This window comes from Stenotrophomonas sp. Br8, from assembly GCF_014763005.1.
In the GTDB taxonomy this organism is placed as follows: Bacteria; Pseudomonadota; Gammaproteobacteria; order Xanthomonadales; family Xanthomonadaceae; genus Stenotrophomonas; species Stenotrophomonas lactitubi.
On the sequence record NZ_JACGTN010000005.1, the window covers coordinates 1 to 56,812 of the forward strand.

Here is a 56,812-nt window from a genome sequence, read left to right on the forward strand (position 1 = left end):
TATCGGAACGAATTGAGCCGAGCATTGCTCGGCTCTACAGAAATGCCGGCAGATCGCGGAAATCTGTCGAAGGCGGGGTGGGTCCGGTTGCGGGGGTGTCCGCGGCATGGATGCCGCGGCCAAGCCTACAGGGACGTACTTGCGGCGTCCCCCGCAACCGGACCCACCCCGCCTACCCTCAGGAAACCAGCTTCTGCTGTTGCTTCGGCTGTTGCCGTTGCTTCGGCAGGTGCAGGGCGCAGCCCTGCCCGACAACCCTCCTTGACCGCAGCGGCCCGGGACCCGGAGAATTACGAGATTAATTCTCATTTGCTGTTGCGCAGGATGCGGGCGGCAGCCTCGACGGCCCTCGATCCCGATGTTCAAGAACGTCCTGTTCCAACTGCACTGGCTGCTGGGCATCAGCGCGGGTGCCATCCTGGCCGTGATGGGCCTGAGCGGTGCGGTCCTGTCGTTCGAGGATGAGCTGCTGCGTGCGGCCAATCCCGGTTTCGCCGCCATCGCCGAACACCATGCCGACAACCAGCAACCGCTCGCCTTGAGTGAACTGGTGCCGTTGCTGCAGGCGGGCAGCGAACGGCCGCTGCAGCGCCTGCGGGTGGATGCCAGCGGTCAGCGCCCATCGGTCGCGCGCTTTGCCGGTGGCAAAGACCACTGGGTGTATTTCGACCCCTACAGCGGTGAGCGCTTCAGCACGCTGCGCGGACAGGCTTTCTTCGATTTCGTCGAGGACCTGCACCGCCATATGGTTGCCGGCGAGCGGGGCTCGTGGATCACCGGCAGCTGCGCGATCGCCCTGCTGTTCTTCACCCTGTCCGGGTTGTACCTGCGCTGGCCACGTCGCTGGTGGCACTGGCGCAGCTGGTTGGCCGTGGAGTGGGCACGCAAGGGCCGCGGCTTCCTGTGGAGCCTGCATTCGGTGATCGGCACCTGGGTGCTGCTGATCTACCTGATGAGCGCGCTGACCGGGTTGTGGTGGTCGTTCGACTGGTACCGCAACGGGCTGACCCAGCTGCTGGGCGTCGCGCCGCCCGCCAAGCACAGACTCGCCACGGATCTTCCCCTGGATCTGCACAATGTCGAGGCCGCGCTGTATGCGCTGCCCGGTGTGCGCCAGGGCTTCATCGACCTGCGCCTGCCTGAGAAGCCCGGTCAAGCACTCAATGTGCGGGTGATGTCGGCGGATCCCGCGCAGCGCGGCGGCCACCATGATCGTGCGCACGACCTGCTGCAGCTCGACCCGGCCACCGGCGCGGTTCTCGACGCGCGCCCGTACGCACGCCAGGGTGCCGGCGGCCAGCTCACCACCAGCATGTTCGCCCTGCACTCGGGCAGCTTCTTCGGCATGCCCGGACGCATCGTGGTGATGCTCAGCAGCCTGGGCATGTGTCTGTTCTTCGTCACCGGTTGGCTGCTGTACCTGGACCGCCGCCGCAGCCAGCGCGCCGCGCGCGCGCTGCGGCAGACCGTTCCGGCAGCAGCACTCCACGCCGGGGGCATACCGTGGCTGGTGGTGCATGCCAGCCAGAGCGGCCTGGCCGAACAGTTGGCCTGGCGTGCGGCGGCACAGCTGCAGGCGGCCGGCCACGGGGTGCAGGTACTGCCGCTTGCGCGCGTGACGGCCACGCAGCTGCAAGCCACCACACAGGCGCTGTTCGTGCTCAGCACCTTCGGTGATGGCGAGCCACCGGACAACGCACGGCGCAGCGCGCGCCAACTGCTGGCACAGCTGCCGGCGCTTTCCAGCCTGCGCTACGGCATGCTCGCACTGGGTGACCATCAGTACGATCAATTCTGCGGATTCGGCATGCAGATGGATGACTGGCTGGCCCGCGCGGGCGCACAGCCGTTGTTCGCGCGAATCGATGTCGATGCTGCTTCGGTGACGGCGCTGCGGAAGTGGCAGCTGCAGCTGACCGGGCTGACCGGCATCGACACCGATGACAGCGTGCTGCCAGCCGCCACGGTGATGCATGACTGGCGTCTGCTCGGCCGCACCCTGCTCAACGCCGGCAGCGTCGGTGGCCAGATCTGGAAGATCCGCCTGGCACCACCGGCTGATGTCGATTGGCAGGCCGGCGACATCCTGCATATCGCACCACGCCACGATGCGGGGCATGTGCACACGGTGCTTCGAGCGCATGGCCTGGATCCCCTGCAACCGCTGCTGATCGACGGTGCTGCGAAAACGCTGTTGGAACTGGCCAGCGAACGCGTGCTGCCCGAAGCCGGCAGTGCATTGCGGGTACAGGATGCAGGCCTATGGTTGTCAGGCCTGCCGTCGCTGCCCGGGCGTGAATACTCCATCGCCTCATGCGCCGCCGATGGCGAGGTGGAACTGGTGGTCCGGCTGGTCCACGACGCAGCAGGTCGCGCGGGGCTGGGCTCGGGCTGGTTGGCGCTGCATGCGCCGTTGAAGGGTGCGGTTGCGGCCCGCGTGCATCGCAACCCTGGCTTCCATCGGCAGCCAGGCACGCCGATGGTACTGATCGGCAACGGCACCGGCATCGCCGGCCTGCGCAGCCTGCTGCGCGAAGCTGCGCATCACGGTGAGCACGGTCATTGGCTGCTGTTCGGCGAGCGCCAGCGCGCGCACGACTTCCTGTTCGCCGAGGAAATCATCCGATGGCAGGCTGACGCGCACCTGCTGCGGTTGGATCAGGCGTACTCGCGTGATATCGACGATGGCAGCTACGTGCAGCATCGCCTGCGCGCTGCGGCGGATGAACTGCACACGTGGCTGGCACGCGGCGCAGTGATCCATGTATGTGGATCGCTGCACGGCATGGCCGAAGGCGTGGACCAGGTGCTGCGCGAGGCACTGGGCGATGAAGCGGTGGAACTGCTGCTGGAGAACGGACGTTACCGGCGCGACGTGTATTGAGTCCGTTCGCCGGGCATGGCCCGGCGTTACCCGTCATGGGTTTCAACGGTAGCGCCGGGCCATGCCTGGCGAAGGCGATCACGCGGCCGCGCGCGGGCGTCGCTCGGGCAGTAGTCGGAACGCTGCCACCGCTTCGGCCAGCGCCTGCACCTGGGCCTGCATCTGCGCGGTCGATGCGCCGGCCTCTTCCACCAGGCTCGCATTGCGCTGCGTGCTGGCCTCCATCTGCACGACGGTCTGGTTCACCTGGGCGATGCCCGCATGTTGCTCGTGCGACGCACTGCGGATACCCGCCAGCAACCCGGCCAACTGCTGCACGCTGCTGACGATCTCGTCCATCGTGGCGCCCGCCTGCTCGGCCTGCGTACTGCCCTGGCCTACCCGCGCCACCGAGTCCTCGATCAGTCCCTTGATCTGCTTGGCCGCGTCCGCACTACGCTGGGCCAGCAAGCGCACTTCGGCGGCCACCACCGCGAAGCTGCGACCCTGCTCGCCTGCACGCGCTGCCTCCACCGCCGCGTTGAGGGCCAGGATATTGGTCTGGAAGGCGATGCCATCGATCAGCTGGATGATGTCGCCGATGCGACGCGACGACGCGCTGATGCCCTGCATGGTCGCCACGACCTGGCCGACCGCGGTGCCGCCGCGCTCGGCAACCTTGGCGGCGTCACGTACCAGTCCGTCAGCACGCCCCGCGGCGTCGGCGTTGCGGCCGACGGTGTCGGTCAGCTCATGCATGGATGCCGCGGTTTCTTCCAGGTTGGCCGCCTGCTGCTCGGTGCGCTGGGACAGATCGTGATGACCGGCGACGATCTCGCTGACACCCACATCCAGGCGCACAGTGGCCTGCTGGATACGGGTGACGATGTGGCCCAGCTGCGCGACAGTGGCGTTGGCATCGTCACGCATGCGGGCGAACACGCCCTGCAGGTCGCCCTCCATGCGCACGCTCAGGTCGCCGCGTGCCAGTGCGGCCAGCAGCGCCTGCAGGTCGCCCAGGTTGGTCTCGAAAGTGGACAGCAGGCGATTGATGCTGGTCGACAGCGTGCGTACGAACCCCTGCTTGCCCTCCAGCGCGATGCGCCCCTGCAGCTCGCCATGCGCTGCCGCGTCGACCAATGCCGCCACTTCAGTTTCCAGCAGCGTTTCCAGCGCGCGGCTGCGCCATTCCACCGCGACACCAAGGAAGTGGTCGTCCTCGACGACGGCATTGGCGATCAACTGATACCGGGTACCGGCGTGGCCGATCTCACGCTCTTCGCGCTGACGGACACCGATCAGTCCCGCCAGCGCCGGATGCAGGCGGACCGCGTCGCTGCCGAGCAATGTCTCTGCGGGAAGCGCCAGCAGCTGCAGCAGCGCCGGGTTGGCGTAGGCCACCTGCCCTTCCGCATCAACCACCATCAAGCCGGTCTGGGCACTGTCCAGCGCCTGCCGCACGCGCGTGTTGCCGCGTGCCACCGCGCGTTCGGTCTCGGTGCGCGCACGCAGGCGCTGCTGCATGTCGACCAGGCGCTGCGCGAGCTGGCCGATCTCATCGTTGGCGTTGTGCACGCGCAGCGTGGTGTCGAGCCGGTCATCCGCGATATCGCCTGCAAAGCGCAGGGTGTCCTGGATCGGTCGACGCACCGCGCGTACCACCAGTACCAGGCTGGTGATCAGCACGCCGGCCACCAGCATCAGGGTGGCCACGAACAGCACGCTGGCCATCCTTGCGCCCGATCGCTGACGCAGCTGTGCCTGTTCCAATGCCGCAACCTGAGCCTGCTGGAAGGCGGCCAATGCCGGGCCGACGGCTGCCGCGGTTTCGAGCAGCGACTGTGCCTCCACGTCCAGGCCGACGCGTGCAGCGGTATAGCCAAGCAACGCGGCCTGGTAGGCTTCCATGCCGTTGCGCACGCGTTCCTGCACGTCAGCTGGCAGGCCGGCCAACGCCAGATCGAAGGGCAGCTTTTCTTCGCTGGCACGATCGGCGTGGGTGGAATCGCCATCGAGCAGCAGCAACGCTTCCTGGCGCCGCATCCGCTGCACATGCAGGGACAGCGCAGGGCGCTCCAGCGCATCCACCTGCGCCTGCAGCGCGTCGGCGGCCTGCTGCAGCTGCGCGGCCAGACCAGCGTCGCCGCGTCCCATCTCATCTACCCGCTCGAACAACGCGGCGATGCCCTGTGAGAATGCATCGACGGCCTCGGTCATCGCCTGCAGCACCTTGCGCCGGCCCGCGTCCATCGGCATGCCCCGCAACGCCTGCAGGTCCTGCTTCAACATCTGCTGCGTGGCCAGCAACTGGCTGCGGTCCACATCATCGAAACTGCGCGCATACTGGGTCTGCAGGCGCCGGGCCTCGGCCACCCGGGCGGCCAGCGAAGCAACGCGGTCACTGCCGTGCTGGTAGCTGGCCTGATCGCGGGCCGCCTGCGTGCTCGCATGACTGGTCCAGGCGTGGACGGCGGCGATGGCCACCAGTCCCAGGCTGCAGACCAGCAGGGTCGCCTTGAGCTTGTCGGCGACGCTGAGCCGATGTGGCTGCAGCCAGCGCAGCAGGCCTGGGAAACGGGAACGCAACCCGACAACGCGGCTACGCAGGGACCGAAGGTGGGGAACGACGGCCGACATGACAGACTCCAGGCGGAAGGACGCACCTGTATCGACCGATCTCAGTGGAACTTTAGCGTCCGACTGAGTCCTGCCGCGGGCAGTACCCAGTCGTCGCTGTTGTACCGGCCGCAGGCGACGAGGGGATGACACCGGCGAGGCACACTTGACCTCAACCCCGGTTGCGGTAGCACAGTGGAGCCCCCCGCCCGTGGTGCCTGCCATGTCCATCGACGTCCCCCGCTACCTGCAGCGCCTGCAGCTGGATGCCCCGCCACCGCTCACGCTGGCCGGGCTGACCCTGCTGCAGCAGCGCCACAACGCCCTGCTGCCGTTCGAGACCCTTACCAGCCTGCTGCGCGATGCGGTCGCCATCGACCTGGACAGCGTCCAGCACAAGCTGCTGCACGCGCAGCGCGGCGGCTACTGCTTCGAACTCAATGGCGCGTTCCTGGCCCTGCTGCAGGCCCTGGGCTTCGATGCGCAGCCGCTGAGCGCACGGGTGCTGCTGTCGGCTGCAGAGGGCGAACTGACCGCGCGTACGCATCTGCTCCTGCGGGTGCGTCTGCAGGAAGCGGACTGGTTGGTCGATACCGGCTTCGGCAGCCTGACCCCGACCGTGCCACTGCGCCTGCATGAGAGCGCAGTGCAGGACACACCGCATGAGCGCTACCGCGTGCGGCGGCTGGACGATGGCGACTTCATGCTTGCCGCCGAAGCAGGGGATGACTGGCGGGCGCTGTACCGCTTCGACCTGCAGCCACCGGCGCCGATCGATAACGAAGTGGGCAACTGGTACGTGTGTACGCATCCGCAGTCGAGCTTCCCTGGCCAACTGCGTGCATCACTGACCGGGCCGGATTGGCGACGCACCATCGGCAGCGGCAACTACACCGAATATCGCCCGGGCCAGGTACCGGCCAAGCGCCCGCTGCGCGATGTGCAGGACGTGCGCGAGGTGCTGCAGCAGGGCTTCGGCATGCGCCTTCCGGACGATCCGCGATTGGATCCAGCCATTGCCGACTGGCTGCAGCGATCGCGCGCCGCGTCCGTGTAGAGCCACGCGATGTTCGGCTGCTGACCGGAGGGCTATGGGGTGACGGGCGCCTGCAGGGCGATCCGGTTGCCTTCGCTGTCGCGGATCTCGGCCACCCGCCAGTCACCGGCCACGTCCGGGCCAAAGCACAGCACCGCGCCAGCCTGAAGGGCACGCTGCAGGCTGTCATCCAGATCGTCCACGCCCAGGTAGATGCGCGGTCCCTGCTCCGAGGGCAGGTAGTCAGCACCGTGCACCAGCGCCATGCTGGCACCCGCGTCCCTATCGTTGAATGGCAGGTACGCCATCCGGCAGTCATGCACGTTGATCGGGGTAGCGATGTCCACCTGCAGCCATTGCCGATAGAACGCCATGGCACGGTCCAGGTCGGCAACGGGAACTTCAACGTGCAGGATGGGATTCATGGTGATCATGGCTGGGCGTGCAGGCGGATGAAACACAGGATCGCAGCTCTGCACACCACACGATACGGCCACAGGTGGCATGCTGGCAGCCCGACACCGAGCTGGAACTGCGCATGTCCCTGACCGATCACCGTCATGCGTTGGCCCCACTGGGCTACCTGCGCGTTGCCATCAACCTCGGCAACCCGGTGCTGGCCCAGGGCGACGCCGATGCACCACGCGGGCCATCGGTGGAACTGGCCACCGCGCTGGCACAGCGGCTGGATGTGCAGGCCCGCTTCAGTTGCCACGACGCGGCCGCATCGGTGGTGGCAGCTGCGAGCGACGATGCGTGGGACCTGGCCTTCCTGGCGGTGGACCCGGCACGCGCCGACCGCATTGCCTTCAGTGCACCGTATGTGGAGATCGAAGGAACCTACCTGGTGCGCGATGACAGCCCAGCACGGCAGGTTGCAGATCTCGATCGCGACGGGCTGCGCATCGCAGTGGGTCGCGGCGCCGCCTACGATCTGTTCCTCAGCCGCGAGCTGCAGCAGGCAACGATTGAGCGTGCCGACACCTCGGCCGCCGCCATTACTCTTTTCGACCAGCAGCGGCTGGATGCAGCGGCCGGCGTACGCCAACCCCTGCAGGCCTGGGCACAGGCGCATGCCGGCCATCGCGTGCTGGCAGATCGCTTCACCGTGATCCAGCAGGCGGTCGCAGCGCCTGTTGCTAGACCCGCAGCGGCGTTGCAGGCACTGTTCGCGGAAGTAGAGGCCATCAAGGCCGGACCGCTGCTGGGCGAAGCCTTCGCACGTGCCGGGCAGGCAGTCACGCTGGTGCGCTGACGCACACTCCCCGTCACTACGCTCGCCTGGCGCTATCCCGCGTCGGCGGCCTGCATGTGCCGCACATGCTCGGCTGCCTGCGCGTGCAGCCATTCGCGGAAGGCCAGGAAACCACGGTGGCGTATCGAGCGCTGCGGGTACACCAGCCAATGCGGCCATGCGGTTTTCAGGCGCAGGTCCGACAACGCAACCAACTGGCCGGAATCCAGCAGCAGCCGCGCCCGGGTGACCCGTCCCAGCGCAACACCAACGCCGTCCAGTGCGGCGCGATGGTGGGCCTCGGAATCATCCAGCACCGCCACGAACCGCGCCGGTGGGCGCTGTCCGACCAGCGCGAACCATGCGCCCCACGCACCGTCTGGGTCTCCCAGCAGCGGCCACTGCGCCAACGGTAGGTGGCCGATGCCGCCCATGCGCTCGATCAGTGCCGGGCTGGCCATCGGCAGCAGCCATTCGTCGAACAACGGTTCCACCACCAGCCCCGGCCATTGTCCGCTGCCCAGCCGCAGCGCCGCATCGAACTGCAGTTGCCGGTCGAAGTCGATCAGTCGTTCGCTCGATTGCAGATTGATTTCGATCTGTGGATGCGCCGCCACGAAATTGCCCAGCCGTGGCACCAGCCATGCGCTGGCCATCGACGGCACGGCACTGAGGGTGAGCACATGTTCGGGGCGCGCGGCGTAGGGCTGGAAGGCTTCGTTGATCGCATCCAGATGGGGCCCGACCTGATCCAGCAGGCGCTGCCCTTCCAGGGTCAAGGCCACACCGCGTGCCTGCCGGATCAGCAGCGGCTGGCCCAGGCGTTCCTCGAGCTGTCGCATCTGATGGCTGAGCGCACTGACCGTCAGGTTCATCGATGCGGCGGCGCGGGACAGGTTGCCCAGGCGTGCGGCAGCGACGAAGCCCTGCAGGGCATGTAGCGGTGGGCGGGACATAAGCCTTGAATTCCTCTCAAGTCGACCTTGCGGAAATGTCGCTTTTTGCGCACCCATGCTGCCCGTATCGTGCATTCCACTCAAGTGGAGGCACGATCATGAACATCTTCAGCGGTCTGTTGTTCCTGCAGGGTCATGTGACCAACGTTGCCCTGGCTCAGCGCCTGGCCGAACCGGTTCCCGCAGCGCCCGATGCGCGTCAGGCATCGCGGCCGGCCAGCGTCCCGGCCACCTCGGGAAGTGTCACCACCCGCGCTGCAGGTACTCCGGCAACCACGGCTCCGGATCGATAGCGAGCGCGCGATACGCATCGATGGCTTCGCGAAGTGCGGCCACACCGACCGGCGTGCGCAGGCTTTCCTCTTCCGGCACCTGCGCTGCGGCCCAGTCATGCAGCCGGTCCAGACGCTGGACCATCGCCGCCCGCAGCCACGGCCGCAGCGGATACGTGTGATAGCCCTGCTGTGCCAGCGCACGTACCGCCTCGGCCAGTGCGGCGTTGGCCCCGCGCACCCATTCGGTGCGCCCACCGGCCTTGTCCTGCACCGTCATCGGTGCCGGCGCACGATGCAGCTTGAAGGGCCGGCGCAACTGCAGTTCCAGGTCACGCGCATCCCGCTCGGACTCCGCCTCGACCAGCGCGCCCGCTTCCAGATCGAAGAACTCGAACCAGCGCCGATGCAGCGCACAGATCCGGCCCAGCGGATCGCGCGAGAAACCAATCTTCGCGTAGTCCTCCCAGGCACAGGGAAAGACATAAGCGAACACGCGGCCATCAATGCGGATATCGGAGTCCATCGGCGCACGATGACGATGCCCGCATGTGCGGAACGTGCAGGCGTCGTGCAGACGGGCGCGCGGCAGGTCAACGTCGCTGCAGCGCTTCCTGTATCGCCGCGGCCACATCGGTGTTGTCGATGTAGCTGCCATCGTTCAAGCGCACATGCTGGCGATAGCCGTTGTCGACACCGCGCACGCGTTTACCCAGCAGCTCGGCGCCGTTGCCCTTGGCCCACAGTGGCACCAGGCCGTTTGAATGGTTGCCGGTGGGGCGGAAGCTCATGCCCGGCATGCGCCCCCGGCCGTGGTTGCGCACCGGTTCGAAGGCCACCTGCTGTGCGTTCGGCCCCATCGGCATGCTGTTGTCGTGGTCGGTGGTGACAATCAGCAGATTGCGCTCCCAGCCACCGTTCTCCTCGATCCACGCCATGACCGCCGACACGGCATCGTTGAACTCGACGGTCTCTTCGATCAGACGGCCAAACTGCGGCTGCCCGGTGCAGGCGCCGTAGTGCCATTCACTGCCGCAGGCGCTGGTATGCGCTGCCCAGTCGGTGGCACCGCCTTCAACCATCAGGAACAGGCCCTTGGTTGAGCGCTGCTGCAGGAACTGCAGCGCGCCACGGGTCATCGTCGCCAGGTCCGGCACGCTGTCGATCTTCTTCACCCCCGATGGTGTGCTCGCGTCTTCGCCCAGTACCTGCAGCTGCCGCGCCTGCTGCAGGGTGTTGGCCACGCGCGGTACACCGATCAGCGGCCGGTCGGAGGGCACCAGGCCCTGCGCCAGTGCAACGAACTCGGCCTTGCTGCGGATCAACCGCCACGGCCCCGATGGATTTCCGGCAATGGCCGTGCCCGCCTCAAGCTGCTGCCAATCCTGCTGCGACACCCACTCCCAGGGGTTCCCGCAGCCCTCGGCCACCGGGCCCTGCGGCCCGTCGACGCAGGCTTGTCCATTGACGCTGTAGCCGGGTCCGCCGGTGCCCATCACCAGATCCATGTGGCCCTGGGCCAGCATCTGATGGGCGATCTGGTGATAGCTGTTGCGTGATTCGGCCTGCGCAGCGAATGCAGCCGGCGTGGCATGCGCGAACGGCACCGAGGTCACCACGCCGGTGGCCATGCCCAGGCGTTTGGCACGCAGCGTGTTGAACTCCACCGGTACACCGTCGTTGTCGACGTTGATGGCGTTGTTGTAGGTCTTCACCCCCGAGGACAGCGCCGTGCCGGCCGCCGCGCTGTCGGTGGCCACCGCCGCTAGGTACTGATACCCAGCGAAGGGCAGATCCGCCGCAGGCACGGGCGTGGCGTCCCATGCCTTCTGCGCGTCGTAGCCGAGCGTCTGCGCCGCATCGTGCGTAGGCTGGCTGCTGGCGTTGAGCGGGAACGTTGTCACCGCCAGCCGCTGCGGGAAGTCGGCATAGGGGGCGCCTTCGCGGCTGCCGTATTGCCAGTAGGCGGCGGCGTCCCAGGTGCCCCAGCCGGCGCCATCGTTGATCATCACGATGACGTTGTGCGGCCGTCCCTGCGCCGGTTCCGGCCTGTCGGTGCGTACGTCGTGGTGGCAACCGGTGATGGCAACCAGCGCTGTCAGGATGGCCGGCCGCAACCAGCCCCCGAGGTTCGTTTTTTTCATCAGCAGTCCCAGCAGCAAGCGAAGTGATCCGGCCTCATTTGCGACGTTATATCATTTCAATATTTCAGAAACAGTCATCCAGCGCGGGCGCGCGCCGTTACGCTGTCGCCGTATGCCCTCCATGACTTCTTCCCGTTCCCCTGTGTCATCGATCACGATCGATGCCCTCTCCCTCGAGATCCTCCAGCAGCAGCGCGCGGAACTGCAACGACCGCCGGCCTCGCTGACCAAGCTGATGACGGCCTACACCGCGTACGACCTGCTCGCGCGGTCGGGCGGTTCGTGGTCGGACACGATCGCTATCGATCCGCGCGACGTACACGAGGTGGCCGACGATGAAACGCGGATGGGCCTGGTGCCCGGCGAACGCATCGCCCTCGGCAGACTGCTGGAGGGCCTGATGGTGGTTTCCGGCAACGATGCCGCGCTCGCCCTGGCCCGTCACCTGGCCGGATCGCAGGCGGCGTTCGCGCAGCACATGAACGACCACGCGCGCGCGCTGGGCCTGCACGATACGCACTTCATCTCCGCGTCCGGCATCACCACCCCGGGCCATCTGTCGACCGCGCGCGACATGGCGGTGCTGGCCGCCCACCTGCTTGCCCGCTACCCCGACCTGCTGGCAATCACCGCACAGCGCAGCTTCGCGCACCGCACACTGCAGAAGGCGAACCAGAACGCCCTGCTCGGCGAAAACGGTGTGGATGGCTTGAAGACCGGTTACACCCAGGCTGCAGGTTTCTGCCTGGCGGCCACCGCCCGTCGCAGGTGTGCTGGGCACGCCCTGCCACTGCGCCTGATCAACGTGGTGCTGGGCGCTGATTCCCGTGCGTCGCGCGATGAGCAGGTGCGGGCGCAGCTTGATGCGGGCTTTGCCATTGCCGCGGCGGCCGAGGCCCAGCGTGTGTGACGGGCAGACCGGGCAGACACCACAGGCAATGCGCTCTATAGTCCAGCGCCCAAAGGAGTACCCCATCGATGGATCGACGTCTCTTGTGCTGGATGCTTGCGCTGTTCTGCACGTTCTCCGCGGCACTCACCCATGCCGGTGAACTCACTCCTGCCGAGAGCGACGCGCTGCAGAAGGATGTGCGATCGCTGCTGTCCACGTTCGCCCGCGGCGACACCGATGCCATGATTGCGCGCACGCATCCCAGCGTGAAGCGGTTTGCCGGCGGCGATGCGGCCTATGCGAAGGCCGCACGCGATGCGATGAAGACACTCGACGACATGGGCGTGAAGGTCATCAGCGATGATGTCGGTGAACCGACCCGCACCTATGCTGCCGGCGACGAAGAAGTCTGCTTCGTGCCACGGACCACGGTGTTCACCGTCGAAGCGCAGACGTTGAGAAGCCTCGCCTTCATGGTCGCCATCCGGCACGTCGGTGAAACGCAGTGGCGCTACATCGATGGTGCCGCGATGCAGGCGATGCCGGAGCTGCTGCGACAGCTGCTGCCGGACCTGCAGCCTGACGTATCACTGCCCCCGGTCAGCTTCGAGCAACTCCAGGTCGCTCCGCGCACATGATTCAGGTGCTGCGCTTGACGATGGCGACGATCACGCGCTCCAGCTCGGCCTCGGCTGCCGCATGTTCCACCGCATCGGCCGCAACCGCTTCAGACAGGGTTTCGGCGGCACCAAGGATTGCCCAGAGGCCACTGGCCGGTACGACTTCTCCCGCTGCGAACGGTCCCAGCCACTGCGCGCACTTGTCGATGAAATCCTGCTGATAGCAACGGCGCACCGCCCGCAGTTCCGGCGATCCCGCCAGCGCAGCGAGAATGTCCTGGATCTCGCTGCCCTGTGACAGCACGCAATCGATATAGCCGGAGGCGATGGCATGCGCACGCTCCTTCAGCCGCGCTTTCGCGCTGCCGATGCGCTCATCGAAGACCACGGTCTGCCTCTGGTCATAGTCGGCATACAGCGCGGCCAGCAAACCGTTGCGGGTTTCGAAGTGGTCGTAGGCCAGCGGCTTGGCGACACCTGCCGCCTCCGCCAGACGACCCAACGTCAGCGCATCGGTGCCTTCTTCGCCGACCAGCGCCCATGCCACGTCCAGCAGCTGGCGGGCACGCTGTTCGCGGGTCAGGCGACGACGGGGCTCAGGCACGGCAGGGCTGGAAGACAAGGGTGATCGTCAGAGTGCAGGGGTTCCGATCTTACGTCCGATGTCCACCGCCGTCTGCAGATGCGTTTCGGCCATGCCGCTGTCGGCATCCAGCAGCAGCGTGGATGACAGCACCGGCGCTCCGCAGTAATCGAAGATGCCCTGGTCGATCTGGGTCTTCATCGCCTCGCCATAGCCACGCCGGTCGATCATCTGCTGGCCGGCGCCGCCCAGTCCGACCAGATGCACCTGCAGCCGCTGCAGCTTCTTTTCCACCTTGCCATCGGCACCTTCGTCATAGGCCCAGCCCTGGGTGAACACGCGATCGATCCAGCCCTTCAGCAGCGCCGGGAACGACCACCAGTAGAGCGGATAGACCAGCACGAGCGTGTCGGCCGCATCCAGCCGTGCGTGCTCGGCAGCCACATCGGCCGGCAGCGCTGTGGTCCTGCGGAAGAACGCGTGGTCCTGCGCGTTGAAGCGTGGATCGAAACCTTCCGCCATCAGATCCACGGTGGTGACCGTGTTGCCGGCGTCGGCGTTGACGATGGCCTCGCCGATCCGCGCCGCTACGGCGTGGGTGAGCGAGGAAGGTTCGGGGTGCGCGACAACGATATGGGTGTGCATGACAGCAGCTCTCGGATTCATTAGTTACCAATAGTAACTATCGGGCGGGCTAGCAACAGCATCACCGATAGGACGCTGTCGCGCGGCTCATGTGAGGCCCCTGCATGCGTGGGAACCCATGCCCTCCATGCAGCGTTCACCGTACCTGCGCCGGACTGCAACGGGCGCCCACGTAAGGTCACCGCTCTCCCCAGCAAAGGTGTCGACGCATGGCCATCAAGACCGCAGAAGACCTGTTCATCCACGAACTGTCCGATATCTACAGCGCCGAGAAGCAGCTGACCAAGGCTCTGCCGCGGCTGGCCCGCGCAGCAGAAAATCCCGAACTGGCCACCGCCTTCGAGACCCACCTGGAAGAAACCCAGGGCCAGATCGAACGCATCGACCGGGTTGTCGAGCTGCTGGGCATCCGCCTCAAGCGGATCAAGTGCGCGGCAATGGAAGGCCTGGTAGAGGAAGGAAAGGAAGTGATCGATACCATCGACGAAGGGCCGGTGCGCGACGCCGCCTTGATCGGTGGTGCACAGAAGGTCGAGCACTACGAGATCGCTTCCTACGGCACCATCGCAGCCCTGGCCAAGCAGCTGGGCTACAAAGAGGCGCTGCCGCTGCTGCTGGAAACGTTGGAAGAAGAAAAGGCCACTGACGAGAAACTGACGTTGCTGGCCAAGAGCGGCGGTAACGCGCGGGCTGCTCAGGCCGCCTGATTCCATGGCAGACGCATAGCCGATGCCGCCAGGGAGGGCGGCCACGGCCAGCAGAAGAACACGCAGATCACAGTTGCGCCTTCGCGCCGAAAGCACACCAGGCAGCCATGGCCTTGATGCTGGAAAGCAGAAACTTTACGCACCACCGCAGCATTCGCACGACAACACACCATGCAAAGCAGCAATGAACGACCCACGCCGCTACCGCGCCTGCTCCTTGTGGAAGACCAGCTCGATCTGGCTGATCTGATGGAACAGGCCCTGACCGACGAAGGCAATGAGATCGCCCACGCCAACAGTGTCTTCGAGGCATTGGGCATGCTCGACAGTGGCCACTTCGATGGCGCCGTTCTGGACGTGGAACTTCGCGACGGCGTGGTGTTTCCCGTTGCCGATCGGCTGCTCGAGCTCGGCATTCCTTACCTTTTCGCTTCGGCGGTATATGACCAGCTGGTGCCGGTCAGGCATCGGCGTGCGCCGTTCCTGGCCAAGCCGTTCCATGTGCAGGGACTGCAGCGCGCGGTACGCGAAGCGCTCGGCAGGATGCCCCCCTCGCCGGCACCGCCCCACTAGCCCGCACGCGCTTACGGCTTGAACAAGCCGTTGAGCTCGGCACCTGACGGGGTGCCCGGCAGCGCGTCGAATGAACCGGTGGCAAGCATCTGCTCCGATGCTCTGAGGAAGCCTGCCCACGCACTGCGGGCCAGCGCTCCGCCGGCGCTGACCCGGCGCACGCCCAGACTGGCCGCCTGCTGCAGCGTCATCTGCCCGGGCGAAGCGATCAGCAGGTTGACCGGCTTGCCACCGGCGGCTTCCACCACGGCGCGGATCTGCTCTGCGCTGCGGATGCCAGGCGCATACAGGCAATCCGCCCCCGCCTGCGCATAGGCACGGATGCGGGCCAACGTATCGTCCAGATCGGGGCGCCCGACAAAGAAGTTTTCCGCGCGCCCCACCAGCATCACGTCGTGCCCGCTTTCGTCGATGGCACGGCGCGCTGCGCTGAGGCGGGCCACGCTGTCTTCGATGCTGCGCAGCGGATGTTCCGCATCGCCGGTGGAATCCTCGATCGACAGGCCGGCCACGCCGGTGTCGATCGCCATCGACACACTCTCGTGCACCGCCTCCGGGCTGCTGCCGAAACCATCTTCGAAGTCGGCGTTCAACGGCAGATCGGTCGCCGCCACCATCGTCCGCAGATGGGCGAGGATTTCATTGCGACCCATCGCCCCGTCAGGCTGCCCGTGGGCCCAGGCATGGCCGGAGCTGGTGGTGGCCAGTGCCTGCGCACCCAGCCGCGCCAGCGCTACGGCACTGCCAACATCCCATGGGTTGGGCAGCAGGAAGCAACCGGATGCATGAAGTGCCCTGAAGGCAGCCCGGCGGTTCTGGATCGCGTCGACACTCATCACGGACTCCTGGTTCATACGCCTTCCCAAGCTGCCAACAGGGCAACGGTCACTTGGCAGCGCGCTTCACGGCGCCGCCGCCCGGTGCCGCTGTCGTCTGCAACGGCAGCCCCTGCAACACCGCCTTGTCCAGCTTCGCCGCCACGCCAACACTGCGCCCGGCCAGGTTGGCCACCTGGTACTGCACCGCCACGCCCAGCACCTGGGTCGCCTCGGACAACGTCAATCCATAGGCCTGGCGCAGCCACTGCAGCATGCCCGAGGTGGCGATGCGCAGCGCATCGTCGCTGGAGCCGCCCTGGCCCAGGGTCATGACCTGCGTTGCCGATTCCACCCGCGGCGTTGCGATCGCATGCTGCTTCAGCAGCTCGACCTTCACCTCCACATCGAGCGACGTCTCCAGCGCCCACTGCGTGGTTTCGCCGTCGCCCTGGAGCGCGTGGCCGTCACCCAGATACATCAGCGCGCCAGGCTGCTGCACGGGCAGGTAGACCGTATTGCCTTCGACCACGGCGTTGAAATCCATGTTGCCGCCGAAGTCGGCGGTATCGCCGGTGGAGAAGGGTGGATAGCCGAAGCCCGGCGCCAGCGCCAGGCCGCCGAGCATCGGCTTCACCGGCACTTCGAAATGCCTCAGGCCACCACTTGCGCCCTGCGGACGGGCGACGCCCCTGCTGCGGTCCAGTTGCCAGCGCACGGGCTTGCCCAGCCCGCTGGCTTCGGCGGCCACCCGCGGTGTCTTCAAGCGTCCCACCAAGCCATCCAGGCTGTCGGCATGGTCGCGGTTGAGCTTCAGCGAGGTCAGCGTGATCGCCAGCGTATCGCCCGGTTCGGCACCGACCACGAAGAACGGCCCCACCTGCGGATTGCCGAACAGCGCACGGGTAACGCCGTTCTCGTCCACGCCGCCAGAGTCCAGCGTGCGGGTCTGCACCGAGTCTCCCGGCCAGATCACCAGCACCGGCGCGCGGTCGGCGCTGAAGGTATTGGAATAGTCGGTAGGCGTGAACACATGGCGCTGCGGTGCGGTCGAGGCCCGCGCCGGTACCTTCCACGCGCTGAAGGCGTGGACGGCACGCACTTCGCGGTTGTTGGTGTCCGGCTGATCGCTCTGTCCCTGCATCCGCGCGCCGTCAATGCGCCCATCGAACTGGTAGCGCTGGCCCTGGCTGTCCGTTGCGGTAAACACCATCTGTCCGGCGCTCAGGGTGCCGGTGACCGGATCGGCATCCAGCCGACCGGCGATACGCCCGCCCTGCACGTCCAGATGCAGGGTCTGGTAGTTCCTGTTGCCCCACAGGTCGGTGGCAACGATCCATTGTTCGGCAGCCAGCGCATTCAAAGGCAGCATTGCCAGCAGAAGTGCGGGCAATCGCAGGGAGATAGGCAAGGCGGGCATCCATGAACGCCGACATGGCGGGTAAGCGCAGTGTAGGAATGCCATGGCAACCTCCGCAGTGTCGAACGTAATGCGGCCCGGCGGCGGCGGCCCTGCATGGGGGATGGTCGGCACGCGCAATTTCCTCTATCTATAGGATGCCTCCCGCGCCCGTCCGCCACGCAACCACGCGGACGAGGGCATTTTTCAAACAATTGTTTTAAACACCACTAATTTCGCCGAACTGGACAGCATCCTCAGCTTCCGCCAGACTGCCGCCCTTTCCCGTCAATCGGATCCCATGGCGAAGCTGCTGGTCCTGCATGGCCCCAACCTCAACCTGCTCGGCACCCGCGAGCCGGAGGTCTACGGCCACACCACGCTGGCGGACATCGACCAGGCGCTGGTCGCCCAGGCCGCTGCCGCAGGTCATGCGCTGGAGAGCCTGCAGTCCAACGCCGAGCACGTGCTGGTGGATCGTGTGCAGGCCGCGCGCAACGACGGAACCGCCTTCATCCTGATCAACCCGGCCGCCTTCACGCATACCTCGGTTGCCCTGCGCGATGCGCTGGCGGCGGTGGCGGTGCCGTTCATCGAGATTCACCTGTCCAACCCGCATACCCGCGAGCCCTTCCGCCAGCACAGCTATTTCAGCGACAAGGCGGTTGGCGTGGTGTGTGGCTTCGGTGCCGACAGCTACCGCTATGCGATGGACGCGGCATTGGCACGCGTGCAGGCTGCCGCCGCGTCATGAGCCTGTCGCGCGTCCTCGCCAGCGTTGTGCTGTGGGCCGGCCTGTGCGGCGCTGCCGCCGCGTCCGACCGTGAGGCCGAAGGCATCGACTGCGCGCACCCGACCACCACGATGGAGAGCGACCTGTGCGCCTCGGACGTGGCAGCGGCCGCCGACGTCGAACTCAATGCCGTCTACGCCCAGGCGCGCAGGCAGCTGCGCACGCCGGCCAACGGTGGCAGCTGCAGCTACTGCGGCAACGCCGAACAGGAACTGGTGCTGGCCCAGCGCGCATGGATGCAGCTGCGCGACCACGACTGCCAAGCGGTGTACGCCCTCAATTCCGACGGCACCGCGCGCAATGGCGCACAGATGCGCTGCCTGATCACCCTCGCGCGCGACCGCACCCGGCAGCTGCGCGACTTCTACGAACTGCTTTGACCCGAGCGCAACGCGCTTCCCACCACACTGACATCAAAGAGCAAAGAGGCCACCATGGATCTCCGCAAAATCAAGAAGCTGATCGACCTGCTGGAAGAGTCGAACCTGGCTGAAATCGAAATCAAGGAAGGCGAAGAGTCGGTGCGCCTGTCGCGCGCTCCGGTGTCCGGCTACGGCATGATGCAGGCCCCGCCGCAGATGATGATGGCCGCCCCGGTCGCCGCCCAGCCGGCCACCCCGGCAATGCCGATGCAGTCGCCGACCGAAGCCTCCACCGGCGGCACCGCCAAGCCGGGCAACGCGCTGCCGGAAGGCCACGTGCTGCGCTCGCCGATGGTCGGCACCTTCTACGCCTCGTCCTCACCGGACAAGCCGGCGTTCGTCAGCATCGGCCAGCAGGTCAAGGCCGGCGAGACCCTGGCCATCATCGAAGCGATGAAGATGTTCAACCCGATCGAAGCCGATGCGTCGGGCACCATCGTCGCCATCCTCGGCGAGAACGGCCAGCCGGTGGAATTCGACCAGCCGCTGTTCGTGATCGGCTAAGGGGCGGCTGCCATGCTCGACAAAGTCGTCATCGCCAACCGAGGGGAAATCGCGCTGCGCATCCTGCGCGCGTGCAATACCCTGGGCATCCGCACGGTGGCCGTGCACTCCACGGTCGACCGCAACCTCAAGCACGTGGCCATGGCCGATGAATCGGTCTGCATCGGTCCGGCGTCGTCGGCGGAAAGCTACCTCAACATCCCGGCGTTGATCGCTGCGGCCGAGGTCACCGACGCCCAGGCCATCCACCCGGGGTATGGCTTCCTGTCCGAGAACGCCAACTTCGCCGAGCGCGTGGAAGAGTCCGGCTTCATCTTCATCGGCCCGAAGGCAGACACCATCCGCCTGATGGGCGACAAGGTCGAAGCGATCCGCGCCATGAAGTCCGCCGGTGTGCCGTGCGTACCCGGCTCGGGCGGCCCGCTGGGCGAGGACATCGTCGCCAACACCAAGATCGCCCGTGAGATCGGCTACCCGGTCATCATCAAGGCGGCCGGCGGCGGCGGTGGCCGCGGCATGCGCGTGGTGCACGCCGAAGCCTCGCTGAAGACCTCCATCGAAACCACCAAGAGCGAGGCCAAGGCCGCGTTCGGCAATGGCGAGGTCTACATGGAGAAGTTCCTGGAGAATCCGCGCCACGTGGAGATCCAGGTGCTGGCCGACGGCCAGGGCAATGCCATCCACCTCGGCGAGCGCGACTGCTCGATGCAGCGTCGCCACCAGAAGGTGGTCGAGGAAGCACCGGCACCGGGCATCACCACCGAGCAGCGCGAGCAGATCGGCAAGGTGTGCGTGGAAGCCTGCATCCGTATCGGTTACCGCGGCGCCGGCACCTTCGAGTTCCTGTACGAAGACGGCCGTTTCTACTTCATCGAGATGAACACCCGCATCCAGGTGGAGCATCCGGTCACCGAGATGGTCACCGGCATCGACCTGGTCGCCGAACAGCTGAAGATCGCTGCCGGCCAGAAGCTGTCGATCAAGCAGAGCGACGTGGTGCTGACCGGCCATGCGATCGAGTGCCGCATCAACGCCGAAGACGCCGAGACCTTCGTGCCGAGCCCGGGCACCATCACCGGCTTCCACGCACCGGGTGGCCCCGGCGTGCGCGTCGATACCCACATCTACAGTGGCTACCGCGTGCCGTCGAACTACGACTCGATGATCGGCAAGCTGATCGTGCACGGCCCGGACCGCGAGACCGCCATCGCCCGCATGCGGGTGGCGCTGAGCGAGATGGTGGTCGATGGCATCAAGACCAACATCGCCCTGCAGCAGCGCATCATGCGTGACAAGGGCTTCCAGGCCGGTGGCCAGAACATCCACTATCTGGAAAAGCGCCTTGCCGAGCGCAAGAGCAAGCCGATCGCGTTGACCTGATCGGCTGCGGTTGTTGCTGCACACGAAAAGGGCGGGGATTTCCCTGCCCTTTTCTGTTTACCGTCCGGTAGCGCGCCGGGCCATGCCCGGCGCTACCTTCAACGCTTGTCGGCAACTTCCGCAGGAATCTGCGAGTTCGCCAAAGGACGCACGCCGTTCGGCGAGGTCGGATCGACGATCACCATGGTCTCGCTGGAGCCATCCGGCCACACCACCTGGAAGGTGCTGCCAGCCGGCAACGACGAGAACGGCACGCCACTCTGCGCGCGGTAAACGGCGGCAACCTGGCTGGCGCCTGCACGGCGCACGTCTTCCTGTGTCTTCACCGAGGTCAGTTCCACCTTCGACAGACGCCGGTAGCGGTCCTCGTAGGTGTCGATCATCAGCAGGCCTACCGCACCGGCCGAATACGCCACAAACAACACCACCCAGAACCAGAACTTGGCCCCATGCAGGAATCGACGGTAATTCATCGTCCGTCCCTCGTTCCAATCAATCGCTTGATCCATTCCTTCATTTTCCCCGCACCTTGCCGCGAAACCGCGGCGTCATACACAAAATCACGGAAGTCCTGCGTTCCATCCGGCGAACAGATCCCTCCATTCGCACAAAAGCTGTTGACCAGCACGCTGTCGGCTCCACAGGGAAGACCGAGTTCGCAGGCCGCAACCCGCCATGCCAGTTCACTGAGCTGTTCTCCGGCGACCATGCCGACGAGCGCCTTGTCGCCAGCCGCGCGCAACCCCATGCCCGGCGCGATCGCCATATAGGCTTCCGGATCGCGCGAGGTACGCACGCGCTCGACCAGGTCACGACGGTACTGCTCGTTGTCGTGCAGCGGCTCACCTTCGGCAAACAGCGCCGCTTCGGCAGCGAGGTTGCCCTGCTGGGCCGCACGACGCCGCTCGCCGAGCACCAGCGCCGGCCCCAGCTTGTCGCCGGGCACGAAGCCACCGCAGCGCTGCGCAACCCGCTCGCGCGCCTCCACCATCTCCGGTGCAGCACTCAGGCCAAGGCCGGACAGCACGTTGTTGTCCAGGCGGTAGCCACCCGGATCAACGGCGTACTGCGCGCAGTAGTCATAGACCCGGCTGAGCATCCAGCGCGCCTCGTGGTTGCCCTGGTCGGCCTGCACGCGCAGGCGCTGCGCGTAGGCGTACAGATCGGTGGCACCTTCGATGTCGGCGCGGATATCCAGCGGCAGGCCCGAAGGCAGCGCGGTGCCACGTTCAAAAGCGGCGAGGCGGCGTGCCAGGGCTTCCGGCATCACCGGTGCCAGCGTCCCCTGCGCATCGCTGGCCTGGGCAGCCAGCGGCACATCGACGCGCGCGACCATGTCCCGGCTGTGGCCATTGGCCCGATAACCGGCCACGCCCAGCACGGCCACGGCCGGCAGGACGAGCAACCAGGTTTTCAGGGTCGGGGCGAAAGCCATCGGCAACGGTCGGTGGTACGGCACACAGGAAAGCGCCGAGTTTAGCAAGGCCCGTGAGGCCTGTCTGAATCGGCTTCGTTCATCTCAAGGCATACGGAGACGCCCTGATGGTCTAGCATGGCCCCCTTTCCCGCGATTGCCCTCACCGCCATGCCGTTTCTGGAACTGACCCTGCGTTGCACCGAAGCCACCCAGCCCCGCTATGAGAATGCGCTGGAGGACGTCGGCGCGCTGGCGGTGACCCTGCTTGATGCCGAAGCCGACACCAGCAACGAGCAGGCCATCCTGGAACCCGGCGTGGGTGAGACTCCGCTGTGGGACACCCTGGTGCTCAGCGCGCTGTTCCCGGCCGACAGCAACGCCCTGCTGCTGCTGGCCGCGCTGGAAGCGTTCGACCCGGAGCTGGACTGGAGCAGCGGCAGCTTCCGCGCCGTGGAAGACCAGGACTGGGAGCGCGCGTGGCTGGACCAGTTCCAGCCGATGGACTTCGGCAGCCGCACCTGGATCGTGCCGTGGAACCATGAGCTGCCGGAGGCCGCGCAGGCCGCCGATGCCGCCATCGTGCGCCTCGACCCGGGCCTGGCCTTCGGCTCTGGCACCCACCCGACCACCGCGCTGTGCCTGCGCTGGCTGGACCAGTTGGCCGTCGATGGCCAGCTGCAGGGTCAGCGCGTGCTCGACTTCGGCTGTGGCTCGGGCATTCTCGCCCTGGCCGCACTGAAGCTCGGTGCCGCCCAGGCCATCGGCGTGGACAACGACCCGCAGGCGCTGATCGCCACCGCCGACAATGCCGAACGCAACGGCGAACAGGCCCGCATGCAGGTGTACCTGCCGCAGGACGAACCGGTTGCCACTTATCCGATCGTGGTCGCCAACATCCTGGCCTCCGCGTTGGAAGCACTGGCCGAACTGCTGGCCGCCCGTGTCGCCACCGGTGGTCGCATTGCCCTGTCGGGCATCCTGCATGGCCAGGAAGACGAACTGCTGCAGCGCTATGCGGCGTGGTTCGACGACCTGCAGGCCACCCAGGATGGCGACTGGATGCGTATCACCGGCGTACGCCGCGCCTGATCGTGGTTGAATGACCGCTGGATCCGAGCCCGCGCCCTGAGCATGTCCGAGCCGAACCCACCGCGCCGTCCCCTGGCCACGTTCCTGCGCACCGCGCAGGAACGCGATGCCACGCCTGAAGCCACCGGACCGCGCGAACCGGTGGCGATCGATGCAGCGCCGGTGATCGACGACATCGACCCGGCAACGGACATCGTGGCGGCAACAGAAGCAGCATCGCTGGTTGCCGATGATCCAATCATCGAACCGGCCTTCACTGCCACACCCGGCATCGTTGCCACCGTCGCCGATGCGCCCAGCTTCCTCGGCGTGCGCCCGCGGGCGCAGCCAACCCCTCGCTGGCATTGGCTGCTGGTGGCCGCGTTGGCGCTGCTGCTGTTGCTGCAGAGCGTACTTGCCGATCGTGCACGACTGGCGGCCGATGCCGGCACCCGGCCGTGGATCGGCGCGCTGTGCAACGTGCTGCGCTGCACGCTGCCCGCCTGGCGCGAGCCCACTGCATTCACCATGACCAGCCGTGAAATCCGCCCGTTGCCGGCCCAGGCCGGCGTGCTGCAGATCCAGGCCAGCATCCGCAACGACGCGCGCTGGCCGCAGGCATGGCCGGATCTGCGCTTGTCGCTGTCCGATGCCGATGGTCGCGTGATCGGCACCGGCGTGTTCACACCGGCGCAGTATCTCGGGGAAAACCCCGGGGCGGCCCCACTTGAACCGGGTCAAAGCGCGCGCATCGCCTTCCGCGTGCAGGAGCCTGCCGCATCCACGGTCGCATTCACCTTCGAGTTCCTTTGACCTTGGTCGGACCGTCCGGCCGTGGCAGGTCGGGCACGCTCGCGCTAGACTGACCGCCATCACCTCATCCGGTCCGGCGCCCCGCGTGCATGGACCAACCAGATCGGGAACCCCCTTGAACGCTGTCCTTTCTCGTCCTGACAACAGTCGTGGCGCTGCCCGGCCACCGCTGCGCGAACACGTGGCCCAGTCCGTGCGCCGTTACCTGCGCGACCTCGATGGCTGCGATGCGGACGATGTCTACGAGATCGTGCTGCGCGAGATGGAGATTCCACTGTTCGTGGAAGTGCTCAACCACTGCGAAGGCAACCAGAGCCGCGCGGCCGCGATGCTGGGCATCCACCGCGCCACCCTGCGCAAGAAGCTGAAGGAATACGGCATCAGCGCGTAAGCGCAGCACGCCGGGCATGGCCCGGCGCTACCGATTCCGGGTCCGCCTGGTTCCAGTAGATCCACGCCATGCGTGGATGGCCCTCCGGCGGAATCAGCCGCCGCCGCCCGCCTTCCAGTAGTAACGCACCACGTGGAAGAACACCGGCGCGGCGAAGCACACTGAATCCAGCCGATCGAGCATGCCGCCATGGCCCTCGATCATGTTGCCCCAGTCCTTGATGCCGCGGTCGCGCTTGATCGCCGACATCACCAGGCCGCCCCAGAACCCCATCAGGTTGATCAGCAGCGACAGGCCGAACGCCTGCAGCGGCGTGAACGGGGTGATCCACCAGAGCGCGGCACCCAGCGCGCTGGCACAGAGCACGCCGCCGACGAAGCCCTCCACCGTCTTCGACGGCGACAGCTTCGGCGCGATCAGGTGCTTGCCCAGCAGCTTGCCCCAGATGTACTGCAGCACGTCCGACGACTGCACCACGATCACCAGGAAGGCGAACAGCAGCACGTTGCGCGCCGGATCGTAGCCGGGCACGCGCAGGTTCAGCAGCAGCGGCACGTGCGAGATGCAGAACACGCAGATCATCAAACCCCACTGCACCTTCGACGTGCGCTCGAGGTAGTGGGTGGTATCACCGCCGATGGTAGCCAGGATCGGCAGGAACAGGAACGCATATACCGGAATCAACAGCGTGTACATGCCGTACCAGTCGATCCACACCAGGTAGTACTGCCACGGCAGCACGATGTAGAACGCGGCCAGCAACGCGTAGTAATCGCCTGATCGTGTCGGCGCCAGGGTGATGAATTCGCGCAGTGCGAACAGCGAGATGATCGCGAACAGCACGATCACGCCGGCGCGTCCGAAGAACAGCGCCAGCCCCACCACGATGGCCATTACCCACCACGCGCGGATACGCGAGACCAGGTTGGCGATCACTGCGCTGGGCTTGCCGCGCTGGCGCCAGCGCAGGGTTTCTGACACCAGCGTGGCCAGCACCAGCACCGCACCCACACCGGCGAACAGCAGGCCGGTCTGCTGACCCACACTGCGTGCGGCCAGATCACCGGACATATCGATCATGAAGCTCATGCGCGGCCTCCGTTCGGGGCCAGGGCCAGCAGCGCCTGCCGGCTGCGCGCCAGGAACGCGGCCTTGTCCTCATCGGCCTGCAGCCGCAGCGGCGTACCGAAGGTCGCCGTGCACAGCAGCGGCAGCGGCAGGAAACGCCCCTTCGGCATCACCCGCTTGAGGTTGTCGATCCACACCGGCACGAACTCGAGTTCCGGGCGCTGCCGGGCCAGGTGGTAGATGCCGCTCTTGAACGGCAGCAGCGGCTCATCGCCGATGTTGCGCGTGCCCTCCGGAAACAGGATCAGCGAACAGCCCTCATCCACCGCATCACGCAGCACCTGCAGAGGATCCTGATGGCGGTTGCCCGCCTCACGTTCCACCAGCACGCCATTGAACACCGCGTCGATCAGATAGCGACGCAGACCATCGCGCTGCCAGTACTCGGCGGCGGCGACCGGGCGCACCTGACGCCGCAGTGCCGGCGGCATCGACGACCAGATCAGCACGAAATCACCATGGCTGGCATGGTTGCCGTAGTAGACGCGGTGCTCGCTGGACGGCGCGCAGCCGACCCACAGCGCGCGTGCGCCGGTCACTACATGGATGGCCGCACTGCAGGCGCGGGCGATCAGTTCAGCGAACATCGGCACCTCCCATCAGGTCAGCGGCCACAGCACGGCCAGCAGCAGGGCAGCGAACTGCAGCAGCGTGGCGGCGTACTGGCGCATCAGCAGGCGACGCATGCCGGTCCAGCGCGTATCCCAGCCACGCGTCGGCGCCTGTGCGTCCAGCCTGCGCAGGCCGGCCGTATGCAGTGCCTGGTCCACCCGTTGTGCCGCGTCTTCGCCATGCAGGCCTTCCTGCTGCAACAGGCGCAGCAGGCTGGCATCCAACTGCACCCGCACCGCGTAATACGCCTGCACAGCGCCTGCAACCAGGCTCAGCAGCAGCAACCCAGCGGCGAACATCGCCAGCCCCGGCTCGATACCCAGCAGCAACAGGGCCACCAGCAGCAGTCCCAGCGACAACGCGGCAGGCAAACGTCCCTGTCGCAGCAGCAGATGCATCATCGGCAGATCGGGCACAGCGCTCATGCAGCGGTCTCCTGCGCGGCAGCAGCCGCGATTGCCTGTAGATGAACGTCGTGCAGCACGATCCTCGGCCGCGCGCTGCGTACGATCGCCACCGCTTCGGCCACATCGCGCGCACGGCCGCTGCGCAGCAACCAGGTCGCCACGCTGGCCGCGCTGCGCGAATAGCCCAGCGCACAGCAGACCAGTACGGGGCCATGGCCGCGCAGGCGTTCGATGGCGTCCGCCGCGGCACGCAGCTGCGCCGCCGATGGCACCACCAGGTCCAGCATCGGCACGCTGGCATACGCTGCCCCTGGCGCACGACAGGAAAGCTCGGCACAGGTGTCGACCACCCCTACCAGCGGCGCCGGCAGTGCGGCAGCCGGCAGACGACCCAGCCAGACCGCATCGATGACCGGCACGGGCTGCGGCGCGCGGCGCGTCCACAACCGCGAGTTGATCCACGCCGCACCCAGGTACGGTGCCAGCAGCCAGCGCGCGGCCATCGTCAACCGGCCATCGGCGCGCTTCTGGAACACCGCCGTGCCCAGCCCCGCATAGGCCATCGACACCAGCAGCAACGACACCATCGGCCACAGCAGCCACAACGCGGTGCCACGCAGCATCACCACCGGCACCAGCAGCAGGCCGGCAGCGAGCGCATACAACGCCGCCAGCCGCCAACGTTTCGGGTCACCCGTGGCCTGCCATGCACGCAGCGGCGGCGTGCCCTGCTCCGGCCACAGCCACACGCACAGCCAGCCGGCCAGCAGCCCGGTGGGAATGTCGATGAAGTGGTGCTGGAACGTGGTCAGCACCGAAATGCCGATCAGCAGCGCCCATACGTGCAGCAGCAGCCGCCAGGCCCCGTGCAGGTATTGCGCGAACTTCACCCACAGCACGATCAGCAGCACGATGTGCAGCGACGGCGCCTGGTTGAAGGGCTTGTCGAAGCCCAGCAGCACATCGAACAACCAGCCGAACACACCGCCGATTTCCGGCCGTTCGAAGCTGAAGCGCAATGGCCACAGCAGGAAGCACGTCACTGCGATCACCTGCGCGCTGAGCAGGCGCAACGCGTGCCGGTCCAGCTCCAGCCGACGCCGGCACAGGAAGAATGAAATCGCATAGAACAGGTCGATCGACCAGTACGGCACGATCGTCCACGGTACGAACGGAATCTGCGTCTCCCAGGCGAACGCCATCACCGGCAATTCGGCGTGGCGGCCCGCCATCCAGTTGGCAAAGCCATAACTGGCGAAGAAGAACGGACCCAGCAGGACCAGCCATAGCAGGGCGCGCCGCCACGGACGCGCCTCGCTGGGTGATGCGGTTGCCACCAGCGTCGCCATCACGCGATCCGGCGTGCCAGCGATACGCTGAAGATGCCGAAGTCATCGATGCGCTGGGCCACCTTCTGGAAGCCGGCCAGGCGCACCAGTTCGTCCATCTCCTGCTGGGTACGGCGGCGCATCACCCACGCCGCGCCACCACGGTGGCTGGTCAATGCACGCGCGATGAACTCCAGCTGCGGATGCCACGGCTGCCCGGTATAGGCCAGGTAACCGCCCACCGGCACCGTCGCGGCAATGCCCTGCAGCGAACGCAGCACCGCATCGTTGTCCGGGAACAGTTCGTACAGGCCGGACACCACCGCCAGCGTCGGCGCCGGGTCCACTGCCGCCAGCTGCGCCGGATCGAACGCATCGCCCTGTTCGAAGCGAGCGATGTCGGCCGCGCCAAGGCGCTCGATCAAGGCCTTGCCCTGGGTCACGTTCAGATCGCTGAAATCGCGCAGCACGATGCGGTCGGCACGCTGCTCGCCCTGGCCGAGTGCTTCCAGCACGTAACGGCCATGGCCGGCAGCCACGTCCAGCACGCGCACCGGCGCGCCCTGCCCGCGCAGTCGCTGGGCGGCATCGCGCAGCAGTTCCTGCAGATGCTTGCCGCGCACGCGGATGCCGCGCCAACCGATCGCATCCAGATAATTGCGGTCGACCATCCGGCCCAGCGGGCCCTTGCCCCGCGCTTCATCACGGTAGATGTAGTCCAGCGTGCTGCCCGAGTCGAAACCGGTCTGCAGGCCCAGCGCGATGCCTTCGGACAGCGTGCCACCGAAGCGCAGGCCACCGCGCACCACGCGCCAGCGCAGGTCGGCCAGGCTGTTGCGCTCCGGCGGCCACGACAGGATCTCCGATTCTTCGAAGGTCGGGCCGTGCCGATGCGCATCGCGCCGCGACAGTTCCTGCAGCGGTTCGGCAAAGCGCGCCTGGATGAAGCTGCGGACGCGAGCCAGCGCCGGTGCACGGTCGCGCTCGCCCAGGGTGTCGTGGAAGAAGCCCGGCAGGTGCACGCGCTCCTTGATCGGGCTGGACAGGCGTTCGTAGAAGCGGTCCTGTGGGCCGCGATGCACCACGAAGTCCGAACCGGACACCAGCAACTGCACCGGCACGCTGATCGCCTGCGCGTCGGCCACGATGCGGTCGGCGGCTTCGTACAGGCCCAGCAGTACGCGCACCGAGATCGGCCGGGTGATCAGCGGATCGGTGCGGTAGCTTTCCACCCGTGCCGGGTCGTGGGTCAGCCACTGCGGCTTGACGTAGCTGTTGACGAAGAAGTTGCCGCGCAGCTTCTGCATCAGCGCCAGCCCAGCGCGTGCGAACGGCACGTACAGCTTCACCTTGAAGGCGGGTGAGGCCATCACCAGCGCGCGCAACCGCGGCGCGTAATCGTGCACCCAGGTGGCGGCGACCACTGCGCCCACGCTTTGTGCGATGACCACGACGTCCTCCACCGCGATGCCATGCTCGGCACCGATATGGGCGATGAAACTGTCCAGGTCGCGTACCAGCGCCGGGAAGCCCGGTGCGTCGCCGCGCGTGCCGGGCGAGCGGCCGTTGCCGCGCGCATCCCATGCAAAGAAAGCGGTGTCGGGCAGGTCCAGTTCGTCGACCAGATGGGTGACCCGGCCAGAGTGTTCATGGCCGCGATGCAGCAGCACGATGGCCTTGGCCGACGTGCTTGCCGTAGTGCTCGGCCAGTACCGGTAGAACAGCGGTACCTGGTCGAAGCTGTGGAATTCCCGTTCCTGCGCCTGACGCATGCAATCTCCGTATTGATAGGGCGTGTAGTCTTGTTGTGATTACCGCTGCGGTGTCGCTGCGGCTTCCTTCAATCCCTGGCGTACGCGGTTGACCATCGTCACCCCGCACAACACTGCCATCGCAGCGGCCACGCCACTGACCGTCATCGCACCGCCCCAGCCAAACGCCAGCAGCAGGCCCAGCACGCCAATCACGAACGCGCGGTCGCTCTTGCCCATCGGGCCGTCATAGCGGCGGCTCGCTCCGACCATCAAACCCAGTACGCCGGCGTACTCGCTCAGCGCGGCGGCCCAGGCCAGCAGCCACAGTGCCTCCGCACGCACGCCCGGTACGCTGAGCAGGCTCAGGTACAGCGCCGCGTCGGCGATCACATCGCACAACTCATTCAGATAGGCGCCCAGCCGCGATTGCTGGCCGAACTCGCGGGCCAGCATGCCGTCGACGGCGTTGAGGGCCATGCGCAGCAGCATCCACAGCGGCAGCGCCAGATACAGCAGCGGCTGGGCGGGGGCGCAGTACCACACGGCGGCAGCCACCAGCAGCGAGACCACGGCCGCAGCCACGGTCACCGCGTTGGCGGTGACGCCCATGCGGTACAGGCCGTGTACGGCCGGACGCAGCAGGTCCTGGAAACGTCCTTTCAATGCATAGATCGACACGATCTGAACCCGCTAATCCTTGGCAGTGCGGGCACAGCCTACCCTATCGACAGCCGGTTCCGACAAGGTCTTCCGCGTCCAATCCGGCACGGCGGGCACGGCGGCAATCCCTGCCGGGCGTCGAATTTGCCCTGCGCGAGCCCCGCCACCGGCCCCCACCGCCTACAATATCGGCCCCGCTCCGCTGCCGATTGCCCTGTCCCCATGACTGCTGATCTGTTGCCCGTCCGTCGGGCCCTCCTCTCCGTTTCCGACAAGACCGGCCTGGTCGAGCTGGCCACCGCGCTGGCTGCACGCGGCGTGGAGCTGCTGTCCACCGGCGGTACCGCCAAGGCGATCCGCGATGCCGGCCTGGCCGTGAAGGACGTTGCCGAGGTCACCGGCTTCCCGGAAATGATGGATGGCCGGGTCAAGACCCTGCATCCGATGGTGCATGGCGGCCTGCTGGGCCGTTCCGGCCTGGACGACGCGGTGATGGCCGAGCACGGCATCGGCGCCATCGATCTGCTGGTGCTGAACCTGTATCCGTTCGAAGCGGTCACCGCCAAGGCCGACTGCACCCTGGCCGATGCGGTGGAGAACATCGACATCGGTGGCCCGGCGATGCTGCGCTCGGCGGCCAAAAACTTCGCCCGCGTGGCCGTGGCTACCGACCCGTCGCAGTACGCCGAACTGCTGGCCTCGCTCGACGCCAACGACGGCCAGCTGTCGGCCGGCACCCGTTTCGCGTTCTCGGTAGCCGCGTTCAACCGCGTCGCCCAGTACGACGCGGCGATCAGCAACTACCTGTCGGCGGTCACCGCCACCGACGCTGCCGTGCCGGCGCGTGCCGAGTACCCGGCGCAGATGAATTCCACCTTCGTGAAGGTGATGGACCTGCGCTACGGCGAGAACCCGCACCAGAGCGGCGCGTTCTACCGCGACCTGCATCCGGTGCCGGGCACGCTGGCCACCTTCCAGCAGCTGCAGGGCAAGGAGCTGAGCTACAACAATCTGGCCGATGCCGATGCGGCATGGGAATGCGTGCGTCAGTTCGATGCGCCGGCCTGCGTCATCGTCAAACATGCCAACCCGTGCGGCGTGGCCGTTGGTGCCGGCAATGGTGATGCCTACGAACTGGCCTACGCCACCGACCCGACCAGCGCCTTCGGCGGCATCATCGCCTTCAACAAGCCGCTCGATGCAGCTACCGCGCAGGTGATCCTGGATCGCCAGTTCGTTGAAGTGCTGATCGCCCCAGATTACGAACCGGCCGCGCTGGAATACGCGCAGAAGAAGGCCAACGTGCGCGTGCTGCGCATCCCGCACGGCGATGGCCTGAACAACTTCGACAACAAGCGTGTGGGCTCCGGCCTGCTGCTGCAGTCGTCGGACAACCGCGGCATGACCCGCGACGAACTGAAGGTGGTCAGCAAGCTGGCGCCGACCGACAAGCAGTTCACCGACCTGCTGTTCGCCTGGAAGGTCGCCAAGTTCGTGAAGTCCAACGCGATCGTCTATGCCAAGGACAACCGCACCATCGGTGTCGGTGCCGGCCAGATGAGCCGCGTGTACTCCGCGCGCATCGCCGGCATCAAGGCGGCCGATGCGAACCTGGTGGTGGAGGGCTCGGTGATGGCCTCCGATGCATTCTTCCCGTTCCGCGATGGCATCGACGCTGCAGCCGCGGCCGGCATCAAGGCGGTGATCCAGCCGGGCGGCTCGATGCGCGATGCCGAAGTCATCGCCGCCGCCGACGAGCACGGCCTGGCCATGGTGTTCACCGGCGTCCGCCACTTCCGCCACTGATTACTGGAGCGACACGGATGTCTGCAGTCTCTTTGAAACCGCTCGCCGTGCTCGCCTTCGTTGGCACGGCGCTGCTGGCCGGCTGCAAGCCGGCCGCCGAACCCACCGCTGGCCCGCAGGCAGAGCCTGCAAAGGCGGCCACCACCGAGCCCACTGCCCATATCAGCCGCACCGCGCGGCTGCAGGCGTTCCTGACCGAACGCTACGGCAAGGACGCCAAGCTGTCAGGTGAGTGGCGCGGCACCTGGACCCAGGACGGCGATGTGCGCGCGACCGACTGGCAGGTCTGTGCCGAGCAGCCGGTGGTGACCGGCGACAGCTGGCAGCAGCTGCTGGCAGTGTGCGGCGCGCTGGCCGATGGCGCGCACATCGACCCGGGAACCATCGACTTCTTCGTGCTGCATCCCAAGGGCGAAGGCTTCGAAGTGGCGAGCGAACTGACCGGCGAGCGCTTCGGCAGCGGCGGTCAGCCCGGCAGCGCCAGCATCATCCGCGCTGGCAGCGACTTTTACGGCTTCCGCGTCGAAGATGGCTGGTTCGGCCAGGGCTTCTCGCTGCTCTCGCAGTCACTGATCCTGCCGGGGCCGAAGGGATTGGTCGCCACCGGCAACGTGCGCAGCCACATCGACAACGACGCCCAGTACGAATGCGACACCGTCGACGCCAGTACCGACGCTGACACTGTCGAGGACTGCCGGACCCGCCGCTTCAGCATCGACTTCGCGCTGCGTTTCGACGACAGCGACCGCAGCGCGCGCGTCTGGCCGCTGTTGATCGAGGAAACCGGCAACACCTGCGGCGGCAAGCGGGTGCGGCAGGAGCACCGCTTCACCCTGGACCCGAAGTCCTGGACCTATTCCTTCCCCGAATCACTGCGACGCGAAGGCTGCGAGTGAGGCACATCGACCGGCCATGAACAGTCCCCTCGGCGAACTGATCCTCTACCGCACCGACGACGGCCGGACGGAAGTCCATCTGCGCGCTACGGAGGGGACGGTGTGGATGACCCAGGGCGAGATGGCCGCGCTGTTTGATACGACCAAGCAGAACATCAGTCTTCACATCCGGAACGTCCTGCAGGATGGCGAGCTGAAAGCCGAGGGAACCGTCAAGGATTACTTGACAGTTCAAACCGAGGGCAAGCGCACGATCAATCGTTCCGTTCAGCTGTATCGATTGGAGATGATTCTGGCGGTCGGATTCCGCGTCCGGTCACCTCGCGGGAGCCAGTTCCGTCGATGGGCCAGCGACACCCTGTCCGAGTATCTGGTCAAAGGCTTCGTACTGGATGACGAGCGGCTCAAGGATGCCGAGCGTGCGGACTATTTCAAGGAACTGCTGCACCGCATCCGCGATATCCGCAGTTCTGAAAAGCGCTTCTATCAAACCCTGCGCGAACTGTTCAAAGTCAGCAGCTCCGACTACGACGGTAGCGCAGCCACCGCCAAGACGTTCTTTGCCACCATCCAGAACAAGCTGGTCTACGCTGTCACCGGCCGCACAGCGGCACAGCTGATTGTGGAACGCGCTGATTCCAACGCACCGCACATGGGCCTGACCAACTGGACCGGCGACAAACCCCGCAAGTCCGATGCAGTCGTCTCCAAGAATTACCTGCTTCAGCAGGAGCTTGAACAGCTCAACCGCCTGGTCTCCATGTTCCTGGATTTTGCTGAAGATCGCGCCGAGCGACGCGTAGAAACCCATATGCTGGACTGGATCAGGCAGACCGATCGCTTCCTTGACTTCAACGAGCGCGCCATTCTCGATGGCCCCGGCCGCGTGTCCAACCAGCAGATGGAAGCCATCATCACGGAGCGCTACGCAGAATTCGACGCGGCACGACGTGCGTCTGCAAGGATCGCGTCCGAACGCGAAGCCGAGCTTGATCTTGCGAGTCTCAACGCCGAGGCAAAACGCTTGGCGTCCAGCAGAAAGCCCATCTGACTGATTTCTCCGATCACATCCACTTCTGTCCCCCAGGATCTCCACGCAATGAAAATCTTCGTCATCGGCTCTGGCGGCCGCGAACACGCCCTGGCATGGAAGCTGGCCCAGTCCTCCCGTGTCACTGAAGTGCTCGTAGCGCCCGGCAATGCCGGCACCGCCAACGAAGACAAGTGCCGCAACGTCGCGGTGAAGGTCACCGACATCGATGGCCTGCTCGCCCTGGCCCAGGCCGAAGGCGTGGCGCTGACCGTGGTCGGCCCGGAAGTGCCGCTGGTAGCCGGCGTGGTCGACCGCTTCCGCGCCGCCGGCCTGCGCATCTTCGGGCCGACGGCTGCCGCCGCGCAGCTGGAAGGCAGCAAGGCCTACGCCAAGGATTTCCTGGCACGCCACAACATCCCCACCGCGTTCTATTCCGTGCACACCGAGGTGGACGCGGCACTGGCCTACCTGCGCGAGAAGGGCGCGCCGATCGTGGTCAAGGCCGACGGCCTGGCCGCCGGCAAGGGCGTGATCGTGGCGATGACCCTGGCCGAAGCCGAAGACGCGGTGCGTGACATGCTTTCGGGCAACGCCTTCGGCGATGCCGGCGCGCGCGTGGTGATCGAGGAATTCCTCGACGGCGAGGAAGCCAGCTTCATTTCGATGGTCGACGGCGTGCACGCACTGCCGATGGCCACCTCGCAGGATCACAAGCGCGTCGGCGACGGCGACACCGGCCCGAACACCGGCGGCATGGGTGCGTACTCGCCGGCCCCGGTGGTCACGCCCGAGGTGCATGCACGTGTGATGCGCGAGGTGGTCAACCCGACCGTGCAGGGCATGATTGCCGACGGCATCCCATTCACCGGCTTCCTCTACGCGGGCCTGATGATCGATGCCAGCGGCGCGCCGAAGGTGATCGAGTTCAACGTGCGTTTCGGCGACCCGGAAACGCAGCCGGTGATGCTGCGCCTGCAGTCGGACCTGGTGGAGCTGCTGGAAGCGGCGATCGATGGCCGCCTGGAGCAGGTGGACGCGCAGTGGGATCCGCGCCCGTCACTGGGCGTGGTGCTGGCAGCCAAGCCATACCCGGAAGCGCCCATCACCGGTGAGGTGATCTCCGGCCTGGATGAGGTGCCGGCAACGGCCAAGGTGTTCCATGCAGGTACGACGCTGGATGCGCAGGGCCAGGTGCTCAGCGCCGGCGGCCGCGTGCTGTGCGTGGCTGCACTGGGTGACAGCGTGCGCGACGCGCAGGCGAACGCGTATGCAGGCGTGGCAAAGGTGAGCTGGGCCAATGAGTTCCACCGCAATGACATTGGTTGGCGCGCGATCGCACGCGAGGGGTGAGGTCCACGCGGCATCAGGACATCCACGCATGGCGTGGATCTACTGGATCTTGCCGCATCCACACATGGGGTGGATCTACGGTGCGATTCGTTCATGCAGGGTGTGGGCCCGTAGTAGATCCACGCCATGCGTGGATGAAGCCACCGCCGAAAGGAAAAGGCCCGGCATTGCCGGGCCTTTTCGTCAATCAAGCGCGTCACCACCTTACGCGGTAAACAGCGCCTTCATCTTCTTCAGCGCGTTCGCTTCAACCTGGCGGATACGCTCGGCGGACACGCCGTACTCGTCTGCCAGCTCCTGCAGCGTCACCTTGCTGTCCGCATCCAGCCAGCGGCGGCGGATGATGTCGCGCGAACGCGCATCCAGTTCCGCCAGGCCTTCACGCAGCAGCTGCATCTGGTTGTCTTCGCTGTCCTCGCGCTCGTAGGCCATCGACGGATCTTCGTCATTGGCCACCAGATACGCAGCCGGCGACGGCGGTGCATGGTCGTTGTCTTCGTCGGTCGGCGCATCGAAACCGATATCGCGGCCGGACAGGCGCGATTCCATTTCCAGCACTTCGCGCTCGGACACGTTCAGGTCCTTGGCCACCGCGGTGACTTCGGCGGCGTTCATCCAGCCCAGGCGCTTCTTCGACTTGCGCAGGTTGAAGAACAACTTGCGCTGCGCCTTGGTCGTGGCGACCTTGACGATGCGCCAGTTCTTCAGGATGAACTCGTGCATCTCGGCACGAATCCAATGCACGGCGAAGGACACCAGGCGCACGCCCATGTCGGGGTCGAAGCGCTTGACCGCCTTCATCAGGCCGATGTTGCCTTCCTGGATCAGGTCGCCCAGCGCAAGGCCGTAGCCGTTGTAGCCGCGGGCCACGTGCACCACGAAGCGCAGGTGCGAATGCACCAGCTCACGGGCAGCGTCCAGATCATTGCCGTCGCGGAAGCGACGGGCCAGGTCCTGTTCGTTATCCACCGACAGCACCGGGATCTGGTGCACGGCACCGATATAGGCGTCCAGCGAACCGAGCGCACTGGGAATCGGCAGATTGTTTGCCACAAGGGCAGTAGAGGTGTTCTGGCTCATAGGCACCCATCTTAGCAGTCGGGGAATTGGACTGCTAAAGGAGGAAAAAGTTCCAGCATTCCACTGATGAAACACTGGTCCCAAACAGAGCCCTACCGTAACGCGATTTGATGACAGTGGCGAGCGCGCTTTTCGGGATACACAATCCCTTGGAATTCAATCCCCTGGCCTGGAAAACACGGCCATTCCGGGTCAAAGGGAGCTGAACAGGCGGCGGTTTCGCCCTTCAATCACCGGGCGGCGTTGCCCGCCGTTCAGCCCGATGGCGCCAGCGACGCCCGCGGCGGCAGCGACCAGTCGATCGGGGCCTGCCCACGGCGCTGCAGGTACTCGTTGGCCATCGAGAAATGACGGCAGCCAAGGAAGCCACGGTGGGCCGACAGCGGCGAGGGATGCGGCGATTTCAGCACGCGGTGGCGACCGCCATCGATCACCTTGCCCTTCTGCTGCGCGTAGGCGCCCCAGAGCATGAACACCAGGCCCTCGCGCTCGCGGTTGAGCACATCCACCACGTGATCGGTGAAGCCTTCCCAGCCGCGCCCCTGGTGGGCACCGGCCTTGCCCTCTTCCACCGTCAGCACGGCGTTGAGCAGCAGCACGCCGCGCTGTGCCCAGGGAATCAGGCAGCCGTGGTCGGGGCGCGGGATGGCGAGGTCACCCTCGATCTCCTTGTAGATGTTCAACAGCGACGGCGGCACCGGCACACCCGGCTGCACCGAGAAACTCAGGCCATGGGCCTGTCCACGACCGTGGTACGGGTCCTGGCCGAGGATGACCACTTTCACCTGATCGAACGGGGTGGCATCGAACGCGGCGAAGATCTGCGGGCCGGGCGGAAACACCGCCGCGCCGCTGGCCTTGCGCTGCCGCAGGAAGCTGGACAGCTCGCGCATCTGCGGCTGCAGCAGGTAATCGCCTACACGCTGTTTCCAGCTCGGTTCCAGCTGGATCGCTGGGGTGTCCACTACTTCATCGATCATCGCAACACGTCATCGCAACAGGGGTCCATCATTCAACCGGGCCAGCCGCAGCTGGAACAGCACCTTGGTGATCAACAGACGCTCTTCGATCGGCTTCAGCACCAGGTCGTTGGCGCCAGCCTGCAGCAGGCCGGTCTGGTTGTGCGGATTGCCATCGCCGGTCATCACCAGCACCGGCAGGCGGCGCTTGCCGTAGCCGAAGTCCACGCGCACGCGCTGCACCACGTCGCGGCCGCTCAGCTCTCCCTTCAGGGTCACATCGGTCAGCACCAGGTCGATGCGATGGCGGCTGCGCCCCAGCGATTCGGCGGTCAGCAGGGTGAACGCTTCTTCGGCGCTGACCACATGCATCACGTTGAGCTGCTGGCGCTCGAGCATGCGCTTGGTCGCCTCGGCCACCACCCGGCTGTCCTCGATATAGAGGATGGTCGCGCCGGGAATGGTCTGCGGCTGCACGTAGCCGCGCACGAACGTCGCCAGGGCCTCGTGGCCCAGCGATTTGTCGAAATAGTCGGTGACGTACTCGGTGAAACGGCGTTGCTCCAGGTGCTGCTGGGCATCGCCGGAGACCACGATCACCGGCACATAGGCCTGGCCGGCGGCTTCACGCACCGTCCGTGCCAGCGCCAGCCCGTCGCCATCGCGCAGGGTCAGCGAGGTGGTGACCAGATCGACCGGGCCCTGCGCCAGCGCATGCTGGGCGTCCTCGATGCTGTCGCAGCCGATCACCTCCACGCCCGGCAGATCGCGCTGCAGCACGTCGGCGATCAGCTTGCGCACCAGCTTGGAACCGTCAACCACCATCACCCGCGTCGCGGGCCCTTCAAGGTGCTTCAGCGCTTGCGGTTGCATGCCGGTCTCAGGTGTCGGTCGGGCGGGTCTGGCGGAGGAAGTGACCGGTCACCAGCCACGCACCCAGCCAGCCCAGCAGCAAGGTGCCGAGCAGCACCAGGCTGCCATGCAGCAGGTCCAGGCCATGCAGCACGAACGGGCTGCCATAGCTGCGCGACAGTTCGGCCAGGGGTGCGCGCAGGGCGGCACCGGCAATGCCGATCAGGCCCAGCGCAACCGCGCCGGCGCCCAGGCCATACCAGGCGCCCAGGTACAGGAACGGGCGGCGGATGAAGCCATCGCTGGCGCCGAGCAGCTGCAGTACGCCGATTTCCTCGCGGCGGGCCTGGATGTCCAGGCGCACGGTGTTGCCGACCACCAGCGCGGCGCCGACGCCGAGCAGCACCGACAGTACCTGCACCAGCCGCGCGCCGAACGCGAGCCATGCATCCAGGCGCTGGCGCCACAACGCGTCGTGCTGCACCAGGTCCGCCCCGGGCAGGCTTTCCAGCGCGCGCGCCAGCCGAGCATCGTCCTGGCCCTGACCGGGGGTGATCACCAGCAGCGAGGGCAGCGGGTTGTCGTTGAGTGCGTCGATGGCCTCGCCGAGACCGGCCTGGCGCAGTTCCTCCAGGCCCTGTTCCGGCGTGCGCACGGTGACACTGCCCACATCGGGACGATCGCGTAGTTCACCAGCCAGGCGCAACGCACCGGGGCCGTCGACGTCGGCCTTCAGGAAGACGTTGATGTCGCGCGACTGCTGCACGCTGCCGGCGAACTGCTTGAGGTTGTCCAGCGCGATCGACAGGCCCAGCGGCAGCGCCAGGGCCAGCGCCATGACCATCACGGTCAGCAGCGTTGCCCACGGTTTGCGGCAGGCGCGGCCGAGGCTGAACACCACGCTGTGCACGTGATGCTGGAACCACACGCCCAGGCGCGACGGCGCAGCGGCTTCGGTGTTTTCGTTCTTGGCCATGGTTACTCCGCCAGATCCTGCGGCGAGATGTCGTCCACCAGCCGGCCGTGGTCGAGGATCAGCACCCGCTTGCGCATGTGGCGCAGCAGCGGCAGGTCATGACTGACCACCAGCACGCTGGTGCCGCGCGCGGGCAGCTCGGCGAACAGGGACATGATTTCCGCGGCCAGGGTCGGGTCGAGGTTGCCGGTCGGCTCGTCGGCCACCAGCAGCTTGGGTTCGCCGACGATCGCACGGGCGATGCCGACGCGCTGCTGCTCACCAGCCGACAGCTGCGAGGGCAGCGCCTTCTCGCGGTGGCCCAGGCCCATGCGCTCGAGCACCGAACGCACGCGCTTGTTGATATCGCCACGGCGGGTGCCACGCAGGATCAGCGGCAGGGCCACGTTCTCGGCGATGGAGCGGTCCATCAGCAGGCGGTGGTCCTGGTAGACCGCGCCGACCGCGCGTCGATGCCGCGGTACATCGCCGCCGCGCACCTTCAGCAGGTTGCGCTCGTCGAACATCACCGCGCCGCGGCTGGGCCGCTCGTCGAGGTGGATCAACTTGAGCAGGGTGCTCTTGCCCGCCCCGGAGTGACCGGTGACGAACAGCATTTCGCCCGGCGCGACCTCGAAGCTGACATCGGTCAGGGCTTCGTGGCCACCGGCGTACTGTTTGCTGACATTGTCGAAGCGCAGGACACTCATGCCCCGATTATGCAGGACCGGCGCGACGGATCGGTAGCGCCGGGCTGCATGGTGGGTGCCGACCGTTGGTCGGCACACCCCAAAACGCCACCCGACCAACGGTCGGGTGCTACCGGATCAGTTGCCCGACAGCATCCGGCGGATCTTGCGGCCGATACGGGTCAGGAACGAGTCGCCGGCATCGGCGCTGGTACGCACCGGCTTGGCCACCACCTGCACCGGCTTGACCGGAGCGGCACCGTTGCCGTCGCTCGCCACACCCTCGGCACCCTCGACCGGACGGCCGTGGCGACGACGACGACGCTTGCGCGGCTTGCGCTCGCCGTCCACCGCACCTTCCGGCGCAACCTCAGCGCGCGGCGGACGCGGGGCCTGCACGGCAGCGGCTTCGGCCGTCACCACGCCCTCGACTGCTGCGGCGGCAACCTGCTCGCCTTCCACACGCGGCTTGCGCGGGCCACGCGGACGGCGTTCGCCGCTGCGCTCGCCGTCGCGGCCACCACGCCCGGCGCCAGCACCGCTGCCGGAACGACCGCCACTACGGCCGCCGCCACGACGCTCTTCCTCGGCGGCACGCGCTTCGCGTGCTTCGCGGAAGATCTGGCCGACGCTTTCGTTCTCGTCGCCTTCCTCACCCGGTGCCGGGGCGGCACGCTCCGGGCGCGGCAGCGAGGTCAGGATCTCGCTGGTAACCGCTTCAACCGGGATCTTCTGTTCGATGTAGGCCTCGATGTCCGGCAGGCCCATCGCGTAGCGCTCGCAGGCGAAGCTGATGGCATCGCCTTCCTCGCCCAGGCGGGCGGTACGGCCGATGCGGTGCACGTAGTCTTCGGCGTCGAACGGCAGGTCGTAGTTGTAGACGTACTTGATGCCGTCGATGTGCAGGCCGCGGGCGGCCACATCGGTGGCCACCAGGATTTCCAGCTGACCCTTCTGGAAGCGGTTGAGCAGGCTCTCACGCTTCTTCTGCGGCACGTCGCCGGACAGCACGCCGACGCGGTAACCAGCACGTTCCAGCGAGCGCGCCACGCGCTCGACGAACACCTTGGTGTTGACGAAGACCATGGTGCGCGCGCCTTCGCTGCGCGACAGCAGGCCCAGCAGCAGCGGGATCTTCTCTTCGTCGGCCGGGAAGTAGATGCGCTGGCGCACGCGCGCGGCGGTGATGGTCTCGGCTTCAACCACCAGCTTCTGCGGCTCGTTCATGTGCTCATAGGCCAGCTCGAGCACGCGGTGGCTCAAGGTGGCGCTGAACAGCAGGGTCTGGCGGGTGGAGCGCTCCGGCATGCGGCGCAGCAGGAAGCGGATGTCCTTGATGAAGCCCAGGTCGAACATGCGGTCGGCTTCGTCCAGCACGCAGATCTCGCAGGCGTGCAGCGAGACCACCTTGTGCTGCTTGACGTAGTCGATCAGGCGGCCGGGGGTGGCGATGATCACGTCCACGCCCTGCTGCAGGATCTCGCGCTGCTTGTCGTAATCCACGCCGCCGTACACCAGCGCGAAACGCAGGCCGAGGTCGGAGCCGAACTTGACCGCATCCTTGTGGATCTGGATGGCCAGTTCGCGGGTCGGGGCCAGGATCAGCGCGCGCGGATCTTCCGGCTTGCGATCGGCCAGCGCCGGACGCGTCAGCAGGCGGTTCACGACAGCGACCAGGAAGGCCAGCGTCTTGCCGGTGCCGGTCTGGGCCTGGCCGGCGACGTCGCCACCGGGCAGCGCGACCGGCAGGGTCAGCGCCTGGATGGGCGTGCAGCGGGTGAATCCGGCTCCTTCAAGACCGGCCTGCAGGGCCGGATGCAGATCGAAGGAGGAAAAAGTCAAATCGGTCAGCGGTTTGTCGCTCATGTGTCCGTCTTGGTATGGCCACGCGCCTGCGGGCGGCGGCACTGAAATCTGTCTGGGGCTCCGTCGCAAACTGCGGCCCCTGCGGCGGGTCGGGCTGGCCGGGACCCCTCGGGTCCGCGCGCCGCACAATGCCCCAGTTTACCGCACTCGGGCCGGCAAACCGGAATCAGGCGTCTCAGAGCTTACGGAGACGCACCTCTTCACCCCGCAGTACCGCGCTTGAACAGCGGCGCATGCGCCCATGGCCTACCGCGCCAGCACCCCCATTTCAGCCATGGACAGTGAAATCGGACACATACCGTGCTCAACCCCGATCACGATACGCTGGGTTCCAGCCAGCATCTGTCCGCGCCCTGCGATAGGGGTACACTGCCGGCCGTGAGCGTCCAGGCATCCCGCCGAACGCACCGTGGCAGTCCGCCGCGAGGCAACGACGAGGGTCACGCCACCGGGCATGGCCCAGTTCACCCACCTCCGGCCTGGCCGGGTGCAATCCAAGACGAGAAACCAAGATGAGCGACAAGGTTGTACACGTCGGCGATGCCGACTTTGATAGCGCCGTACTGAATTCCAAGGAACCGGTGCTGGTCGATTTCTGGGCCGAATGGTGTGGCCCCTGCAAGATGATCGCCCCGGCGCTGGACGAACTGGCCGATGCCTACCAGGGCCGCGCCAAGATCGCCAAGGTCAACGTGGACAACAACCGCGCGCTGGCCGCCAAGTACCACGTGCGTTCGATTCCCTACCTGGTCGTCTTCAAGGACGGCGAGAAGGTCGGCGAGCAGATTGGTGCCGTTGGCAAGGCCCAGCTGGCCGGCCTGCTGGACAAGGCCCTGGCCTGATCCTGCGCGTTACCGGCAGCCGTTTCCCACGGCTGCCGGGCGGGCGCCCCGGCGCCTGACTGAATACCGTATCCGGCGACCCTTGCGTGGCGCCGCGGGCCGATGATAGTGTCGGCACATCCGGCCGCGTTCGCGTGCCGCATCTTCTGGACGCAGTTTCTTCCAGACCCATTCCCAATGTTCGCCGCCCCAGCCGGGCGCTCGCACCTTCAAGCGAGGAATAACGCTCTTGTCCGATAACACTTCCGAAACCGGTAGCGCTGATGCGCCCGCCGAAAAGCGCGTGCGCAAAGCCCGCGTAACCAAGGCTGCCGCTCCGGCCGCCGCCGAAACCAGCGCTCCGGCGCAGCCTGCCCTGCCGCTGGCAGCCGCGCCCGAAGCGCCGGCACCGGCTGCAGCGCCTTCCGCACCGAGCGCACCCGCCGCCGAGGCCCCTGCCAGCAGTGGCGGCGGCGAAGGTGGCGAGGGCCGCGAATCCGGCCAGGCGCGGCAGAACAACCAGGGCGGCGGCCAGAACCAGAACCCCTACAACCAGGGCGGCCAGCAGGGCCAGGGCAACCGCCGTGACCGTTTCCGCAACCGCCGCGACCGTGATCGCAATGGCGGCGGCGGCGGTGGTGGCGGCAACGGCGGTCGCTTCCGCGACGACGGCATGCCCAACGACAACGGTGAACAGCAGCCGTTCGTACCGCGTCCGCACGCCAACGTGCCCGAAGGCTTCCCGGTCTATTCGCTGAGCGACCTCAAGCGCATGCCGGCCCAGAAGCTGCTGGATATCGCCGAGCAGCTGCAGATTTCCGAAGGCGTGGCCCGTGCCCGCAAGCAGGACGTGATCTTCGCGCTGCTGAAGGTGCTGACCCGCCACGGTGACGGCGTGGCCGCCGACGGTGTGCTGGAAATCCTGCCGGACGGCTTCGGCTTCCTGCGCGCGGCCGAAGCCAGCTACCTGGCCGGTCCGGACGATACCTACATCTCGCCCAGCCAGATCCGCCGCTTCAACCTGCGTACCGGCGACCACCTGTCCGGCCGCATCCGCTTCCCGAAGGACGGCGAGCGCTACTTCGCGCTGTCGATCGTGGACACCATCAACGGTGAGCCGCTGGAAGCGTCGAAGAACAAGGTGCTGTTCGAGAACCTGACCCCCCTGTTCCCGCGTCGCCGCTTCACCCTGGAGCGCGGCAACGGTTCCTCGGAAGACATCACCGGTCGCATCCTCGACCTGATGGCACCGCAGGGCAAGGGCCAGCGTTCGCTCATCGTTTCCCAGCCGAAGGCCGGCAAGACGATGATGATGCAGCAGGTCGCCACGGCCATCACCACCAACCATCCGGACGTGCACCTGATCGTGCTGCTGATCGATGAGCGCCCGGAAGAAGTGACCGAAATGCAGCGCACCGTGCGCGGCGAAGTCATCAGCTCGACCTTCGACGAACCGGCTGCGCGCCACGTGCAGGTCGCCGAAATGGTGATCGAGCGCGCCAAGCGCCTGGTCGAGCACAAGAAGGACGTGGTGATCCTGCTCGACTCGATCACCCGCCTGGCACGTGCCTACAACAACGTGGTGCCGAGCTCCGGCAAGGTGCTGACCGGTGGTGTGGACGCCAACGCCCTGCACCGTCCGAAGCGCTTCTTCGGTGCCGCACGCAACGTGGAAGAAGGCGGCAGCCTGACCATCATCGCCACCGCGCTGGTCGATACCGGCTCGAAGATGGACGAGGTGATCTACGAAGAGTTCAAGGGCACCGGCAACAGCGAAGTGCACCTGAGCCGCCGCATCTCTGAAAAGCGCGTGTTCCCGGCCATCGACATCAACCGCTCGGGCACCCGTCGCGAAGACCTGCTGATCGAACCGGAACTGCTGCAGAAGATCTGGATCCTGCGCAAGCTGCTGCATCCGATGGATGAAATGACGGCGATGGAATTCCTGCTCGACAAGATGAAGAACACCAAGTCCAACGACGAGTTCTTCGGTTCGATGAAGCGCTGATCGCGCGGCATTGATGCACTACGAAAAGGCCCCGCGATGCGGGGCTTTTTCTTTGGAAGGCGGCAGGACAGACGGCTTCACTTCGCGGGCCGGCGTTTTGGCGATAATCTGCGGGACAAATGCCTGACTCTCCGCCCCGACCGTGCTGGCCGGGCCGCCGATTCCCGCTGTTGCCCCATCCGGAGGATCCGGCGGGTCCAGCCCTGCCCGATCCTTCAAACGCATGCGCACACTGTCCCCCCGGCTCAACCTGGGCAAGCTGATCCTTGCCCTGGCACTGCTCAGCGCCGTCATCGCCCTGGCCAATACGCTGCTTGCCAGCTATCGCGTGCAGCGCGACCAGCTGGTGGGCAACACCCTGGAAGCCAACCGTGTGTATGCCACCAAGCTGGCCGAGACCACGCAGAACTTCCTGCTGGCCGCGCAGCAGCAGCTGGCCTATGCCGCAACCCGGCTTGGCAACAGCGACATGGATCCTGCCCAGGCGCAGGATGAGGCCAGCCGCCTGCAGCTGCAGTCCAGCAGCTTCAACTCCTCGCTGGTGGTGGCCAGCGATGGGCGGGTGATCGCGACCTCGCCGCAGAGCCTGCAGCTGCAGGGCGAGATCCTGCGCAGCGCCGGCAGCAAGGCGGCACTCGATCGGCGCGAGCCGATGATCAGCGACCCCTACCAGTCGGCCACCGGCAAGCTGCTGATCTCGATATCGCACCCGGTATTCGACCGCAGCGGCCAGTACCGCGGCTATGTCAGCGGCACCCTGTACCTGCGCCAGCGCAGTGCGCTCAACACCCTGCTGGGTACGCACTACTACCGCGATGGTTCCTACCTGTACGTGGTGGACCGCCATGGACGTCTGATCTATCACAACAACGCCAAGGAAGTGGGCACCTACGCGTTGAACAACCCGGCGGTGAAAGAGGTGATGCGCGGCCAGCGCGGTGCGCAGCAGGTGCTCAACAACCACAAGGTGGCGATGCTGGCCGGTTACGCGCCCGTCGCGGCAACCGGCTGGGGCATCGTCGCGCAGCGCCCGACCGAGGCGACGCTGCAACCGCTGTCACGGCTGATGTCGGCGGTGATCTGGAATGCCATTCCGCTGGGCGTGTTGTCGCTGCTGATCACCTGGTGGTTCGCACGGCGCATTTCGCTGCCGCTGTGGCAGCTGGCGCGCAACGTGCAGGATGGCGAAGACACCGGCAACGCGATCAGCCACGTCAATGGCATCCGAGCCTGGTACTTCGAAGTGGCGCAGCTGAAACAGGCCGTGCTGTACAGCTTCAGTGCGCTGCAGGATCGGATCGGCACGCTCAACCGGGCCAGCCGCACCGATCCGCTGACCGGCCTGCTCAACCGTCGCGGACTGCAGCAGGCGCTCGACGCACTGCAGGCGCAGGGCCTGCCGTTTGCGATCCTGACGCTGGATATCGACCGCTTCAAGTCGATCAACGACAGCCACGGTCACGACGTCGGTGATGCGGCCATCGTGCATATCGCCGAACAGATGCGCCGCCATTCGCGCGAGACCGACGTGCTGTGCCGCGCCGGTGGCGAGGAGTTCCTGGTGCTGCTGCCGGGCGTTGGCGTCGAAGCGGCCCGGCAGACCGGCGAGCGCCTGCGCCAGGCCATCGCCGACGAACCCTTCGCGCCGGTGGGCACGATCACCGTATCGCTGGGTGTCGCCCACTTCCCCAGTTTCCACACCGATCCGGAACAGGCACTGCGCTTGGCCGACAAGGCCCTTTACCTGGCCAAGGAACAGGGCCGCAACCGGGTCGTGGTGTACCCGCACGCCGATTGAGCACATCGATTGAAGCGGGATGTGCCGGGACAGGCCCGGTGCATCCCGCAATGACGCATCAGCCCAACGGGGTGAGCAGGCGTGGGCCTTCCTGCGCGCGTCCAACCATGTACACACCGCCTTCGGGCAGCAGGTCAGTCCCGGCGACCAAGGCTTCCTCGCCGGTCTTCCACGGCGCCCGCTGGCGCGGGCCTGGAATGTAGGCAGCCCAGCGACCGTAGCGCTCGCTCTGTTTGTCGAAGAAATAATTGACCGGTACGCGCACGGTCCAGAAGTCCCGGTCCTTGTCCTCGCCGGTCGTGGGCGGGTTGAAGGTCCAGTCGCGGGCGTTCCTGACGCTGGCTTTGGCCAGCACATCGCGCAGTTGGTTCATCGTGCGCTCGGGGCCGACCACGGTCAGGTTGGTCTGCTCGGCGATCACGTCTGCGACCTTGCCATCCCGCCCGACCCTGACCAGCAGCAGCACGGTGCCCTGGCCGCGGATCGATGCCGCCTGCGGTGGATAGGCCGGTGCGCGCATCTTCGCCCCGGTGACGTCATCGGTACTCGGCTGCCTGGAGTCGCTGAGCTTGCCGAAACGCGCATCAGCCACCCGTACCTGCATGCTGTCGGCTTCCATGTTGCCGGCAATCAGCCGCAGGCGGACGGTGGTACGGGCCAGTACCGGCTTGCCATCGACCAGCACCGGCTCGAAACGCCAGCCCTGCACCGCCTTGTCGACAAAGCCCGCTACGCCGGCGTCGACCTTCTCGCGGTGATCGAGCTGGAACCCCTCAACCTGGCCTTCGCGGCCGATGTCGATGACGCCGCTGAGGGTCATGCTGGCCTCGGCCTGCTTGCGCACCTCACGCGCGGTCTGCGCAGCGGCGGTATCGACCAGGGCGGCGGCGCCACCCACGGCAAGGGCCAACGCCAGGAAAAGAGAAGAACGCATCACACCTGCTCCTTGTGTATGTACGAGTGGCCGACCCTGGCGCATCTCTGAAGACGGTTCACGCCAAGGCAGGCCATGCGTCATGGTCTGATTCAGCCTTGCCCGAGCGGCGTCAACAGACGCAGGCCCCGGTGTGCAGCATCGACCATGTACACGCCGCCGGCGGGCAACAGGTCACTGCCGACCTGCGCGGCATCGTCGGTGGTGCGCCACGGCGCCTGCTGGCGCGGGCCGGGAATGTAGGCCTGCCAGCGTCCGTAGGGGCTGGGCGGTTGCCTGCTGCCCTTCTCGCTCAGCGCGAAGGTGACCGGCACGCGCACGGTCCAGAACGCCAGGCCCTTGTCCTCACCGGAGGTCGGCGGCGTGAACGTCCACTTGCGGGCCTCGCTGATGCTGGCCTTGGCCAGCATGTCGCGCATCTTCTTCATTGCGTGTTCGGGTGCGACCACGCCCATGTTCACCTGTTCGGCGACGACATCGGCAACCGCACCGTCACGCTCGACCTTGACCAGCAGCATCACCTCGCCCTGTGCACCGACGCGGAAAGCCGCTTCCGGATAGCGCGGAGGCCGCATCTGCTCGGCAGTCACCGCGTCGGTGGCCTTGTCGTCGTACTCGCTGAAGTCCACGCTGGTCATGCGCACTTCGGTGTTGCCGTCGGCCCCGGGCCGGCCCAGCAGACGCACGCGCAACGGTGCATGTTTCGCCACGGGCTTGCCGTCCACCAGCGTGGGCTCGAACTGCCACTTGCGGATCGTGCCGTCCACGAACGCAGCGATGGCAGGCGCGATCGACGCTCGCTGGTCGAGCACCAGGCCGGTGACCGCGCCATCTGCGGCGACATCGATGTTGCCGGTCAAGACCATGCTGGCTTCGGCGGTGGCACGCACCGCGCGCGTGCTCTGCGCTGCGGCATCGGTGCTGAGCAGGGAGCCAGAGGTGCCGATCGCCAGCGCGAAGGCGAGAAACAGCGGAGAACGCATCATGGCCCGATCCTTGGTGATGAAAGTACCGAGATTACCCCAGTTGCCCGCCGGCGGCGCAGCCGATCACGCCAACCGCTGCGCAGCCGAATATGGTGGTGTGTCCGGATAATCACCCGCCGCAAAGCGCGCCTGCAGCCCCTGCCACCAGGCGGGGTCGAACAGATGCCGATAGTGCTCGCGTACCGCCGCCAGCTCCTGCGCCGGCAAGCCCATGAACGGCCCGAACCGCTCCGGGAACACATCGCGCGGGCCGACATGGAACCAGGGCTCATCAGCCATCGCTTCTTCGGCGGAGCTTGGCCTGGGCCAGGCGCGGAATACGCAGTCGCTGACCAGGCACAACTCGTCGTAGTCGTAGAACACGGCACGGCCGTGGCGCGACACGCCGAAGTTCTTCGGCAGCATGTCACCGGGGAAGATGTTGTTGCGCGCCATGTCGGTGATCGCCTGCGCGTAGTCGAGCACGGCTGCACGCACGGCCTCGCCAGCCTGCTCGCGCAGGTAGAGGTTCAGTGGCCGGAAGCGACGCTGCACGTAGCACAACGCGATCTCCACTTCGTCGCCATCCACGCGCACGCTCTGCGCGCACTGCTGCAGCAGCTCGTCCAGCAACGCCGGGGCAAAGCGTTCGCGCGGGAAACGCAGATGCCGGTAGGGCTGTGCATCGAGCAGGCGGCCAACACGATCGAGGTTGAACACCAGCGCGTACTTTTCCTCCACCTGCTGGCGCGACATCGCCTTGGGCCAGGCGAAGCGGTCGCGGATGAGCTTGAACACCAGCGGATAGCTGGGCAGGGTGAACACCGCCATGACCATGCCCGGCGTGCCTTCGGCATGCGCCAGGCGCTCGTTCGGGTGTTCATTGAAGTGGCGGAAGAACGTCCGGTAGCGCTCGGTCTTGCCCTGCTTGGCGCGTCCGAGCACGGTGTAGATCTCATCGATCGGCTTGCCTGGCAGCAGGCTGCGCAGGAACACCACGGCATCGCCAACGGTGCCCAGGTCGGCCTGGAAATAGCTGCGTGACACGCCGAACAGGTGGGCCACATCGCGACGCCGGGTCAGCACGGCATCGGCACGCAGGCCCTGGTCATCGTTGACCAGCGCGATCACGCACGGCGAGAAACGGTGTTCGCCGAACACGCGGCCGACCAGATAGGCGCGACGCTCGCGGTAGAACACGGTATCGAGCAGTTCGATGCTGCGTACTGGCGTGTCGCCCCAGTGCGCCAGATCGTCCTGCAGGCGCACGGCGATGGCGGCGGCACAGCGCAGCTGGTGCGCATAGGGAACATCAAAGCGGTAGTCGGCCAGCACCCGCTGCAGCGCCTCCACCGGCCGCGTCGGCGAAATGGCATAGGTATGCCGCGCCACCGGATGCGTGATTGCATCGGAGGGCTCGACATCGAAGGCGATGAATTCCACTTCCGGATCCACGCCACGGATGGCGAACAGCCGCCGCGACAGGGTGTTGTAGAAGGTCTTGTACAGCTCTGCGTCGATCAGATCCTGCAGCAGGGCGCTGTAGTGCGCGTGCACCTGCAGCCACAGCGCGCGTTCGCTGATGGCGTCACCGGCCAGCCGTCGCAGCGCATCCATCTGCTCGGCGATGCACTGGTCGTAGAGGACAATGCGCTCCACCGCATCGTGGCGCGCCGCTGCCCAGTCGCGCTGCTGGAAACGCACGCGGGCACGCGCCGAGATCGCGGCGAATCGCGCGTGGTAGTCCTCAAAGCCATCACGGATGGCCTCGGCGATGCGCGGTGCCAGTTCGGTTGCAGTGACAGGATCGGACATGCACGACGTATCCGGGGGAACCGACCTCACCATACGCTGGCGTGGGGTAGCTTGTGTAGAGCCGAGCCGCGCTCGGTTGCTTCTGCCTGGTAGAACCAGTCAAACGCAACCATTCCTACAGACCCGGCGCCCCCCTGCTGCTTACCATTTCAGGCCAAGTAACGGCAAAAGGTGACGCATGCAGCAAATGACCCTGATCCCACGCATGGAGGAAGGCAATGTAATCCCGCAGCGCGCCCGCGACGGCTACATCAGCGCGACAGCGCTCTGCCAGTCCGTCGGCAAGCGCTGGTCCGACTACCGCGCATTGAAATCGACCGGCGAGTTCATCGAGGAGCTGACCACGCAGACCGGGCTTGCGGAGGACCAGCTCATCCACGTGGTGTCCGGGGGCAATGCGGCGATGCAGGGCACCTGGATCCACCCCTACCTGGCCATCAATCTAGGCCAATGGTTGTCGCGCAAGTTCGCGGTGAAGGTATCGCAGTGGGTGGTGGAGTGGCAGCAGGGCCGTGCGAACGCGGTCATGCCCGCCCACATCGAGCGCTACATGCAGAACCGCTCGAAGGTGCCTTATACGCACTTCTCGATGTTGAACGAGCTGACCCTGAACCTGATCGCGCCGCTCGAACAGGCCGGCTACACCCTGCCGCAGGAGCTGGTGCCGGACATCTCCGAGGGCCGGTTGTTCTGCAAGTGGCTGCGCGATCACAAGGGCATCGAGCCCAACACCTTCGACACCTATGAGCACAGCTATCCAGACGGCCGCAACGTGCAGGCAAAGCTCTATCCGAACGAGCTCTACGAAGACTTCCGCCGGCACTTCAACGAAACCTGGCTTCCCCTGCACGCGCCCAGATACTTTGCTGCGCGCGACAAGCAGGCGCTGACGTTCGTACGTACGCTCCTGCTGCCTTCGACGTGACATCGCACCGGAACGATCCCTGGCTTGCCGTGCAGCAGCCAGGGATCGACGCCATCGAGCCGGTTCAGATCGCCAGTTCGGCCTCCACGTCCTGCACCTTGCGCCGCGCCAGGGCGAGGTTGGACTTGGTCCGGTCCAGCACGATGTAGAAGAACAGACCCTTCTTCTTCGCCACCGGGCGCATGATGTGGTACGCCTTTCCGAGCGAGATCAGGATGTCCTCGATGCCATCGTTGAGGTTGAGCGAGGCGGCGGTTTTCATCTTCGCGCGGATCACTTCGGTATTGCCGGCGGCAGCCACTTCCATGTCCATGCCCGAACCGGCCTCGCCCAGCAGCATGCCGCTCTCGTAGTCGACCAGCGCCACGGCCTGCGCGCCATCGATGCCCATCAGTGCAGTCAACGAATCATTCAATCCAGCCACGTTGCACCCCTCTCAATGTTGGTTCGAGCCCCTCGTTCCCCTGCGGCCGGGCTCACGATCCGCTGAGTTCGGCCAGGATCGCCTGGCCACATTCCCTGCTCTGCCACAGCACCTGGCCGATCACGCTGCGCTGGTCGCAGGCAGCCATCAGCAGCAGCGGTGCTCGACCTTCGGCCTGGATGGCAAGCATCAGCACCTTGCCGCCGGCAGCCTCCAGCATCAGCGTCTGCAGATCGCCCAGTGCCAGCTCGCGCCCCACCGCCGCAGCCAGGGCCAGCATTGCGCTGGTCATCGCCGCCAGTCGCTCGCCGCGCCCCTCCGCACCGGCGCTGACCAGGGCAAAGCCATCGACACTGGCCAGCACCACGGTCCGCACTCCTTCCACCCGCTGCTGCAGGTCCTGCAGCAACGGCTGCAGGCGCTCGCGCTGCTGCACGTCCGGCAACGGCGCGCCTTGTCCATCAGCCATGTGCGGCCACCAGTGCATACGCTTCCATTTCGCTCATCAGTACGTCCATCAGCAGCAGTCCTTGTTCGCGATCACGGGCATCCACGGCCAGCAACGGCAGCGGCTGGCCATCGAGCCGGGCGCTATCGGCCCAGTCATCCAGTGCCGCTGCCGGCACCTGGTCAAGATGGGTCACCGCCACCACCAGGGCCAATGCCGGACCGAACGGGCGCAGCACCTGCAGGTAAGCGTCCAGCTCAGCGGCCACCCCGGCCCGACGCGCGTCGAGCAGCAGCACGGCACCGCGCGCGCCCTGCAGCAGGATCGGCCACAGGAAATCGAAGCGCTGCTGGCCAGGCGTGCCGTAGAGACGCAGGCGCTCGCCGTTGGGCAGGTCGATATCGGCGTAGTCCAGCGCCACCGTGGTCGACGCCTTGTCCGCACCCGCGCGGTCGCTGTTGGCTACATCGGTGTCGACCACCGCGCCGGCGGCGATGCTGCGTACCAAGGTCGATTTGCCGCTGCCCATGCCACCGAGCACCACCACCTTGTGCTCACGCATCGCGATCACTCCCGCGCAGCGTCCGCCACAGGCGTGCGAGCAGGCCGGTGTCGGCAGTGCTGGCACGTGCGCCCGACAGCGGTGCGGCAGGCGCGACCTGCAGCTGTGCATAACCGCACAGGTAGGCGGCGTGGATGAAATCGCGCACGGCGGCGGCGGGAAGATCCAGCAGCATCGCGCATTCGTCCACCGTGCAGGCACGCTTGAGCAGCAGCGAACACAGACGGAAGCCATCGTGATCGTGGCCGAGCACGCGGAAATCCGGCCAGCGCAGCAGCTTCACCGACGCCCCGCGCAGGCGCTCATCCAACGCCTGCCAATGGCGGCTGCGCTGCGCCCATTGCCACAGCAGCGGACGCAGCGGCAGGCGCGTGCGGTCACCCGCCAGTGCCTGCAGCTGCGCCGGCAGCAGCGCATCCAGATACAGATGCTCGAAGCCCTGTGCCAGCCGTTCCACCAGTACCGTGGCCGGTTCGTGCAGCAATACCGCCTGGTCCTGTTCCAGATCCAGCAGCAACAGCGGCTCTGCGCCCTCGCCCAACAGCGCCTGGCCCTGCCGCAAGGGCAGCCGCTCGCGCAGCAGACGGGTGGTCGCGTGCGCACCGTCCGCCAGGCGGATCGGTGTCGCTGCGGCACCGGCCTGCATGCCGCGTAGTGCGCGTCCTATCGCGCCATCATCCAATACGTCCTGGCCACCATCGCCTTCGCGCAACTGGCCACCGAGGTCCTCGATCCAGCAGTGCAGCCGCGGGCGTTGCTGGCGCATGCGCAGTGCCGCGTTGCGCAGCGCAGGCGTATCGCGGATCACCAGCAGGTCGCAGTCGTCCAGGTCCTGGCTGCGGCGGATCTGCCCGTCGGGCAATGCCGAGGCCAACCGCAGCCGTTGCAGCAGGGCCTGTTCGCCCTGGATATCGGTTCCCACTACGAGCACGCGTGCCATCCGTGTTCCCCGTGCGACCGCCTCCCCGGCGGTCTCGCATCGCCAAGGCTAGGCCATGGCTTGCCGCCATCGTCGTGATCGACTGCTCATATTGGTGGCAGTAGTGAACACGCACGCGTCCGTTCTGCGACGGCCATCGCGGGCAAGTTTCATGCCGTGTTGACGGCATTCCGACAGCCGACGGATTTCACGGTTCTGGGCCCGAGTAGATCCACGCCATGCGTGGATGCGCGGCCTTTGGGCAGAGCCCTCTGCGGTGCAGAGGGATCCGACACCAGGCTCGCAGAAAAAAAAACCCGCGCCGAAGCGCGGGTTTCGAGGTCACAACCGGGCAGCGATGGATCAGCCGCGCAGCTGCTCCAGCGCGGCGTTGAAGGTGGCGCTCGGACGCATCGCGGCAGCGGCCTTGGCCACGTCCGGACGGTAGTAGCCACCGATGTCCACGGCCTTGCCCTGCACCGCGATCAGCTCGTCGACGATCTTCTGCTCGTTGTCGGCCAGTGCCTTGGCCAGCGGAGCGAAGCGTGCCTGCAGTGCAGCGTCTTCGTTCTGCGCAGCCAGCGCCTGGGCCCAGTACAGGGCGATGTAGAAGTGGCTGCCACGGTTGTCGATGCCACCGAGCTTGCGCGACGGCGACTTGTCGTTGTCCAGGAACTGGCCGTTGGCCTCGTCCAGCGCCTTGGCCAGCACGCGGGCAGCGGCGTTGTCGTAACGATTGCCGAGGTGCTCCAGCGACGCAGCCAGGGCCAGGAATTCACCCAGCGAATCCCAACGCAGGTAGTCCTCTTCGACGAACTGCTGCACGTGCTTCGGGGCCGAACCACCGGCACCGGTCTCGAACAGGCCGCCGCCGGCCATCAGCGGCACGATCGACAGCATCTTGGCGCTGGTGCCCAGTTCCATGATCGGGAACAGGTCGGTGAGGTAATCGCGCAGCACGTTGCCGGTCACCGAAATGGTGTCCTCACCCTTGCGGATGCGGGCCAGCGAGAACGCGGTCGCTTCCACCGGCGGCAGGATGCGGATGTCCAGGCCGTTGGTGTCATGGTCCTTCAGGTACGTCTCGACCTTGGCGATGACCTGTGCGTCGTGGGCGCGGGCGGCGTCCAGCCAGAACACGGCCGGGGTGCTGCTCAGGCGGGCGCGTTCGACGGCCAGCTTGACCCAGTCCTGGATCGGCGCGTCCTTGGTCTGGCACATGCGCCAGATGTCGCCGGCTTCCACGGCGTGTTCGAACACCACGTTGCCGGCGTCGTCGGTGACCTTGACCACGCCGTCGGCAGCGATCTGGAAGGTCTTGTCGTGCGAGCCGTACTCTTCAGCCTTCTGCGCCATCAGGCCGACGTTGGGCACCGAGCCCATGGTGGCCGGGTTGAAGGCACCGTTGCTGCGGCAGTCGTCGATGACGGCCTGGTACACGCCGGCATAGCAGCGGTCCGGAATGACCGCCTTGGTGTCCTGCAGCTTGCCTTCGGCGTTCCACATCTTGCCGGAATCGCGGATCATCGCCGGCATCGAGGCGTCGACGATCACATCGCTCGGCACGTGCAGGTTGGTGATGCCCTTGTCCGAGTTGACCATGGCCACGCCCGGACGCTGTGCGTACTCGGCAGCCAGGTCGGCTTCGATGACGCTGCGGGTGGCTTCGGGCAGCGACGGCAGGCGTGCGGCCAGGTCACCGATGCCGTTGTTGGCATCGAAACCGGCCTGCTTGAGCACATCGGCGTGCTTGGCCAGCACGTCCTTGTAGAACTCGTTGACCGCCACGCCGAACATGATCGGGTCGGAGACCTTCATCATGGTCGCCTTCAGGTGCAGCGAGAACAGCACGCCCTGGGCCTTGGCATCGGCGATCTGCTCGCCGATGAAAGCGGCCAGTGCCTTGCGGCTCATCACCGCGGCGTCGACGATCTCGCCGGCCTTGACCGCGGTCTTTTCCTTCAGCACGACCGTGCTGCCGTCCTTGCCGTGGAAGGTGATCTTCAGCGAACCGGCGTTGGCCAGCGTGGCCGACTTCTCGCTGCCGTAGAAATCACCGGCGGCCATGTGCGCGACGTGCGACTTCGAATCGGACGCCCAGGCACCCATGCGGTGCGGATGCTTGCGGGCGTAGTTCTTCACCGACAGCGGCGCGCGCCGATCGGAGTTGCCTTCGCGCAGCACCGGATTCACCGCACTGCCCTTGACCTTGTCGTAGCGCGCCTTGTAGTCGCGCTGCTGGTCGTCGGCCGGGGTTTCCGGGTAATCCGGCAGCGGATAACCCTGGTCCTGCAGTTCCTTGATGGCCGCCTTCAGCTGCGGCACCGAGGCGGAGATGTTCGGCAGCTTGATGATGTTGGCTTCGGGGGTGGTCGCCAGCTGGCCCAGCTCGGCCAGGTCATCGTTGACCTTCTGCGCATCGCTCAGCAGTTCCGGGAACAGCGACAGGATGCGGCCGGACAGCGAGATGTCACGGGTTTCCACCGCGATGCCGGCGGTGGAGGTGTAGGCGTCGACGATCGGCAGCAGCGACTGGGTGGCCAGGAACGGTGCTTCGTCGGTCAGCGTGTAGAGGATCTTGGACATGGGGGACTTGGACTCTGTAGCAGTGCTCAGGGGAAGGCCGGCGCCAGCGCCGGGCCACGTGCAACCGTGTCGCTTTTCTCCGCCGCCGTCAGGGTGGGCGCGCGCCGGGGAAACCCCTGCATTGTCGCGTTTTCAGCCGCGCGGGGCAAAGCCGCGCCATACGCGGCGGTACTGCACCCCGGCAACGCTGTGATCCATCCACGCATGGCGTGGATCTACGGAAACACCGACGTGCCCAGCGCAGGTAGATCCACGCCATGCGTGGATGGGGCCTTCCCGCAAAAGCCACAAACAAAAAAGGACGCAGCCTCGCGGCTGCGTCCATCGTGAGTCCAACCGGGAGAGAGTCGGCGGGACTTACTTGACCTCGAACTCCTGCGGCGTTCCGGCCGCCTTGCCATCGACCATGACTTCGGCGCGGTACTTGCCGGCCGGCCAGCCATTGGCATTCTTGAAGGTGATGTTGGTGGTCTCTGCACCGCTGGTGTTCAGGGTCGCGTTCTGCTCACCGGCCACCTGGCCATCCTGGTAGGTCAGCTTGGCGCCGACGGTGACATTGTTGGCCGCACCATCAGTCTTCACCGAAACGATGACCTCGTCCTTCGGCGCGAACAGGGCGGCAGTGGCCACCGACTTGTCAGCAGCGGCAGACTTGCCGACGGTGACGGCCGACACCGCTACGGCCGATGCAGCCATCGGCGGCGGCGCGCCGGTCATCGGCGCGGGCGCTTCGGCCGGCGTGGTCGCTGCCGGAGCCGCGTTGTTGTCTGCGGTTTCTTCCTTCTTCTTGCAGCCCACCAGGGCGACACTGCCCAGCAGCGCGGCCAGCAGGGCATTCTGAAGCGGGGTCGTCTTGATCATTCGGGGTTCCTCACGGGGATTGTCGAACGGCGATTGGATCGCCGGCATTACTTCGGCGGCAGTTTCAGGGTCTGGCCCGGGAAGATCTTGTCCGGGTCGTCGAGCACATCGCGGTTGGCTTCGAAGATCTTCTTCCAGGCGTTGGCATCGCCCAGGTGCTGCTTGGCGATCTTCGACAGCGAATCACCCTTCTGCACGGTGTAGGTGCCACCGCTGACCACCTCGGCG

The 56,812-nt window shown here is 66.4% G+C and carries 55 protein-coding genes (1 of these 55 cut by a window edge); 22 read left to right on the plus strand and 33 right to left on the minus strand.

What is annotated here, in order from left to right; translation table 11 throughout:
* Positions 1–358 precede the first annotated feature (358 nt).
* Positions 359–2,884, plus strand: a complete 2,526-nt coding sequence (locus tag H3005_RS05510; protein WP_191077734.1) for a sulfite reductase flavoprotein subunit alpha — start codon at positions 359–361, stop codon at positions 2,882–2,884.
* Positions 2,885–2,962: 78 nt separating this feature from the next.
* Here the strand turns inward: H3005_RS05510 and H3005_RS05515 are convergent, their stop codons facing one another.
* Entirely contained in the window at positions 2,963–5,500 is a 2,538-nt protein-coding gene (locus tag H3005_RS05515; RefSeq protein ID WP_100553769.1) for a methyl-accepting chemotaxis protein, read from the minus strand.
* A 202-nt stretch (positions 5,501–5,702) separates the two neighbouring features.
* On the opposite strand from H3005_RS05515, the gene H3005_RS05520 reads away from it, so the two are divergent.
* A complete protein-coding gene (locus tag H3005_RS05520) occupies positions 5,703–6,536 on the plus strand; it encodes an arylamine N-acetyltransferase (protein WP_100553770.1) in 834 nt (277 codons plus the stop codon).
* A 32-nt stretch (positions 6,537–6,568) separates the two neighbouring features.
* On the opposite strand, the gene H3005_RS05525 is transcribed toward H3005_RS05520, so the two are convergent.
* A complete protein-coding gene (locus H3005_RS05525; RefSeq protein WP_100554226.1) occupies positions 6,569–6,940 on the minus strand; it encodes a VOC family protein in 372 nt (123 codons plus the stop codon).
* A 113-nt stretch (positions 6,941–7,053) separates the two neighbouring features.
* Here H3005_RS05525 and H3005_RS05530 point away from each other — a divergent pair, with 113 nt between their 5' ends.
* Positions 7,054–7,770 carry a transporter substrate-binding domain-containing protein gene (locus H3005_RS05530; RefSeq protein WP_100554227.1) on the plus strand — a complete coding sequence of 239 codons (717 nt, stop codon included), beginning with the start codon at positions 7,054–7,056 and terminating at the stop codon, positions 7,768–7,770.
* Positions 7,771–7,802: 32 nt separating this feature from the next.
* On the opposite strand, the gene H3005_RS05535 is transcribed toward H3005_RS05530, so the two are convergent.
* The 3 genes from H3005_RS05535 to H3005_RS05545 form a co-directional block, all read right to left on the minus strand.
* Complete coding sequence (locus H3005_RS05535) at positions 7,803–8,705, minus strand: LysR substrate-binding domain-containing protein (protein ID WP_100553771.1); 903 nt, start codon at positions 8,703–8,705, stop codon at positions 7,803–7,805.
* 243 nt (positions 8,706–8,948) lie between these two features.
* On the minus strand, positions 8,949–9,503 hold the full coding sequence (locus H3005_RS05540) for a GIY-YIG nuclease family protein (protein WP_100553773.1): 555 nt from the start codon (positions 9,501–9,503) through the stop codon (positions 8,949–8,951).
* A gap of 67 nt (positions 9,504–9,570) precedes the next feature.
* On the minus strand, positions 9,571–11,121 hold the full coding sequence (locus H3005_RS05545; protein WP_100554228.1) for an alkaline phosphatase: 1,551 nt from the start codon (positions 11,119–11,121) through the stop codon (positions 9,571–9,573).
* A gap of 112 nt (positions 11,122–11,233) precedes the next feature.
* Between H3005_RS05545 and H3005_RS05550 the strand changes: the two genes are divergently transcribed.
* Both H3005_RS05550 and H3005_RS05555 read left to right on the plus strand, forming a co-directional pair.
* Positions 11,234–12,031 (plus strand): serine hydrolase, encoded by a 798-nt coding sequence (locus tag H3005_RS05550; RefSeq protein WP_191077755.1) that lies wholly within the window; start codon positions 11,234–11,236, stop codon positions 12,029–12,031.
* Between the two features lie 68 nt (positions 12,032–12,099).
* A complete protein-coding gene (locus H3005_RS05555; RefSeq protein WP_191077735.1) occupies positions 12,100–12,651 on the plus strand; it encodes a hypothetical protein in 552 nt (183 codons plus the stop codon).
* A gap of 1 nt (position 12,652) precedes the next feature.
* Here the strand turns inward: H3005_RS05555 and H3005_RS05560 are convergent, their stop codons facing one another.
* Entirely contained in the window at positions 12,653–13,216 is a 564-nt protein-coding gene (locus H3005_RS05560) for a TetR/AcrR family transcriptional regulator (protein WP_100554229.1), read from the minus strand.
* Positions 13,217–13,264: 48 nt separating this feature from the next.
* Positions 13,265–13,861 (minus strand): NAD(P)H-dependent oxidoreductase, encoded by a 597-nt coding sequence (locus H3005_RS05565; RefSeq protein WP_100553776.1) that lies wholly within the window; start codon positions 13,859–13,861, stop codon positions 13,265–13,267.
* Between the two features lie 209 nt (positions 13,862–14,070).
* On the opposite strand from H3005_RS05565, the gene H3005_RS05570 reads away from it, so the two are divergent.
* Both H3005_RS05570 and H3005_RS05575 read left to right on the plus strand, forming a co-directional pair.
* A complete protein-coding gene (locus H3005_RS05570) occupies positions 14,071–14,568 on the plus strand; it encodes a DUF892 family protein (RefSeq protein WP_100553777.1) in 498 nt (165 codons plus the stop codon).
* Positions 14,569–14,739: 171 nt separating this feature from the next.
* Positions 14,740–15,141, plus strand: a complete 402-nt coding sequence (locus H3005_RS05575) for a response regulator (RefSeq protein WP_100462214.1) — start codon at positions 14,740–14,742, stop codon at positions 15,139–15,141.
* 11 nt (positions 15,142–15,152) lie between these two features.
* Here the strand turns inward: H3005_RS05575 and H3005_RS05580 are convergent, their stop codons facing one another.
* Entirely contained in the window at positions 15,153–15,980 is an 828-nt protein-coding gene (locus tag H3005_RS05580) for an isocitrate lyase/phosphoenolpyruvate mutase family protein (protein WP_331273740.1), read from the minus strand.
* A gap of 46 nt (positions 15,981–16,026) precedes the next feature.
* Positions 16,027–17,367, minus strand: a complete 1,341-nt coding sequence (locus H3005_RS05585; RefSeq protein ID WP_207764209.1) for an acetamidase/formamidase family protein — start codon at positions 17,365–17,367, stop codon at positions 16,027–16,029.
* A gap of 289 nt (positions 17,368–17,656) precedes the next feature.
* Between H3005_RS05585 and aroQ the strand changes: the two genes are divergently transcribed.
* From aroQ to accC, 4 genes are read left to right on the plus strand one after another with little or no spacing between them, the layout of a single operon-like run.
* Positions 17,657–18,109, plus strand: coding sequence for a type II 3-dehydroquinate dehydratase (aroQ, locus tag H3005_RS05590; RefSeq protein ID WP_100462212.1), 453 nt, complete (start codon positions 17,657–17,659; stop codon positions 18,107–18,109).
* Entirely contained in the window at positions 18,106–18,528 is a 423-nt protein-coding gene (locus H3005_RS05595) for a lysozyme inhibitor LprI family protein (protein ID WP_089237270.1), read from the plus strand. The genes aroQ and H3005_RS05595 overlap by 4 nt, the downstream gene beginning before the upstream one ends.
* A 54-nt stretch (positions 18,529–18,582) precedes the next feature.
* Positions 18,583–19,074, plus strand: coding sequence for an acetyl-CoA carboxylase biotin carboxyl carrier protein (gene accB, locus H3005_RS05600; RefSeq protein ID WP_100553780.1), 492 nt, complete (start codon positions 18,583–18,585; stop codon positions 19,072–19,074).
* Between the two features lie 12 nt (positions 19,075–19,086).
* Entirely contained in the window at positions 19,087–20,454 is a 1,368-nt protein-coding gene (gene accC, locus H3005_RS05605) for an acetyl-CoA carboxylase biotin carboxylase subunit (RefSeq protein WP_089237274.1), read from the plus strand.
* 98 nt (positions 20,455–20,552) lie between these two features.
* Here the strand turns inward: accC and H3005_RS05610 are convergent, their stop codons facing one another.
* Together H3005_RS05610 and H3005_RS05615 are read right to left on the minus strand one after the other, a co-directional pair.
* Complete coding sequence (locus H3005_RS05610) at positions 20,553–20,927, minus strand: hypothetical protein (RefSeq protein ID WP_100462209.1); 375 nt, start codon at positions 20,925–20,927, stop codon at positions 20,553–20,555.
* The gene (locus tag H3005_RS05615; protein ID WP_100553781.1) at positions 20,924–21,889 is read right to left on the minus strand and encodes a hypothetical protein; all 966 of its coding nucleotides are present in this window, start codon (positions 21,887–21,889) and stop codon (positions 20,924–20,926) included. Before H3005_RS05615 ends, H3005_RS05610 begins: the two co-directional genes overlap by 4 nt.
* Before the next feature lie 150 nt (positions 21,890–22,039).
* Here H3005_RS05615 and prmA point away from each other — a divergent pair, with 150 nt between their 5' ends.
* From prmA to fis, 3 genes are all read left to right on the plus strand, one after another.
* The gene (gene prmA / locus H3005_RS05620; RefSeq protein WP_191077756.1) at positions 22,040–22,960 is read left to right on the plus strand and encodes a 50S ribosomal protein L11 methyltransferase; all 921 of its coding nucleotides are present in this window, start codon (positions 22,040–22,042) and stop codon (positions 22,958–22,960) included.
* 42 nt (positions 22,961–23,002) lie between these two features.
* Positions 23,003–23,752, plus strand: a complete 750-nt coding sequence (locus tag H3005_RS05625; protein ID WP_191077737.1) for a DUF3426 domain-containing protein — start codon at positions 23,003–23,005, stop codon at positions 23,750–23,752.
* 115 nt (positions 23,753–23,867) lie between these two features.
* A complete protein-coding gene (gene fis, locus H3005_RS05630) occupies positions 23,868–24,143 on the plus strand; it encodes a DNA-binding transcriptional regulator Fis (protein WP_006397198.1) in 276 nt (91 codons plus the stop codon).
* 93 nt (positions 24,144–24,236) lie between these two features.
* Here fis and H3005_RS05635 read toward each other — a convergent pair whose 3' ends face one another.
* The 6 genes from H3005_RS05635 to H3005_RS05660 are packed head-to-tail and all read right to left on the minus strand — an operon-like array spanning position 24,237 to position 30,050.
* Positions 24,237–25,232 (minus strand): phosphatidate cytidylyltransferase, encoded by a 996-nt coding sequence (locus H3005_RS05635; protein WP_100553783.1) that lies wholly within the window; start codon positions 25,230–25,232, stop codon positions 24,237–24,239.
* Complete coding sequence (locus H3005_RS05640) at positions 25,229–25,858, minus strand: lysophospholipid acyltransferase family protein (protein ID WP_025878621.1); 630 nt, start codon at positions 25,856–25,858, stop codon at positions 25,229–25,231. The genes H3005_RS05635 and H3005_RS05640 overlap by 4 nt, the downstream gene beginning before the upstream one ends.
* Positions 25,859–25,870: 12 nt before the next feature.
* On the minus strand, positions 25,871–26,308 hold the full coding sequence (locus tag H3005_RS05645) for a hypothetical protein (RefSeq protein ID WP_191077738.1): 438 nt from the start codon (positions 26,306–26,308) through the stop codon (positions 25,871–25,873).
* Positions 26,305–27,639, minus strand: coding sequence for a phosphatase PAP2/dual specificity phosphatase family protein (locus H3005_RS05650; RefSeq protein ID WP_191077739.1), 1,335 nt, complete (start codon positions 27,637–27,639; stop codon positions 26,305–26,307). Before H3005_RS05650 ends, H3005_RS05645 begins: the two co-directional genes overlap by 4 nt.
* Complete coding sequence (locus tag H3005_RS05655) at positions 27,639–29,390, minus strand: bifunctional alpha/beta hydrolase/class I SAM-dependent methyltransferase (protein ID WP_191077740.1); 1,752 nt, start codon at positions 29,388–29,390, stop codon at positions 27,639–27,641. Before H3005_RS05655 ends, H3005_RS05650 begins: the two co-directional genes overlap by 1 nt.
* A gap of 39 nt (positions 29,391–29,429) precedes the next feature.
* On the minus strand, positions 29,430–30,050 hold the full coding sequence (locus tag H3005_RS05660) for a CDP-alcohol phosphatidyltransferase family protein (protein WP_191077741.1): 621 nt from the start codon (positions 30,048–30,050) through the stop codon (positions 29,430–29,432).
* Between the two features lie 204 nt (positions 30,051–30,254).
* Between H3005_RS05660 and purH the strand changes: the two genes are divergently transcribed.
* Genes purH through purD form a run of 4 tightly spaced genes read left to right on the plus strand, consistent with a single transcriptional unit; the run spans position 30,255 to position 35,117 of the window.
* A complete protein-coding gene (gene purH / locus H3005_RS05665) occupies positions 30,255–31,838 on the plus strand; it encodes a bifunctional phosphoribosylaminoimidazolecarboxamide formyltransferase/IMP cyclohydrolase (protein ID WP_191077742.1) in 1,584 nt (527 codons plus the stop codon).
* Between the two features lie 17 nt (positions 31,839–31,855).
* Positions 31,856–32,734 carry a hypothetical protein gene (locus H3005_RS05670; protein ID WP_191077743.1) on the plus strand — a complete coding sequence of 293 codons (879 nt, stop codon included), beginning with the start codon at positions 31,856–31,858 and terminating at the stop codon, positions 32,732–32,734.
* Between the two features lie 16 nt (positions 32,735–32,750).
* The gene (locus H3005_RS05675) at positions 32,751–33,785 is read left to right on the plus strand and encodes a virulence RhuM family protein (protein ID WP_100553790.1); all 1,035 of its coding nucleotides are present in this window, start codon (positions 32,751–32,753) and stop codon (positions 33,783–33,785) included.
* A 48-nt stretch (positions 33,786–33,833) separates the two neighbouring features.
* Positions 33,834–35,117, plus strand: a complete 1,284-nt coding sequence (gene purD / locus H3005_RS05680) for a phosphoribosylamine--glycine ligase (protein WP_191077744.1) — start codon at positions 33,834–33,836, stop codon at positions 35,115–35,117.
* 204 nt (positions 35,118–35,321) lie between these two features.
* On the opposite strand, the gene rpoH is transcribed toward purD, so the two are convergent.
* The 6 genes from rpoH to rhlB form a co-directional block, all read right to left on the minus strand.
* Entirely contained in the window at positions 35,322–36,197 is an 876-nt protein-coding gene (gene rpoH, locus H3005_RS05685; RefSeq protein WP_100462199.1) for an RNA polymerase sigma factor RpoH, read from the minus strand.
* A gap of 254 nt (positions 36,198–36,451) precedes the next feature.
* Positions 36,452–37,177 carry a uracil-DNA glycosylase gene (gene ung, locus H3005_RS05690; RefSeq protein ID WP_100553792.1) on the minus strand — a complete coding sequence of 242 codons (726 nt, stop codon included), beginning with the start codon at positions 37,175–37,177 and terminating at the stop codon, positions 36,452–36,454.
* 9 nt (positions 37,178–37,186) lie between these two features.
* Positions 37,187–38,029 (minus strand): response regulator, encoded by an 843-nt coding sequence (locus tag H3005_RS05695; RefSeq protein WP_100553793.1) that lies wholly within the window; start codon positions 38,027–38,029, stop codon positions 37,187–37,189.
* A gap of 7 nt (positions 38,030–38,036) precedes the next feature.
* Complete coding sequence (gene ftsX, locus H3005_RS05700) at positions 38,037–38,984, minus strand: permease-like cell division protein FtsX (RefSeq protein WP_100553794.1); 948 nt, start codon at positions 38,982–38,984, stop codon at positions 38,037–38,039.
* 2 nt (positions 38,985–38,986) lie between these two features.
* A complete protein-coding gene (ftsE, locus tag H3005_RS05705; RefSeq protein ID WP_025878609.1) occupies positions 38,987–39,673 on the minus strand; it encodes a cell division ATP-binding protein FtsE in 687 nt (228 codons plus the stop codon).
* A gap of 117 nt (positions 39,674–39,790) precedes the next feature.
* Positions 39,791–41,518 (minus strand): ATP-dependent RNA helicase RhlB, encoded by a 1,728-nt coding sequence (rhlB, locus tag H3005_RS05710; protein ID WP_191077745.1) that lies wholly within the window; start codon positions 41,516–41,518, stop codon positions 39,791–39,793.
* A gap of 512 nt (positions 41,519–42,030) precedes the next feature.
* Between rhlB and trxA the strand changes: the two genes are divergently transcribed.
* The 3 genes from trxA (at position 42,031) to H3005_RS05725 (ending at position 46,145) form a co-directional block, all read left to right on the plus strand.
* Positions 42,031–42,360 (plus strand): thioredoxin, encoded by a 330-nt coding sequence (trxA, locus tag H3005_RS05715; RefSeq protein WP_025878607.1) that lies wholly within the window; start codon positions 42,031–42,033, stop codon positions 42,358–42,360.
* A 229-nt stretch (positions 42,361–42,589) separates the two neighbouring features.
* Positions 42,590–44,347: a transcription termination factor Rho gene (rho, locus tag H3005_RS05720; RefSeq protein ID WP_191077746.1), complete on the plus strand. Its 1,758-nt coding sequence runs from the start codon at positions 42,590–42,592 to the stop codon at positions 44,345–44,347.
* A 223-nt stretch (positions 44,348–44,570) separates the two neighbouring features.
* Positions 44,571–46,145: a sensor domain-containing diguanylate cyclase gene (locus tag H3005_RS05725; protein ID WP_191077747.1), complete on the plus strand. Its 1,575-nt coding sequence runs from the start codon at positions 44,571–44,573 to the stop codon at positions 46,143–46,145.
* 58 nt (positions 46,146–46,203) lie between these two features.
* Here H3005_RS05725 and H3005_RS05730 read toward each other — a convergent pair whose 3' ends face one another.
* The 3 genes from H3005_RS05730 to aceK form a co-directional block, all read right to left on the minus strand.
* A complete protein-coding gene (locus tag H3005_RS05730; protein ID WP_223880081.1) occupies positions 46,204–47,079 on the minus strand; it encodes an energy transducer TonB in 876 nt (291 codons plus the stop codon).
* 92 nt (positions 47,080–47,171) lie between these two features.
* Entirely contained in the window at positions 47,172–48,065 is an 894-nt protein-coding gene (locus H3005_RS05735; RefSeq protein WP_191077749.1) for an energy transducer TonB, read from the minus strand.
* A gap of 63 nt (positions 48,066–48,128) precedes the next feature.
* Positions 48,129–49,859, minus strand: a complete 1,731-nt coding sequence (gene aceK / locus H3005_RS05740) for a bifunctional isocitrate dehydrogenase kinase/phosphatase (protein WP_191077750.1) — start codon at positions 49,857–49,859, stop codon at positions 48,129–48,131.
* A 187-nt stretch (positions 49,860–50,046) separates the two neighbouring features.
* On the opposite strand from aceK, the gene H3005_RS05745 reads away from it, so the two are divergent.
* Complete coding sequence (locus H3005_RS05745) at positions 50,047–50,784, plus strand: KilA-N domain-containing protein (protein ID WP_223880082.1); 738 nt, start codon at positions 50,047–50,049, stop codon at positions 50,782–50,784.
* A 64-nt stretch (positions 50,785–50,848) separates the two neighbouring features.
* Here the strand turns inward: H3005_RS05745 and H3005_RS05750 are convergent, their stop codons facing one another.
* The 7 genes from H3005_RS05750 to H3005_RS05780 form a co-directional block, all read right to left on the minus strand.
* Positions 50,849–51,208 (minus strand): hypothetical protein, encoded by a 360-nt coding sequence (locus H3005_RS05750; RefSeq protein ID WP_025878601.1) that lies wholly within the window; start codon positions 51,206–51,208, stop codon positions 50,849–50,851.
* A gap of 52 nt (positions 51,209–51,260) precedes the next feature.
* Positions 51,261–51,677: a roadblock/LC7 domain-containing protein gene (locus H3005_RS05755; protein ID WP_100553801.1), complete on the minus strand. Its 417-nt coding sequence runs from the start codon at positions 51,675–51,677 to the stop codon at positions 51,261–51,263.
* Positions 51,670–52,218 carry an ATP/GTP-binding protein gene (locus H3005_RS05760; RefSeq protein WP_100553802.1) on the minus strand — a complete coding sequence of 183 codons (549 nt, stop codon included), beginning with the start codon at positions 52,216–52,218 and terminating at the stop codon, positions 51,670–51,672. Before H3005_RS05760 ends, H3005_RS05755 begins: the two co-directional genes overlap by 8 nt.
* Positions 52,211–53,158: a hypothetical protein gene (locus H3005_RS05765; RefSeq protein WP_191077752.1), complete on the minus strand. Its 948-nt coding sequence runs from the start codon at positions 53,156–53,158 to the stop codon at positions 52,211–52,213. Before H3005_RS05765 ends, H3005_RS05760 begins: the two co-directional genes overlap by 8 nt.
* Positions 53,159–53,500: 342 nt before the next feature.
* Positions 53,501–55,723 (minus strand): NADP-dependent isocitrate dehydrogenase, encoded by a 2,223-nt coding sequence (locus H3005_RS05770; protein ID WP_191077753.1) that lies wholly within the window; start codon positions 55,721–55,723, stop codon positions 53,501–53,503.
* A gap of 357 nt (positions 55,724–56,080) precedes the next feature.
* Positions 56,081–56,584 (minus strand): hypothetical protein, encoded by a 504-nt coding sequence (locus H3005_RS05775; protein ID WP_180165260.1) that lies wholly within the window; start codon positions 56,582–56,584, stop codon positions 56,081–56,083.
* 47 nt (positions 56,585–56,631) lie between these two features.
* A protein-coding gene (locus tag H3005_RS05780; protein ID WP_025878595.1) for a LysM peptidoglycan-binding domain-containing protein crosses the window boundary here: on the minus strand, positions 56,632–56,812 show its 3' portion. Its footprint extends 113 nt past the window's final position; 181 of the gene's 294 nt are visible here — the last part of the coding sequence; its start codon lies beyond the right edge, outside the window; its stop codon occupies positions 56,632–56,634.

Coding starts and splice junctions, on each gene's coding strand:
- H3005_RS05510 (WP_191077734.1), top strand. CDS start 359: ATGTTCAAGAACGTCCTGTTCCAACTGCACTGGCTGCTGGGCATCAGC.
- H3005_RS05515 (WP_100553769.1), bottom strand. CDS start 5,500: ATGTCGGCCGTCGTTCCCCACCTTCGGTCCCTGCGTAGCCGCGTTGTC.
- H3005_RS05520 (WP_100553770.1), top strand. CDS start 5,703: ATGTCCATCGACGTCCCCCGCTACCTGCAGCGCCTGCAGCTGGATGCC.
- H3005_RS05525 (WP_100554226.1), bottom strand. CDS start 6,940: ATGAATCCCATCCTGCACGTTGAAGTTCCCGTTGCCGACCTGGACCGT.
- H3005_RS05530 (WP_100554227.1), top strand. CDS start 7,054: ATGTCCCTGACCGATCACCGTCATGCGTTGGCCCCACTGGGCTACCTG.
- H3005_RS05535 (WP_100553771.1), bottom strand. CDS start 8,705: ATGTCCCGCCCACCGCTACATGCCCTGCAGGGCTTCGTCGCTGCCGCA.
- H3005_RS05540 (WP_100553773.1), bottom strand. CDS start 9,503: ATGGACTCCGATATCCGCATTGATGGCCGCGTGTTCGCTTATGTCTTT.
- H3005_RS05545 (WP_100554228.1), bottom strand. CDS start 11,121: ATGAAAAAAACGAACCTCGGGGGCTGGTTGCGGCCGGCCATCCTGACA.
- H3005_RS05550 (WP_191077755.1), top strand. CDS start 11,234: ATGCCCTCCATGACTTCTTCCCGTTCCCCTGTGTCATCGATCACGATC.
- H3005_RS05555 (WP_191077735.1), top strand. CDS start 12,100: ATGGATCGACGTCTCTTGTGCTGGATGCTTGCGCTGTTCTGCACGTTC.
- H3005_RS05565 (WP_100553776.1), bottom strand. CDS start 13,861: ATGCACACCCATATCGTTGTCGCGCACCCCGAACCTTCCTCGCTCACC.
- H3005_RS05570 (WP_100553777.1), top strand. CDS start 14,071: ATGGCCATCAAGACCGCAGAAGACCTGTTCATCCACGAACTGTCCGAT.
- H3005_RS05575 (WP_100462214.1), top strand. CDS start 14,740: ATGCAAAGCAGCAATGAACGACCCACGCCGCTACCGCGCCTGCTCCTT.
- aroQ (WP_100462212.1), top strand. CDS start 17,657: ATGGCGAAGCTGCTGGTCCTGCATGGCCCCAACCTCAACCTGCTCGGC.
- H3005_RS05595 (WP_089237270.1), top strand. CDS start 18,106: ATGAGCCTGTCGCGCGTCCTCGCCAGCGTTGTGCTGTGGGCCGGCCTG.
- accB (WP_100553780.1), top strand. CDS start 18,583: ATGGATCTCCGCAAAATCAAGAAGCTGATCGACCTGCTGGAAGAGTCG.
- accC (WP_089237274.1), top strand. CDS start 19,087: ATGCTCGACAAAGTCGTCATCGCCAACCGAGGGGAAATCGCGCTGCGC.
- H3005_RS05610 (WP_100462209.1), bottom strand. CDS start 20,927: ATGAATTACCGTCGATTCCTGCATGGGGCCAAGTTCTGGTTCTGGGTG.
- H3005_RS05615 (WP_100553781.1), bottom strand. CDS start 21,889: ATGGCTTTCGCCCCGACCCTGAAAACCTGGTTGCTCGTCCTGCCGGCC.
- prmA (WP_191077756.1), top strand. CDS start 22,040: ATGCCGTTTCTGGAACTGACCCTGCGTTGCACCGAAGCCACCCAGCCC.
- H3005_RS05625 (WP_191077737.1), top strand. CDS start 23,003: ATGTCCGAGCCGAACCCACCGCGCCGTCCCCTGGCCACGTTCCTGCGC.
- H3005_RS05635 (WP_100553783.1), bottom strand. CDS start 25,232: ATGAGCTTCATGATCGATATGTCCGGTGATCTGGCCGCACGCAGTGTG.
- H3005_RS05640 (WP_025878621.1), bottom strand. CDS start 25,858: ATGTTCGCTGAACTGATCGCCCGCGCCTGCAGTGCGGCCATCCATGTA.
- H3005_RS05645 (WP_191077738.1), bottom strand. CDS start 26,308: ATGAGCGCTGTGCCCGATCTGCCGATGATGCATCTGCTGCTGCGACAG.
- H3005_RS05650 (WP_191077739.1), bottom strand. CDS start 27,639: ATGGCGACGCTGGTGGCAACCGCATCACCCAGCGAGGCGCGTCCGTGG.
- H3005_RS05655 (WP_191077740.1), bottom strand. CDS start 29,390: ATGCGTCAGGCGCAGGAACGGGAATTCCACAGCTTCGACCAGGTACCG.
- purH (WP_191077742.1), top strand. CDS start 30,255: ATGACTGCTGATCTGTTGCCCGTCCGTCGGGCCCTCCTCTCCGTTTCC.
- H3005_RS05670 (WP_191077743.1), top strand. CDS start 31,856: ATGTCTGCAGTCTCTTTGAAACCGCTCGCCGTGCTCGCCTTCGTTGGC.
- H3005_RS05675 (WP_100553790.1), top strand. CDS start 32,751: ATGAACAGTCCCCTCGGCGAACTGATCCTCTACCGCACCGACGACGGC.
- purD (WP_191077744.1), top strand. CDS start 33,834: ATGAAAATCTTCGTCATCGGCTCTGGCGGCCGCGAACACGCCCTGGCA.
- rpoH (WP_100462199.1), bottom strand. CDS start 36,197: ATGAGCCAGAACACCTCTACTGCCCTTGTGGCAAACAATCTGCCGATT.
- ung (WP_100553792.1), bottom strand. CDS start 37,177: ATGATCGATGAAGTAGTGGACACCCCAGCGATCCAGCTGGAACCGAGC.
- H3005_RS05695 (WP_100553793.1), bottom strand. CDS start 38,029: ATGCAACCGCAAGCGCTGAAGCACCTTGAAGGGCCCGCGACGCGGGTG.
- ftsX (WP_100553794.1), bottom strand. CDS start 38,984: ATGGCCAAGAACGAAAACACCGAAGCCGCTGCGCCGTCGCGCCTGGGC.
- ftsE (WP_025878609.1), bottom strand. CDS start 39,673: ATGAGTGTCCTGCGCTTCGACAATGTCAGCAAACAGTACGCCGGTGGC.
- rhlB (WP_191077745.1), bottom strand. CDS start 41,518: ATGAGCGACAAACCGCTGACCGATTTGACTTTTTCCTCCTTCGATCTG.
- trxA (WP_025878607.1), top strand. CDS start 42,031: ATGAGCGACAAGGTTGTACACGTCGGCGATGCCGACTTTGATAGCGCC.
- H3005_RS05725 (WP_191077747.1), top strand. CDS start 44,571: ATGCGCACACTGTCCCCCCGGCTCAACCTGGGCAAGCTGATCCTTGCC.
- H3005_RS05730 (WP_223880081.1), bottom strand. CDS start 47,079: ATGCGTTCTTCTCTTTTCCTGGCGTTGGCCCTTGCCGTGGGTGGCGCC.
- H3005_RS05735 (WP_191077749.1), bottom strand. CDS start 48,065: ATGATGCGTTCTCCGCTGTTTCTCGCCTTCGCGCTGGCGATCGGCACC.
- aceK (WP_191077750.1), bottom strand. CDS start 49,859: ATGTCCGATCCTGTCACTGCAACCGAACTGGCACCGCGCATCGCCGAG.
- H3005_RS05745 (WP_223880082.1), top strand. CDS start 50,047: ATGACCCTGATCCCACGCATGGAGGAAGGCAATGTAATCCCGCAGCGC.
- H3005_RS05755 (WP_100553801.1), bottom strand. CDS start 51,677: ATGGCTGATGGACAAGGCGCGCCGTTGCCGGACGTGCAGCAGCGCGAG.
- H3005_RS05760 (WP_100553802.1), bottom strand. CDS start 52,218: ATGCGTGAGCACAAGGTGGTGGTGCTCGGTGGCATGGGCAGCGGCAAA.
- H3005_RS05765 (WP_191077752.1), bottom strand. CDS start 53,158: ATGGCACGCGTGCTCGTAGTGGGAACCGATATCCAGGGCGAACAGGCC.
- H3005_RS05770 (WP_191077753.1), bottom strand. CDS start 55,723: ATGTCCAAGATCCTCTACACGCTGACCGACGAAGCACCGTTCCTGGCC.
- H3005_RS05775 (WP_180165260.1), bottom strand. CDS start 56,584: ATGATCAAGACGACCCCGCTTCAGAATGCCCTGCTGGCCGCGCTGCTG.